At 37.3% G+C, this 57,671-nt stretch carries 51 protein-coding genes (1 of these 51 only partly in view); 26 read left to right on the top strand and 25 right to left on the bottom strand.

Annotated elements, in window-relative coordinates; all coding sequences use genetic code 11:
* Positions 1-149 precede the first annotated feature (149 nt).
* Together H3T57_RS00530 and H3T57_RS00525 are read left to right on the top strand one after the other, a co-directional pair.
* Complete coding sequence (locus H3T57_RS00530; protein WP_198192566.1) at positions 150-3,239, top strand: glycosyltransferase; 3,090 nt, start codon at positions 150-152, stop codon at positions 3,237-3,239.
* A 205-nt stretch (positions 3,240-3,444) separates the two neighbouring features.
* Complete coding sequence (locus H3T57_RS00525; protein WP_198192565.1) at positions 3,445-4,515, top strand: TIGR04086 family membrane protein; 1,071 nt, start codon at positions 3,445-3,447, stop codon at positions 4,513-4,515.
* A 91-nt stretch (positions 4,516-4,606) separates the two neighbouring features.
* Here the strand turns inward: H3T57_RS00525 and H3T57_RS00520 are convergent, their stop codons facing one another.
* The 6 genes from H3T57_RS00520 to H3T57_RS00495 all read right to left on the bottom strand — a co-directional run bounded on the left by H3T57_RS00520 (position 4,607) and on the right by H3T57_RS00495 (position 8,976).
* Positions 4,607-6,640, bottom strand: coding sequence for an NAD(+) synthase (locus H3T57_RS00520; protein WP_198192564.1), 2,034 nt, complete (start codon positions 6,638-6,640; stop codon positions 4,607-4,609).
* Between the two features lie 34 nt (positions 6,641-6,674).
* A complete protein-coding gene (locus H3T57_RS00515) occupies positions 6,675-7,196 on the bottom strand; it encodes a disulfide bond formation protein B (RefSeq protein ID WP_347400962.1) in 522 nt (173 codons plus the stop codon).
* A gap of 87 nt (positions 7,197-7,283) precedes the next feature.
* A complete protein-coding gene (locus tag H3T57_RS00510; RefSeq protein ID WP_198192557.1) occupies positions 7,284-7,811 on the bottom strand; it encodes a DUF2155 domain-containing protein in 528 nt (175 codons plus the stop codon).
* Positions 7,808-8,029, bottom strand: coding sequence for a hypothetical protein (locus H3T57_RS00505; RefSeq protein ID WP_155565851.1), 222 nt, complete (start codon positions 8,027-8,029; stop codon positions 7,808-7,810). The genes H3T57_RS00510 and H3T57_RS00505 overlap by 4 nt, the downstream gene beginning before the upstream one ends.
* Before the next feature lie 29 nt (positions 8,030-8,058).
* Positions 8,059-8,583 (bottom strand): outer membrane lipid asymmetry maintenance protein MlaD, encoded by a 525-nt coding sequence (mlaD, locus tag H3T57_RS00500; RefSeq protein ID WP_232349696.1) that lies wholly within the window; start codon positions 8,581-8,583, stop codon positions 8,059-8,061.
* A gap of 24 nt (positions 8,584-8,607) precedes the next feature.
* Entirely contained in the window at positions 8,608-8,976 is a 369-nt protein-coding gene (locus H3T57_RS00495) for an NADH-ubiquinone oxidoreductase subunit NDUFA12 family protein (protein ID WP_122123979.1), read from the bottom strand.
* 305 nt (positions 8,977-9,281) lie between these two features.
* Between H3T57_RS00495 and H3T57_RS00490 the strand changes: the two genes are divergently transcribed.
* Together H3T57_RS00490 and H3T57_RS00485 are read left to right on the top strand one after the other, a co-directional pair.
* Entirely contained in the window at positions 9,282-10,841 is a 1,560-nt protein-coding gene (locus H3T57_RS00490; RefSeq protein WP_198192553.1) for a vitamin B12-dependent ribonucleotide reductase, read from the top strand.
* A gap of 14 nt (positions 10,842-10,855) precedes the next feature.
* On the top strand, positions 10,856-11,317 hold the full coding sequence (locus tag H3T57_RS00485) for a RidA family protein (RefSeq protein ID WP_110438494.1): 462 nt from the start codon (positions 10,856-10,858) through the stop codon (positions 11,315-11,317).
* A gap of 399 nt (positions 11,318-11,716) precedes the next feature.
* Here H3T57_RS00485 and H3T57_RS00480 read toward each other — a convergent pair whose 3' ends face one another.
* From H3T57_RS00480 to H3T57_RS00470, 3 genes are all read right to left on the bottom strand, one after another.
* Entirely contained in the window at positions 11,717-11,959 is a 243-nt protein-coding gene (locus tag H3T57_RS00480; RefSeq protein ID WP_155567249.1) for a hypothetical protein, read from the bottom strand.
* 129 nt (positions 11,960-12,088) lie between these two features.
* Positions 12,089-13,117 carry a recombinase RecA gene (gene recA, locus H3T57_RS00475; RefSeq protein WP_110438496.1) on the bottom strand — a complete coding sequence of 343 codons (1,029 nt, stop codon included), beginning with the start codon at positions 13,115-13,117 and terminating at the stop codon, positions 12,089-12,091.
* Between the two features lie 176 nt (positions 13,118-13,293).
* A complete protein-coding gene (locus H3T57_RS00470; RefSeq protein WP_347400963.1) occupies positions 13,294-14,817 on the bottom strand; it encodes a gamma-glutamyltransferase in 1,524 nt (507 codons plus the stop codon).
* A gap of 179 nt (positions 14,818-14,996) precedes the next feature.
* Here H3T57_RS00470 and H3T57_RS00465 point away from each other — a divergent pair, with 179 nt between their 5' ends.
* Entirely contained in the window at positions 14,997-15,761 is a 765-nt protein-coding gene (locus H3T57_RS00465; RefSeq protein WP_198192550.1) for a DsbA family protein, read from the top strand.
* 44 nt (positions 15,762-15,805) lie between these two features.
* On the opposite strand, the gene hemA is transcribed toward H3T57_RS00465, so the two are convergent.
* Positions 15,806-17,032, bottom strand: a complete 1,227-nt coding sequence (gene hemA, locus H3T57_RS00460) for a 5-aminolevulinate synthase (RefSeq protein ID WP_347400633.1) — start codon at positions 17,030-17,032, stop codon at positions 15,806-15,808.
* A 119-nt stretch (positions 17,033-17,151) separates the two neighbouring features.
* Positions 17,152-17,607 carry a hypothetical protein gene (locus H3T57_RS00455; RefSeq protein ID WP_198192549.1) on the bottom strand — a complete coding sequence of 152 codons (456 nt, stop codon included), beginning with the start codon at positions 17,605-17,607 and terminating at the stop codon, positions 17,152-17,154.
* Positions 17,608-18,039: 432 nt separating this feature from the next.
* Between H3T57_RS00455 and gap the strand changes: the two genes are divergently transcribed.
* Positions 18,040-19,065, top strand: coding sequence for a type I glyceraldehyde-3-phosphate dehydrogenase (gap, locus tag H3T57_RS00450; RefSeq protein WP_155568432.1), 1,026 nt, complete (start codon positions 18,040-18,042; stop codon positions 19,063-19,065).
* Positions 19,065-20,291, top strand: coding sequence for a phosphoglycerate kinase (locus H3T57_RS00445; protein WP_198192548.1), 1,227 nt, complete (start codon positions 19,065-19,067; stop codon positions 20,289-20,291). Before gap ends, H3T57_RS00445 begins: the two co-directional genes overlap by 1 nt.
* 292 nt (positions 20,292-20,583) lie before the next feature.
* Here the strand turns inward: H3T57_RS00445 and H3T57_RS00440 are convergent, their stop codons facing one another.
* The 5 genes from H3T57_RS00440 to dapF all read right to left on the bottom strand — a co-directional run bounded on the left by H3T57_RS00440 (position 20,584) and on the right by dapF (position 25,662).
* A complete protein-coding gene (locus tag H3T57_RS00440) occupies positions 20,584-21,684 on the bottom strand; it encodes a peptidoglycan-binding protein (RefSeq protein WP_198192547.1) in 1,101 nt (366 codons plus the stop codon).
* Positions 21,685-21,689: 5 nt separating this feature from the next.
* Positions 21,690-22,280 (bottom strand): LIC_12616 family protein, encoded by a 591-nt coding sequence (locus H3T57_RS00435; RefSeq protein ID WP_198192540.1) that lies wholly within the window; start codon positions 22,278-22,280, stop codon positions 21,690-21,692.
* A 341-nt stretch (positions 22,281-22,621) separates the two neighbouring features.
* The gene (gene ftsY / locus H3T57_RS00430) at positions 22,622-23,578 is read right to left on the bottom strand and encodes a signal recognition particle-docking protein FtsY (protein ID WP_198192538.1); all 957 of its coding nucleotides are present in this window, start codon (positions 23,576-23,578) and stop codon (positions 22,622-22,624) included.
* Positions 23,579-24,841 (bottom strand): tRNA (N(6)-L-threonylcarbamoyladenosine(37)-C(2))-methylthiotransferase MtaB, encoded by a 1,263-nt coding sequence (gene mtaB / locus H3T57_RS00425; RefSeq protein ID WP_198192536.1) that lies wholly within the window; start codon positions 24,839-24,841, stop codon positions 23,579-23,581. It lies immediately after the preceding gene.
* On the bottom strand, positions 24,838-25,662 hold the full coding sequence (gene dapF / locus H3T57_RS00420) for a diaminopimelate epimerase (protein WP_198192529.1): 825 nt from the start codon (positions 25,660-25,662) through the stop codon (positions 24,838-24,840). The genes mtaB and dapF overlap by 4 nt, the downstream gene beginning before the upstream one ends.
* Before the next feature lie 80 nt (positions 25,663-25,742).
* Here dapF and H3T57_RS00415 point away from each other — a divergent pair, with 80 nt between their 5' ends.
* The 3 genes from H3T57_RS00415 (at position 25,743) to H3T57_RS00405 (ending at position 29,351) form a co-directional block, all read left to right on the top strand.
* On the top strand, positions 25,743-26,378 hold the full coding sequence (locus H3T57_RS00415; RefSeq protein WP_198192528.1) for a class I SAM-dependent methyltransferase: 636 nt from the start codon (positions 25,743-25,745) through the stop codon (positions 26,376-26,378).
* A 31-nt stretch (positions 26,379-26,409) separates the two neighbouring features.
* Positions 26,410-27,201, top strand: coding sequence for a class III extradiol ring-cleavage dioxygenase (locus tag H3T57_RS00410; protein ID WP_198192527.1), 792 nt, complete (start codon positions 26,410-26,412; stop codon positions 27,199-27,201).
* Positions 27,202-27,587: 386 nt separating this feature from the next.
* Positions 27,588-29,351, top strand: coding sequence for a DEAD/DEAH box helicase (locus tag H3T57_RS00405; RefSeq protein WP_198192526.1), 1,764 nt, complete (start codon positions 27,588-27,590; stop codon positions 29,349-29,351).
* 49 nt (positions 29,352-29,400) lie between these two features.
* On the opposite strand, the gene H3T57_RS00400 is transcribed toward H3T57_RS00405, so the two are convergent.
* Together H3T57_RS00400 and cobD are read right to left on the bottom strand one after the other, a co-directional pair.
* Positions 29,401-29,889 carry a hypothetical protein gene (locus H3T57_RS00400; RefSeq protein ID WP_198192524.1) on the bottom strand — a complete coding sequence of 163 codons (489 nt, stop codon included), beginning with the start codon at positions 29,887-29,889 and terminating at the stop codon, positions 29,401-29,403.
* Positions 29,890-30,069: 180 nt separating this feature from the next.
* The gene (gene cobD / locus H3T57_RS00395; protein WP_198192522.1) at positions 30,070-31,074 is read right to left on the bottom strand and encodes a threonine-phosphate decarboxylase CobD; all 1,005 of its coding nucleotides are present in this window, start codon (positions 31,072-31,074) and stop codon (positions 30,070-30,072) included.
* A gap of 95 nt (positions 31,075-31,169) precedes the next feature.
* Between cobD and cbiB the strand changes: the two genes are divergently transcribed.
* Positions 31,170-32,168: an adenosylcobinamide-phosphate synthase CbiB gene (gene cbiB, locus H3T57_RS00390; RefSeq protein ID WP_232349695.1), complete on the top strand. Its 999-nt coding sequence runs from the start codon at positions 31,170-31,172 to the stop codon at positions 32,166-32,168.
* Between the two features lie 212 nt (positions 32,169-32,380).
* On the opposite strand, the gene H3T57_RS00385 is transcribed toward cbiB, so the two are convergent.
* The 3 genes from H3T57_RS00385 to cobU are packed head-to-tail and all read right to left on the bottom strand — an operon-like array spanning position 32,381 to position 34,966.
* The gene (locus H3T57_RS00385) at positions 32,381-33,841 is read right to left on the bottom strand and encodes a cobyric acid synthase (protein WP_232349694.1); all 1,461 of its coding nucleotides are present in this window, start codon (positions 33,839-33,841) and stop codon (positions 32,381-32,383) included.
* Entirely contained in the window at positions 33,841-34,446 is a 606-nt protein-coding gene (gene cobO, locus H3T57_RS00380; protein WP_155569572.1) for a cob(I)yrinic acid a,c-diamide adenosyltransferase, read from the bottom strand. The genes H3T57_RS00385 and cobO overlap by 1 nt, the downstream gene beginning before the upstream one ends.
* Positions 34,447-34,465: 19 nt before the next feature.
* Positions 34,466-34,966, bottom strand: a complete 501-nt coding sequence (gene cobU / locus H3T57_RS00375) for a bifunctional adenosylcobinamide kinase/adenosylcobinamide-phosphate guanylyltransferase (RefSeq protein WP_155565874.1) — start codon at positions 34,964-34,966, stop codon at positions 34,466-34,468.
* A gap of 98 nt (positions 34,967-35,064) precedes the next feature.
* Here cobU and H3T57_RS00370 point away from each other — a divergent pair, with 98 nt between their 5' ends.
* Complete coding sequence (locus H3T57_RS00370; protein ID WP_198192509.1) at positions 35,065-36,000, top strand: 2-hydroxyacid dehydrogenase; 936 nt, start codon at positions 35,065-35,067, stop codon at positions 35,998-36,000.
* 157 nt (positions 36,001-36,157) lie between these two features.
* Here the strand turns inward: H3T57_RS00370 and H3T57_RS00365 are convergent, their stop codons facing one another.
* Positions 36,158-36,871, bottom strand: coding sequence for a nucleoside/nucleotide kinase family protein (locus H3T57_RS00365; protein WP_198192507.1), 714 nt, complete (start codon positions 36,869-36,871; stop codon positions 36,158-36,160).
* Between the two features lie 152 nt (positions 36,872-37,023).
* On the opposite strand from H3T57_RS00365, the gene cobW reads away from it, so the two are divergent.
* The 6 genes from cobW to cobJ are packed head-to-tail and all read left to right on the top strand — an operon-like array spanning position 37,024 to position 44,734.
* Entirely contained in the window at positions 37,024-38,064 is a 1,041-nt protein-coding gene (gene cobW / locus H3T57_RS00360; RefSeq protein WP_198192504.1) for a cobalamin biosynthesis protein CobW, read from the top strand.
* 2 nt (positions 38,065-38,066) lie between these two features.
* Positions 38,067-41,417 (top strand): cobaltochelatase subunit CobN, encoded by a 3,351-nt coding sequence (gene cobN, locus H3T57_RS00355; protein WP_198192503.1) that lies wholly within the window; start codon positions 38,067-38,069, stop codon positions 41,415-41,417.
* Positions 41,410-42,600 carry a hypothetical protein gene (locus tag H3T57_RS00350; RefSeq protein ID WP_198192502.1) on the top strand — a complete coding sequence of 397 codons (1,191 nt, stop codon included), beginning with the start codon at positions 41,410-41,412 and terminating at the stop codon, positions 42,598-42,600. The genes cobN and H3T57_RS00350 overlap by 8 nt, the downstream gene beginning before the upstream one ends.
* 11 nt (positions 42,601-42,611) lie before the next feature.
* Entirely contained in the window at positions 42,612-43,247 is a 636-nt protein-coding gene (locus tag H3T57_RS00345; protein ID WP_198192501.1) for a precorrin-8X methylmutase, read from the top strand.
* A gap of 1 nt (position 43,248) precedes the next feature.
* Positions 43,249-43,968 carry a precorrin-2 C(20)-methyltransferase gene (locus H3T57_RS00340; protein ID WP_198192500.1) on the top strand — a complete coding sequence of 240 codons (720 nt, stop codon included), beginning with the start codon at positions 43,249-43,251 and terminating at the stop codon, positions 43,966-43,968.
* Position 43,969: 1 nt separating this feature from the next.
* Positions 43,970-44,734 carry a precorrin-3B C(17)-methyltransferase gene (cobJ, locus tag H3T57_RS00335; protein ID WP_198192499.1) on the top strand — a complete coding sequence of 255 codons (765 nt, stop codon included), beginning with the start codon at positions 43,970-43,972 and terminating at the stop codon, positions 44,732-44,734.
* A gap of 1 nt (position 44,735) precedes the next feature.
* Here the strand turns inward: cobJ and H3T57_RS00330 are convergent, their stop codons facing one another.
* Complete coding sequence (locus H3T57_RS00330; RefSeq protein WP_198192497.1) at positions 44,736-45,500, bottom strand: cobalt-precorrin-6A reductase; 765 nt, start codon at positions 45,498-45,500, stop codon at positions 44,736-44,738.
* 118 nt (positions 45,501-45,618) lie between these two features.
* On the opposite strand from H3T57_RS00330, the gene cbiE reads away from it, so the two are divergent.
* Genes cbiE through cobM form a run of 3 tightly spaced genes read left to right on the top strand, consistent with a single transcriptional unit; the run spans position 45,619 to position 47,958 of the window.
* A complete protein-coding gene (gene cbiE / locus H3T57_RS00325) occupies positions 45,619-46,824 on the top strand; it encodes a precorrin-6y C5,15-methyltransferase (decarboxylating) subunit CbiE (RefSeq protein ID WP_198192495.1) in 1,206 nt (401 codons plus the stop codon).
* Positions 46,769-47,206 carry a cobalamin biosynthesis protein gene (locus tag H3T57_RS00320; protein ID WP_122124006.1) on the top strand — a complete coding sequence of 146 codons (438 nt, stop codon included), beginning with the start codon at positions 46,769-46,771 and terminating at the stop codon, positions 47,204-47,206. The genes cbiE and H3T57_RS00320 overlap by 56 nt, the downstream gene beginning before the upstream one ends.
* A complete protein-coding gene (gene cobM / locus H3T57_RS00315; RefSeq protein ID WP_198192492.1) occupies positions 47,203-47,958 on the top strand; it encodes a precorrin-4 C(11)-methyltransferase in 756 nt (251 codons plus the stop codon). Before H3T57_RS00320 ends, cobM begins: the two co-directional genes overlap by 4 nt.
* Positions 47,959-48,519: 561 nt before the next feature.
* Here the strand turns inward: cobM and H3T57_RS00310 are convergent.
* A complete protein-coding gene (locus H3T57_RS00310) occupies positions 48,520-50,256 on the bottom strand; it encodes a glycosyltransferase family 2 protein (RefSeq protein ID WP_198192490.1) in 1,737 nt (578 codons plus the stop codon).
* A gap of 144 nt (positions 50,257-50,400) precedes the next feature.
* Here H3T57_RS00310 and H3T57_RS00305 point away from each other — a divergent pair, with 144 nt between their 5' ends.
* From H3T57_RS00305 to H3T57_RS00285, 5 genes are all read left to right on the top strand, one after another.
* Positions 50,401-51,351 (top strand): hypothetical protein, encoded by a 951-nt coding sequence (locus H3T57_RS00305; RefSeq protein WP_110438529.1) that lies wholly within the window; start codon positions 50,401-50,403, stop codon positions 51,349-51,351.
* Between the two features lie 188 nt (positions 51,352-51,539).
* Positions 51,540-53,420 (top strand): discoidin domain-containing protein, encoded by a 1,881-nt coding sequence (locus tag H3T57_RS00300; RefSeq protein ID WP_198192487.1) that lies wholly within the window; start codon positions 51,540-51,542, stop codon positions 53,418-53,420.
* 47 nt (positions 53,421-53,467) lie between these two features.
* Positions 53,468-53,842: an HAD-IIIC family phosphatase gene (locus tag H3T57_RS00295; protein WP_122124011.1), complete on the top strand. Its 375-nt coding sequence runs from the start codon at positions 53,468-53,470 to the stop codon at positions 53,840-53,842.
* Entirely contained in the window at positions 53,839-55,461 is a 1,623-nt protein-coding gene (locus H3T57_RS00290) for a capsular biosynthesis protein (RefSeq protein ID WP_198192485.1), read from the top strand. Before H3T57_RS00295 ends, H3T57_RS00290 begins: the two co-directional genes overlap by 4 nt.
* Positions 55,461-56,186: a glycosyltransferase family 2 protein gene (locus H3T57_RS00285; protein WP_155572243.1), complete on the top strand. Its 726-nt coding sequence runs from the start codon at positions 55,461-55,463 to the stop codon at positions 56,184-56,186. The genes H3T57_RS00290 and H3T57_RS00285 overlap by 1 nt, the downstream gene beginning before the upstream one ends.
* A gap of 36 nt (positions 56,187-56,222) precedes the next feature.
* On the opposite strand, the gene H3T57_RS00280 is transcribed toward H3T57_RS00285, so the two are convergent.
* Positions 56,223-57,671, bottom strand: partial view of a glycosyltransferase family 2 protein gene (locus tag H3T57_RS00280; RefSeq protein ID WP_198192484.1) — the 3' portion only. It continues 321 nt past the right edge of the window; only the last 1,449 of its 1,770 coding nucleotides appear in the window; the start codon falls outside the window, past its right edge; it ends in the stop codon at positions 56,223-56,225.

Raw genomic sequence — 57,671 nt, 5'->3', positions numbered from 1 at the left:
AACACTAATGTTAAATCAAACTTAAAAACAAATCGTTTATTCAATTTTATGATAGGATTATGACCTTAAAATCATACTTTGTATACTTCAAATATACAATATTATTGTAACATAATTCATATAGTTAATCAATTCCAGGCTTATATATCATGATAAAAAATCAACCTTTACAAGAAAAAGAAACGAGTTCATTAAAAGATCTCTTAAAAAACGATAATGAGAATCTGTTTTTTCATATTCCCTTTCTAAAAAATGAAATTCATCACCATTATTCTATTCTCGTATGGTTGATAACAAACCTAAAACCAAAAAAAATTGCAATATTTGATAATGATATTGAAAGAATCATTCATAAGAATATATGCGAAATTATTGACAGTTTTGAACTATCCAGTCAATGTTTCAGTGGAAAACAAAAGAAAGAAAGCCCCTGTTCATATCCGAACACCTTGTTACCCATCAAACCTGATATTTCCGATTACGATTGTATTTTCATCAACAGTCTGAACCAATCCCTTAAAAAAGCACCCATTATAAATTCGCTATATGAAAAACTTCCTGAGAATACCACGATTGTTATTGATAATATCTTTAGCGATCATTCAATTGCCAAGGAAAACTCCTCGATCATAACAGCATGGCAGACACAATATCCCCATTTTGATTTTTATCATTATTCTGGACTGACCATTCTCTACACTGGTACAGCGGTTCCTTTTTCGTTAAAAAATCTCTTTGACCTCAGTTACTCACCTATTCTGGCACAACGATTCCAAAAAAAATGTGCTTTTTTTGACCAATATTGGTCGATGTATAACTCATTGGATAAAAAAAACGAAGCATCAACGCCATCTCTATTTCTGGAATCAAAAATTGAACAAAATTTATTGGGCAGAAAACTTCAATATTCTGAAAAGGAGATTGCAAATCAAACCCAAAAAATCAGGGAAAAAAACAAGATATTAAAAGATTTAACCAATCAGGTTGCCAAAAATGGATGTAATAAAAAATTAATATCTATTAAAAATTTATATCCAAAAAGTATATCGGAAATAATCTATAGACAATTAAAAAGAAAAACTCCTGTATTCGTCAAAAAATATATCAAAAACAAAATAAAAATGGATATAGATGCTCCTAATTTTATAAATGTAATTAAAAGAAAATTTTATAAAGAAAATAACATTATCGGAAATTCCCTTCCAAATTCTAACTCTTTACATTCAATGGATAGCCTGAATTACTTTGCCAGGCCTGATTACAATTCCTATAATCCCATAAGAAAAATTCTTTTTGTTGCTGGAGAACCCGATACACCGGGTGTAATTTATCGTTGTTATCGTAATGCCAAAGCTTGCATTATGGCCGGCCATGAAGCTAAGGTTTCAAACGCGGCTGATGTTAGCGTTAACGATATACAATGGGCTGATATCATCATTTTATGGCGTGTTGAGTTTAGCGGTCACATTGATGGAATTCTGAAACTAAGCAAGGAATATAATAAATTAACCGCCTTTGATGTCGACGATATTGTCTTTAAACCCCATTTTGCCCATATTGAGATCATAGATGGTATACGTACCATTGGTACAACCGAGGCAAAAACAGCCCATACATTTCACAACATGCGTCAAACCCTCATGCGTTCAGATTTTGCGATTGCAACTACAAAAGAAATGCGTGAACATATGGCGCAGGAACTTATTCCTAGACATGCCGGTCCATTAGTATATACCCTACCCAATATTTTTGATGATGAATGCGTAAAATTATCACGATTTGCCGCCCGTATTGTTCAAGCAACAAAAAATGATGATTACATCCGGATTGGCTATGCAAGCGGCACCCGAACACATCAGCGTGATTTTACCCTTGTCATACCTGCACTCATTTCAATTTTTCAACAACGTTCCAATGTACGCCTTGTTTTATTCAGGGAACCCGTAAACCACCGTCCCATTTTGCATATGAATGAATTTCCGGAACTGAAAAATTATGAAAATTTCATCGAGTGGCGCGATACCGTACCTTTAGAAAAACTTCCCCAAGAATTGGCAAGATTTGATATCTCAATTGCCCCATTGGAAATTGACAATGTTTTCTGCAATGCAAAAAGTGAGCTTAAATATTTTGAAGCTGCATTGGCAAATGTCTGTTCAATCGTTTCACCAACCCAACCCTTGAAACGATGCATTCAACACGGCGTCACTGGATATCTGGCATCTACCGCGAAAGAATGGGAAGAATATTTACTATCGCTTATTGACAATAAAACACTTAGAAAAGAAATGGCGCAAAATGCATATCATGCCGTTTTATGGAATTTCAGTTTGCAACGTCAATCCAAACTTTGCGATACAATGCTTTTAAGTTTGGTTAATGAAAAAGGCGCAGCACAGGCAGCGGAAACTATTATTTCACGCAAAAACTATAACCCTCGCAATTTGCCCGTCATTCCACACAGCAACATTCTTTTTGAACATGATAACTTGCGGGAATCTGAGGTAACGGTTGTCATTACTTCCTATAACTATCAGCAATATATACTGGAGGCACTGGAGTCCGTTTTTATTCAGACATTAAAGGATATTGATTTGATTATTGTTGATGATGGTTCGTCTGACGAATCAATCACCCTAATTCTTGAATGGTCAATAAATCACAAGCATCGATTCAATCGATTGCAAATCCATCAATCAGTAAATAATGTTGGTTTGGGAGGCGCACGAAATATTGGTATTGCAGCCAGTGAAACACTGTATTCCATGCAATTGGATGCGGATAACCGTTTAATGCCTGACACATGTGAAAAATTATTGCAGGCCATACAGAATACGAATATTGGTTATGCCTATCCAGAAATACAGCATTTTGGCGCAGGAGAGGCCATTGGAGGGCACGTTCCCTTTAATCCCCTACGCCTCACCGTCGGAAACTATATTGACGCAATGGTTCTTATTGCCAAATGGGCCTGGGCTGCAGCTGGTGGATTTTATGTAAAACGGGATGCAATGGGGTGGGAGGATTTTGATATGTGGTGCTCCCTTGCTGAAATGGGTATCAGCGGAAAACAGGTAACCAATACTATTGCTGAATATAGGGCACATTTTGCATCAATGACCAATGTACTCACTGAACAAAATACCCACAAACCCAAGGTTGTTTCTCATCTTGAAAATAGACATCCTTGGCTTGACCTGGTTTATCCCGAAATTTCACCCTGGAATAAAAAACAATAATTTCTTAAACTCATTTAATATTATTAATAAATAGTTAGTAACTATTTTAAATTACTTATAATATTTTAATATAAAATCACTAAAATAAAATATTACATTTTAGTGATTTTAAAACAACAAATAAAAAAAATAAAATTATTGAATAGATAAGATTTTTATTTACGCTAATATTGTTTTTAATAAATAACTATTAAGGAGCGTAATAATGGATTATCAAAATAATAATATAAATAAAAAAAGAATATGCTGGGGAAGTATTATTGCTGGTATTTTTACAGTTATGGCAGTATTTTTTCTTCTTTTTATTTTGGGAAGCAGCCTGGGTGTTTCAATGCTGTCTCCTAAATCCGATGATATTATTAATGGTGCAGGAACAACAGTTTTAATCTGGACTGTGGTTTCAATTATCCTCAGCCTTGCATGTGGCGCTTTTGTGACTGGACGCTTGGCTGGCGTAAATGGCCTCATTCATGGATTCCTTGTTTGGGCCACTTCGCTTATTTTATCCATTATTATTGGATGCATGATTTTAAGTTCCATCCTTACCATGATCGGGGGAACAATCGGAACAGTAACCTCATCTACAGGTTCCCTATTAAGCGGCATTGGTTCTGCATCCCAAAATGGTATTTCAGGAATTTTTGATCTTAGCAAAAACACTCTGAAAAATTTTGATTTCAAATCAAATGCGAATAATCAACAACTTAATCAAAATGTGATAGAGGCTTTGAAAAAAAGTGATATTCCAGCTTTACATCCAGACTATCTATCCTCACAATTTAAGGAAGTTAAAAAAGAAGCCAAAAATACTATCAAGGAAATTAGCATCAACCCAAATAATTCCGACAAGATTCTTTCTGATTTAATAAGCCACCTCAAAACCCGTACCGAAAACATCTATCAGTCCATTGATCGTAATGATGTAGAAAAAGCTATTGCCAATAATACTAATTTAACCCCTAAAGAGGCAGAACGTTCGGTTGACAATATTATTGCCATGCATAACCAGGCAGTACAAGAAGCAAACAATAAATTGAATGATTTGCAAAACAATCTTCAGGAAGCAAAAGAACAATTAAACACATGGAAAGAACAGGCTAAAGAAAAAGCGGATATGACTGTCAAAGCCATCGCACGTCTTTCATTCTGGTCTTTTATCGCCTTGCTAGTTGGTGCACTGGTTAGTACCGCTTGTGGATTATTGGGGCAAAGAACCGTTTGCAGAAAACTAGAAAATCAAACTACTGATAATGAGCATCATAATTATAATCACTAAATAACAATATCGCTTATCTTTAAAAAATAACCAAAAAACTAGTATTTCCAAAAATACTAGTTTTTTTACTTTTTAAACCTTTTGAACAAAATCAATCGAAAGGAACATTTTCAAGTTCTCTTAACCATATATTCGCATTTCCATCTGAAGGGGCACGCCAATCTCCCCGTGGAGAAAGACTTCCTCCTGCGAGAATCTTGGGACCATTTGGCATGGCTGATCGTTTGAATTGGCTAAAAGCAAAAAACCGTTTAATGAATATTTCCAGCCAATGCCTAATTTCACATAAATTATAATCGATTTTTTTTGTATCAGGATAACCTGCAGGCCAGCTCCCCTTGCATGAATTTGACCATATATGATAGGCCAAAAAAGCAATTTTTGAAGGTTTTAGACCATATCTTAGAAAATAATATAAATTAAAATCTTGCAATGCGTATGGTCCAATTATCGATTCAGTACTTTGAATGGATTTTGCATCTTTTGCAGGAATGAGTTCTGGCGAGATTTCAGTATTCAAGATTTCCTGCAAAACCCTGCCAGTTTCCTCTGAAAAAAATCTGGATTGAACAACCCATCGTATCAAATGTTGAATTAATGTTTTGGGTAACCCAGCATTGACATGATAATGGGACATTTGATCCCCTACGCCATAAGTACACCATCCCAGCGCCAATTCTGATAGATCCCCGGTCCCAACAACAATACCATTATGCAGATTGGCCAGACGAAACAGATAATCTGTTCTTAATCCCGCCTGGACATTTTCAAAGGTGATATCGTATACAGGCTTATTTTCTGCATAAGGATGTCCTATATCTTTTAACATTTGTCTGGCTGTATCAGAAATATCCAAGCATTCCCAATGAATACCAAGGCTTTTCATCAATGATTCGGCATTATTTTTCGTCTCTTTGCCTGTTCCGAATGCCGGCATTGTATACCCATAAATAGACTGTCGATCCATTTCGAGATCGTCAGCAGCCTGTACAGCAACCAGCAAAGCCTGTGTCGAATCAAGTCCTCCAGAAACACCAATGATCATTCGCTGGGCTTTGCTGGCTTGAATACGTTGTTTCAATGCTGAAACCTGAATCATGTAGGCTTCATAACAGTCCTGTTCCAACCGATGGACTTCCGAAGGGAAAAAGGGAAAACGTTCCAAGGGACGTTGAAGCCCTATGGTGTCATTTGAAGGTTGCAATTTGAATGCAATCAAACGATAAGGTGGGTGTTTTGCATAGTACTGATGAAATGTTCCGCGTTGCAACCGTTCCTGACGTATCAAATCAAGATCAATATCTGCATATAGAAAATTATCGCCTTTTGGAAAACGTTCTGTTTGCGCCAGAAGTTCACCATTTTCAAAAATTGACAATTGTCCGTCCCAGGCAAGATCCGTTGTAGATTCACCATTTCCTGCAGCAGTATATAGATAAGCGCAAATTCCACGTGAAGATTGCGTTTGACACAACAAAGAACGCTGATCCGCTTTACCTACAGTTATGTTACTTGCCGAAAGATTGGCAATCACGGTGGCACCAGCCATACAGGCATAACTACTTGGGGGAATTGGTACCCACAAATCTTCGCAAATCTCCGTCCCTATAAGCAAATCAGGATAATCCTCTGCTTTAAAAAGCAGATCAACACCAAAAGGAACGTTCTGTTTGTTAAAAACTATGGACTCATTGACAATCAATTGCCCATCAACAAATTGTCTGGCCTCATAAAATTCCCGGTAACCAGGTAAATAGGATTTGGGAACTACTCCCAGAATCTTACCTTTATGAACAACAACCGCACAATTATACAAAGCACCCTTAAAAACAACAGGAGCTCCAAATATGAGAACAGGCATAAGGGATTGGCTTGCATCACATATCAGTTCAATAGTTTCCTTAACAGCACTTGACAGGCTGTCCTGTAACCTGAGATCCTCAATTGAATATCCCGTCAGAGACAATTCAGGAAAAACACAAAGTGCAACACATTCCTGATGGGCCTTTAAAGCCAGTTGAATTATTTTCTCGCTGTTCGAATAAGGATCTGCCAAACAGACTGTAAAATTGCATAATCCCACCCGGGCAAGGTTATGTTCATACAACGAGTAAAAATTTTTCAAGAAGAATCTCACATACTAAATATAATTTAAGGATCTAAAAATATATTCTACGATTATGTCTTTCTTCAACCAACCGCCAAATCAATATAGCAAATAAGAAGAGAGAATATAATCCATTTAGCATTGTCAATGAAACTGGCAGCCAAGAAAAAGGATAAGAAGCGACATCACAGGGTTTGCCTGGACGATCCGGCATAGCGCCAAGCCGATCGGCAAGATTGTCCGTTGCGACAAGATTGGCGCTACACTCAGGTAACGGACTTGCCCACCATCCTTGTTCCACCCCAATATGTAAACAGGAAATACCAATACTCATCAACAAAACCATAAATCCAACCCATAAAATCAAGATCAAATATCGTGTTGGAATAAAAATACCCAAAATACCCAAAATAATCAGAAAACGATATGGCCATCTTTCCAATAAACACAAACCACAGGGAACCATATGCAAAACATGCTGTAAAAACCACGCTGCACCAATAGCGAATGCGCCTGCCAATATAAAAAAAATTGCAGTAATCGTTTTCATATAATATTTATTATAATTGGTCACGACTGATACCTAGACTGGTTTACACATGAATGATGAACGGTTAAATATGAAATAGACTTTATAAAAAAGCGAGTTTACCATATTTTTTTAATGTTGCGATTGCAAAGACTTCTCTAACGAATTTTCAATTGATTCTGAAGATTGCTCAACAGGGTGCTGTATATTTTTTTCATCTTTTTTTTGAACCTTTTGGGAATCATTCATTGGAGTACCTGCACAACCAACAACACTTATATTATATAGAGGATGCTCAAAAACAGCTATTCCAGGTTCAGATAAAAACATCCATGAAGCAAAATGAATGGATGTTAATTTTGTGTCTGTTACTTGAAGAAAGGCGGCACTATCAAAAGGTGTTGAGGGAGGACGTATTACACAATTAAGAGCCTCGATTGTCAGGGTCTGGTATCGCACTGATTGTCCAACCGGTATATTTAAAATTTCAGTATGGGCTTCAAGTTTATTCAAAATTCGAACAACAGCTTCGGATTGTCTTATCCACTGTTCAGCAACATTGGAATTTTGTTTTGCTGATTTACTGGTTTCAGCCAAACTGTTTGAAATATTACCTATTCCCAGTATGGCAACAGCTAAACAGCAAAAATATTTTTTCATTTTACCGGACTCCGTAATTGATCAACCATATCTTTTAGAAAATCCCGCATGAATTCTTCGTCCACTCCAATCAGCAATGCGTCCTCAAATACATCCTGCATATATTGTGTTAACTCGGTTTTGTTTTCTTCCAGAATTTTTAATTTTTCTTTGCAGGTTACAGGTTTTCCATCAGATTGAGGCCAATTTAATGAAGATGTTTGAACTTCTGCTTTCATCTTAACCAACCCTTAAATTCTTAAACTAGTCAATGTAATTCATTATTATGGAATTGATCAGCAGAATTGTCCGCCTTTTTCTTTTCATTCTTACTCATATTATCTGTAACAGAAAAAATAAATTTGCTTAAAAGCTGTTGCAAACTGATAGCCCCTTGGGTATGGGTCAGAAACTGACCAGGTTTAAGAACCGTTTCATCACCACCTGGAGAAAGATCAATATATTTTCCACCTAGCAGACTATCACTTGTAATAATTGCCGCCGTATCAACTGGTAATTTTACATCTGGCCGAACCGTAAAAGTTACAACCGCATTAAATCTTTTTGAGTCAACTTTTTCCTGAATAACCTGACCTACACTCACCCCTGCCAATTTTACGTCTGAACCGACTTCCAGCCCGTCAATCTGGCTAAACGATGCGCATAACGGATACCCTCCAATATTTTTCTGCCCATGTCCAATAATAGCCATGATAACAGCAACAACAAAAACAACCAACACTATCAAACCTGTGACAAGTTCAATTATTTGCCGTGTTTTTTGAGAGGGCATCAATACCATGAACTATCTTTTCAACTAAACCTCAGGAACCCAGCTTTCATAATCACCCGTAGCCTTGGCTCGTTGACCACCGGCATAATCGCTCCCTTGTGGATGATAAGCCTTGGCTGTTCCGGTTAAATTGGAATGATAGGGAATTTGCCAGGGATGACGCTTTGATACCGGAACTGGTGCATCCGCCTCATAATGTAGCCAGACCCACCACTCTGGGGGAACCGCGGAGGGATCATCACCTTTTTTATAAATAACCCACCGCTCACGACGACGTTCACCTCCGCCAAGACGGTTTAGTTTGCGAGATTCATAATAGGAACGTCCATCAGAATCTTTCCCGACCAAACGTCCTTTTAAAAGTGTGTGTAAACGCGTTCCAAGTGTTGTCATAATATAATTCAAACAAAATAATTATGTAGTATCTTTATCAAATAACTTCTAACAACCATATACCTTTTTTCCATAAAAATCACAAAAAAAATTAAATTGGATTCTAATTAAAGCGAATAATCAAAAGATTACATCCTAAGATAAATAAAAAGTTGAAAACAAACTAAACCGGAATTTTATCCACAATATCCACTGAATACAGATACCTGTATAACTTTTTACCTATTTATTCAGCTTATCGACATTCCAAAAAAAATGTAAACTTGATTATTATGAACACAAGACATATTTGGAATGGCGTCAGGATGCGTAATCTGCAAGCCGCGATTGATCCCGACGCATCTCTTTATTCAGTAACCATGCCCGCTCGATGGGAGGATCAAACTGCAACAGCGATCCTACAGTTATGCTCATCCTATCAACTGGAATCCTTCTCTGTTAAAACAGATCAAATCACTGCCAACTGGTTACTGCCTCTTTGTGATCATGCGGCAAATGCAGGGATCAAAAATTGGACAGTTTATGACTGGGAAACAATTCTGCTAAACCAACAGGCCTGTCCCAATCAACGTATTTGGCAAAATGACAACAGTCAAAAACCCGCCTTTACCATAAATTTGGCTGCCTTTGCGTCAACTGAAACAGGGTTTGACGCGCATTCTTATCGGAAAGTTCTGCAAATTGTTATCGATAGTATCCGTATTCTCTATAAGCAACAGTTCAATTTCATTAACAGTGAACTCCCCTTTCCAGATTTGCAGATTTCCCCAAAGCAAAAGCCTGTAGATTCTGAAAATGCAGAATCATATCACAATATTGCTGGGACAATTTATCTTACCAATTTAGATGCCTGTCTTGCACAACTCGGTCTGGAATATGACAGTATCCAAGGACGGGATGTGGCTTGTTGCCTTACCTGTTTTGCAACCTTACTCTCAACTGCGGGTTGTGGATCTGATTATCTTCCCTTGTCACCAGACTGGAATGCATTACCAGAATTAACTACCCTTGCCAAAGAAATATGGAGTCTTGCCTCTGAGGAAAAAACTTTGCCTCTGCCCAGGATAGAAACCGGTTTCTCAATTCCCGGACCTGAAGATCTATTTCTAGGATCAGAAGCATGTGGACTTGCCCCCATATTTTCCCCTGTTACCGAAGACGGACATCTGGCAATAAGTACTATTGCGCGAATGGCAAAACAAAAACTAACTCCTGAAAGTGCACTGGCTGCAACCCTATCGGGAAATTTGATACTTCAACCCCCTTCTCATCAGGCGCATTGCACAATGCATCAGGCATTGATCGGTTTTACAACTTCAATGCCCCCCCGTCCCCATCCAATGGAATATCCCCTCGCTTCAAAAACCATATTACCCCGGGGAATTCGAGAACCTCTTCCACCACGTCACAAAGGAATTACACAAAAAGCGAGTATTGCTGGACGTGGATTGTTTTTGCGTACAGGTGAATACGAAGATGGCAAGCTTGGTGAGATATCGATTACGCCTTTAAAAGAAAATGCCATGGTTAAAGGTTTGTTAGACAGCCTTGGCCAGGCTGTCAGTATTGGTCTGCAATATGGGGTTCCTTTAAAGGAATTCGTTTCCGCATTTGCCTATAGCTGCTTCGGCATTGCCGGAACCGTTGAAGGGGATCCAGGAGCGATTTACGCGACCTCGTTTCTGGATTATAGCTTCCGGCTATTATCAGATGTTTATTTAAACCAGCCTTTACCTGACGCACCTAATAATTTACAGTCTGATGAGGAAAAACTCCCCATGCTGCCTTTGGATCTACCAGAGGAAGAAATGAATCAATCTCACTCTTCCCCACGGAAACATTCAAAATTCAAACTTGTAAGCTAAGAAAGGATCAAGACATGTCATCTATTGAGGAACGCATTGCCAAACTTGGAATTCAACTTCCTACCCCGACAGCCCCTGTTGCAAATTATCTTCCTGCAATCAAAACCAATAATTCCCTGATTATTTCTGGTCAACTTCCTTTTATAGACGGGAAACTTTTTGCAACCGGGAAATTGGGCGCGACCATTGACCTTAAAACTGGGCAACAAGCAGCCCGCTATTGCATGATCAATATTTTGGCACAGGCCAAGGCCGCTATTGGACAGTTAAATGAAATCAGCAAATTAATCCGCCTGGGGGGGTTCATTGCCAGTATACCGGAATTTACCCAGCAGGCTGTTGTCATGAATGGAGCATCAGATCTAGCTGTAGAAATTTTTGGAGACAAAGGACGACATGCACGTTCTGCCTTTGGTGTAGCATGTTTACCAATGGATGCCTGTGTTGAGGTTGAAGCTTGGTTTGAATTGAAATAAATCTATTCTGCCAGTTGATCTACACGAGTATAATAGTTGATTATACTCTGTATATATATCTGGTATGCATTTAAATATATTATCCAGAGTTTCTTGCAAGTATCATGTTTCTGTTTTATTCTCATCAAACAGGATTTTTCTTACATTTAAAATGCAATCAGCATACCGATTTACGGTTATTTTCTAACTAAATATCAAAATAACTTTTTATATCTCGACATACAATTGTTTTAGATCTACAACTTGCTGAGAGATTACCTTTTTAATATCGAAACAATTCGTTATTCATTTTATCAGGTGCATCTAAATTTGTAAAAAATCTATATACCCTGCCATTTGCAAGAATGACTATACGAGCTTCCATTACTGAAAAATACCGTAAATTTGTGAGGCCTGTATTTATATTAAGATCATCGCCAATGTTTTATATACAATTAAAATTTGATTTTTTTCATCTTTTAAGATCGCAAAATCCATCTTTTCGTCCATTTTAATACCGTATCTACAATTATATTCCTGCATAACCCCAAGATGACTGAATACGTCATGCTCCAGAATCATCTGGGCAAAGGGAAGGATAAAAAAGTTTTTAGCGAGTTCTTCTGTCTGCGTTAATAAACCCTGCCACTTAATTTTATTCACATTCCATTTTTAATTTTCTCCATTTAGATCATTTGAATGCAACATTTAATAATCATAAACTATTAAATTTATCAATTTCTATACAACAAATTGATAAATGAAGAAAATTAACAGCTATAACTAGCTATCTCACAAATCATCAGTGCCGATAGCCATATCATCCATCGAGCCTTCACCAATAATACCAGAATGCTCACGAATACGTTGCTCAATAACCTGACTTATCTCCGGATGCTCTCGCAAGAACTGCTTTACATTTTCCCGTCCCTGACCAATACGCTGGCTGTCATAAGAAAACCATGAACCCGCTTTTTCAATAATCCCTGCTTTTACACCCAGATCTATCAATTCTCCCATCTTACTAATTCCTTCTCCATACATAATGTCGAATTCAACCTGCTTGAAAGGAGGAGCCATTTTATTTTTAACCACCTTAATCCGCGTCTGGTTTCCTGTGATTTCGTCCTTTTCCTTCACCTGACCGATACGACGAATATCCATACGTACAGAAGAATAGAACTTCAATGCATTTCCGCCTGTAGTTGTTTCTGGCGATCCAAACATAACACCAATCTTTTGACGAATCTGATTAAGGAAAATCAGACAGGTATTGGAACGAGAAACAGATCCGGTCAATTTTCTTAAGGCCTGGCTCATCAAACGGGCATGTAATCCAACATGATTGTCCCCCATATCCCCTTCCAACTCTGCACGGGGAACCAATGCTGCCACACTGTCCACTACCAAGACATCAATAGCGCCAGAACGAACCAAAGTATCCGCAATTTCCAATGCCTGTTCCCCGGCATCAGGTTGAGAGATGAGCAAATTATCAATATCAACGCCGAGCTTACGCGCATAAATGGGATCAAGAGCGTGTTCGGCATCCAAAAATGCACATGTACCACCCTTTTTTTGAGCCTCGGCTATAATATGCAACGCCATTGTTGTTTTCCCGGAACTTTCTGGACCATAGATTTCAACTATACGTCCACGAGGGACACCACCAATTCCTAAAGCAATATCCAGACCAATCGAGCCTGTTGAAATTGCTTCCACTTGAACGACAGACTGCTCTCCCATCTTCATGATTGAACCTTTACCAAAGGCACGTTCAATCTGAGACAAAGCTCCTTCTAATGCTTTATTCTTGTCCATTATTTTTAGAATTTCCTTATAAATAAATAACGTGGGGACCGTAAATTCCCAAATTAACCCCAGTTAAACATTTATTGCTGCTTTTGAAGATTTTAAAAGATAAAAATACAATATTTACATTTACAATATTGGTATTTTTATCAAAATATCAATGATCCATAACAGCAATAATTATCTTAACGGCTAATTGCCAATCCCATACCATTTGGATCTGTATAAGCATGACATTGCCTGTCATTTCCTGGCAACCCATCAGAACAATAAACGGCATTTACCCGTCCTTTTGAGCCGCTCGAATGCGATAATGAAACATCCTTTTCCCGTTTATTTCCTTGTTTGTTCAAAAAGGCATTCATGGTCACAGCAGCCTCTTGCGCCGCATCATTCTGTCCAGAGGCAGAAACTCCTGCAATAAAACGCTGTTTATACGTTGAAATAGATCCCGTTAACAAAGGTGGCGGCAACTGGCGAGGAGACGCAGCCATAACTATACCGGTTGTTCCAGAAATACGTCCTGTACCAAATAAATTATTCATGGTTAAAGCACAAGAAACGGCTCCCCCATCACGATCAACAACTACAAAGGATGTAGATGCAGGCAATGCTGGCAAACTGCCGCTGCCCGCCTTCCCATTATCAAGCCAGTCTTGAGCTTTTTTTGTCATTCCCTCAATGGATGACTTCAAATAAGTAGAACTATTTTCTGCACGCCATTTTGCAACTGTACCCTGGGCAACATCATCCCTATTTTGTCCATTATGCATCGCCATTGCCATACCCAGACCTCCATCTGCAGGAGGAGATAAAAAATATGTAATATTTTGCCCTTGTGTCAAAGACAAAGCTGAGGTTTGAACAGGCAGGGCATTTCTAAAGTCCTCGTTATACAAACCACCCCCCGCAATCTGGGATCCCAATGCATAACTTCTTGCAAGAGAACCAATATAAAGATCTGCAATACCTGCACTAATCAATCGGTCATAAATAATCTTTAAACGAGGCTGATATAGAATATCCCCAGCCTTAAGAGGAAGTCCATTTGCGTTTGTAAATGCTCTCTGCATGGCAGAATCTTCAAATAAGGGCTGCTGAACAGCTGCCAGATCACTCGCCAACGTGTCAGAAACGGGAGCACCATTTCCTGCCAAATTACCAACCAACCGTAAAATATCATTAATATCTGACTTGCCGTAACTTGCCTGTAATAAATATAATCCTCTTGCCATCATTGGAATCGCTGCTGGACGATCACTATTACTGGAAGGTTTTCTTCCTGCCTGAGGAAGGAAAATAATTGACTGTGCCGGCTGTCCGGGATGATACGCCAGACATGCTCCACCTCCTCCCAGCGAGGCACGGGAAGGCAAAGTTACTGTCAATGCCATACCTAGGGCCGTAGCTGCATCAGCCGCATTTCCCCCACGAATCAGGATATCCCGCGCCAACATGGCGGCTTGTGGTTCATCTGCAGCAACGCTCCCCACATATCCTGTTACACGATGATTCAAATTTGCAGATTTTGATAGTTTTTTCTCGTGATGATCCCCACCACATGCCGTTATTGAAAATGCCAAGGCGAAACCACAAACAGCCTTCTTAAACAAAACTATCTTTTGCCTTGATCCGTCCCTGAATTTTTGAGTAAATTTTGTTGTCTTTGCCTCAACACGACCTTTTGAAATTTGATAACGTTTTGACACGTGGCAGCGCTCCACTTAAAAAATCAATAATACCATAATAGGGTTCGAAAGTTATATTTAACTCAAATTATCAAGCCATACTCTATCGAGATTCATTTTATATCACAACAATTACAATTCTGTATAATATTATCCATCCATATGATAAAATCCCAATTTTACCAATCGGAAAACGCTTTATGAAAAAATTATCCTTTTATCCTTTAATGACAGGTTCATTACTCTCTTGTCTTATCTCTTTCCCTGTCATTGGTCATAGTGAAGATCCAGCAGCAACTTTCTCATCCCAACAACGTCAAGAAATCATTTCCATTGTCAGACAGGCTCTAAAAGATGATCCAACCCTATTAGAAACTGGAATTCAAACCCTGATGAAAAAGAAAGAGCAACAACGCGCTTCACTTTCTACCCAGACAATAAAAGAGAAAAAAGGATTACTGTTACGTCAGCTACCCACTGACGGACTGATGGGCGATCCAAACGCAGCTACAACCATTACTGAATTTTACGATCCAAATTGTGGATACTGTAAAAAAATGCTGCCTATTTTAATCGATCTGGTCAAAAAACATAAGGATGTCAAGGTAATCCTAAAAGTCATTCCCATCCTTTCTGAAAACAGCAAATTGCAGTCTCAGGCCATAATTGCGGCAACTAGACAAAACAATTATGTTGCAATGATGCGCTCCTTGATGACCAGTCAGGAAGATATCAACCTTAATACAATCAAATCTATTGCACAGAAACTTAAACTGAACGCCGATCAATTGGTAATCGATATGAAAGCGGATTCCGTCACCAACGCTTTAAACGGCAACCTTCAATTAACTCATGATCTTGGTATTGAAGGTACTCCAGCCTTGATCATTAATGGTGAACATATCATTCAAGGTGCAATAAGCTATGACAATCTTGAACAAGTTATTGATAAACTTAATAAATAATATCATAGCCAAACTAAAGGCGACCCGCAAATCGCCTTTAAAATTCATTTTTTAGGTAACAAAGCTTTCAAGGCATCTACCATATCATCCATCATTTTATCCGTATGATAAGGATTGGGAGTCAATCGCAATCGTTCCGTTCCTTTGGGCACGGTTGGATAATTTATTGGTGGTGCATAAATTTTGTATTCATCCAATAAACGTTGACTTATTTTTTTGCATAACTCAGCCTCTCCAATAATTACGGGTACAATCTGGCTTTTTGTCTCGATAAAAGGAATATTGGCCTGTCTCAATTTTTCCTGAAACGTATGAATACGCTCAAACAATTTTTCACGACGCCAATTCTGCTGACGAACCAAACGAACACTTTTTAATGCCGCTGCCACAACAGATGGGGGTAGGGAAGTCGTAAAAATAAATCCAGCCGCAGCCAATCGTAAATACTCAATAATTTCACGTTTCGCCGTTACATATCCCCCATGTACACCAAAGCCCTTTGCAAGGGTTCCTTCAATGATATCAACCTGATTCGCTACACCATCCCTTTGAGAAACACCTCCACCCTCTTTTCCATACAAACCGACAGCATGTACCTCATCTAAATAAGTTAAGGCATTATATTTGTGTGCCAATGCACAGATGGCCCCGATATCCGCAATATCGCCATCCATAGAATAGACACTTTCAAAAGCAATCAGTTTGGCAACATTTTTTGGAGCATTTGCAAGTTTATGTTCAAGATCCTGCAAATCATTATGTTTGAAAACCACACAATCAGCATTTTTAGCTCCTTTTATACCAGCAATCATAGAATTATGATTTTGCTGATCGGAAAAAGTCATCCAGTTCCCGGACATACTCGTTAGGATAGTTTGCAAACTCGCCTGGTTTGATGCATAACCTGATACAAATAACAAGCCCGCCTCTTTACCATGCAAGTCTGCAAGCTCAGCCTCAAGCGCTTCATGCAAGGGATGGGTTCCGGCAATATTTCTTGTCCCACCTGCACCTGCACCATATTTTTGAATAGCCATAATGGCGGCATTCATGACTTCAGGTTCAATTCCCATACCCAGATAATCATTGGCTGACCAGGCTATAATCGGGGTTTCCTCTTTTGCATTAATCTTTCTATCATAAACAGGATAATGCATTGACTGACGACTTAAAGGAGTAAAACGTCGATACCGTCCCTGTTTCTCGATATCTTCAAGCGCCTCTTTGCAATAGGCATAAAAAGGATGTGAAAATATTATGGGTTCTGACACAATCTATTCTCCTATTTTAAATCCCTTGGGATTTAAATGATTCAACATGACAAAACATTGTCTGAATAACCAATCCATTACGTCCTCATATAGAACATATAAGAAATCATCCAATAACCTTATTGTATAGTGACTTGGACAACATTTTTCTTGACCCCACCATCTGCCTTGGCATTCATTTGAATTTGCTCCGCCTTTGCACCCGCTCGGATTATTTCATTTGCAATTGCCCTGCCTTCATGCGCTGCAATATTATTCATTTGCTCCTGCTGCATTACAGGATCAGATGAAATTGGGGTGACAGAAGTAATAACAAACAAGGCATCCGCTTTTCTTGACAACGCATCCTTTACCAAATTTGTCAAAGGTTTTTCCCATTGATCCTGGGGCGTTCCCTCTACAATTTCGATCGGTGGTGCAGGCGGAGGAGGTGGAGGTGGAGGAGGCGGGGGAATATAAGGAGCAGGCCTACGTCCTGCACTCGGGTTAAAAGTCCTTTGATCAACCAGCTTACAAGAACTTAATAAAAAAAAACCACTTAATAACAAGGAAACATAACGCAAATGACTGATCATAAAATTGACTTAAAGTGCAAAGTTGGAAAAGAACGCTAACAATCTCAATTAAACCTTAATAATTGATTTTACAATATAAAGAAATCCTTTACCCTTATATTTCTATTATTCAATAATCGATTTTATTCAATTACCCGAAATAAACCGTAAACTAAGACTGCTATTGACATGCAAGTTTCATTAAAAAAATTTGATCCTACACTTGATTCATATAAAAGATTGATAATCCTGTGCAATCACAACCTCATTTAGCATATTGTTAAAAAAGCTAACAAAAGATCAAATTTGTGGTAAATTATTAAGATTAATATTCACGTTATCAAAAAAACGTGATTAAATAGAGTTAAAGACGAAGAAAAGTTTTTATATTAATTTTCACAAGACGATTCGCCTTGGAAAATCTTTTTAACCTTAAAGGGAGATTTAACTATCATGGCTATTAAACTTGCAATTAACGGTTTTGGACGTATTGGTCGCTTGGTACTACGCAGCATCATTGAAACCGAACGCACTGATGCGGAAGTCGTATTGATTAACGACCTTGGCAGCCCAGAGGCCAATGCTCACCTTCTCCGTTATGATACGGTTCACGGTCGTCTTCCTGCAGATGTTAAAGTCGAAAATAATACAATGACCATTACAACACATAATGGACGTAAAATTGGCCCAATCAAAATTACAGCCGAAGCAGATCCAACAAAACTTCCATTACAAGGTGTTGATGTTGCAATGGAATGCACAGGACGTTTCACAAGCAAGGAGGCCGCAAGTGCATTGCTTCAGGCTGGTGCCCGTAAGGTTCTTGTTTCCGCCCCCGCAAAAAATGTTGATGCAACCATTGTTTACGGTGTTAACCACAAAATTATCAATGGCAACATGACTGTCATTTCCAATGCATCATGTACCACAAACTGTCTTGCTCCTATCGCAAAGGTTCTTCAGGATACAGTCGGAATTGAACGGGGCAGCATGTTGACCATCCACTCTTACACAGGTGATCAACGCACGGTTGACACATTACATAAAGATCTCCATCGTGCCCGTGCCGCTGCACAAAACATCATTCCGACAACAACTGGTGCCGCAAAAGCCGTTGCATTGGTTATTCCCGAATTAAAAGGAAAACTGGATGGAATTGCCATTCGCGTTCCAACCCCTAATGTTTCTTATGTTGCTTTGGACTTTGTTCCCACCAAAACACCCGCTTCTGTTGAAGAGTTAAATGCCTATTTCAAAAAAGCGGCCGAGGGTGAGCTAAAGGGTATTCTTGGCTATAATGATGAACCGCTCGTAAGTTCCGATTTCAACCATTGCTTTAACTCCTCAACCTTTGATGCAACACAAACCGGATTTATTGACAATGGTAAATTGATCCGTGTTGCTGGCTGGTATGATAATGAATGGGGTTTCTCAACCCGTATGACTGATACAGCTGTTGCCCTTGGGAATGCAAAATAATGGTTGAACAGAAAACTTTCAAAACCCTTGATGATCTTGATTGCAAAGGTAAGAAAGTTCTCTTGCGCGGGGATCTGAATGTCCCCATGCATGATGGCAGAATTACCGATACAACGCGTCTGGATCGTTTGGTCCCCACCATCAAGGAACTGGTTAAAAAAGGTGCAAAGGTTATTTTATGCAGCCATTTTGCCCGTCCAAAAGGCAAGGTGGTTCCAGAAATGTCTTTAAAACCAGTCGGTGAAGCTTTATCCAATATCTTAAAACAGCCTGTGGCTTTTGCTGATAATTGTGTTGGCCCTGATGCCCAGAAAGCTGTCACGTCATTGAAAGACGGTGATATTCTCTTACTTGAAAACACCCGCTTTCATGCTGGTGAAGAAAAGAATGATCCAACGCTTTCTAGAGAGCTTGCTTCTTTGGCAGACGTTTATGTTGATGATGCTTTTTCAGCCTCCCATCGTGCCCATGCATCAACCGAGGGTGTTACCAAATTCCTTCCTTCATTTGCAGGTCGTCTAATGGAGGCTGAATTAAATGCATTGAATGCCGCCTTGGAACATCCTGACCGTCCAGTTGGTGCCATTATCGGCGGATCAAAGATTTCCACAAAGCTTGATTTGCTTTCCAATATGATCAATAAGGTTGATGTATTGATTATTGGTGGGGCTATGGCCAATACCTTTCTTGCCGCTCAAGGCGTCAAGACTGGTAAATCCCTGCAGGAAGCCGACATGCATGAAACAGCTCGTGACATCATGGAAAAGGCAAAAGAACAAAATTGTAAAATTCTATTACCTGTAGATGTTGTTGTGGCCGCTGAATTAAAAAATAATCCAGCGACACAAACTGTTGATGTCCATGCCGTTCCCGATAACCAAATGATTTTGGATGTTGGACCAAAAACGGTGAAATTACTGAACAAGTATCTAGCTGAGCTCAAGACCTTGGTATGGAACGGGCCTTTGGGTGCTTTTGAATTCACACCTTTTGATAAGGCAACCAATGAAGTGGCTCAAGAAGCTGCCAAATTAACCAAAGCTGGCAAGCTTAAAAGTATTGCTGGCGGCGGTGATACGGTTTCTGCCTTAAAACATGCTGGCGTTATCAATGAAATGTCTTATGTTTCAACCGCTGGTGGCGCATTTCTTGAATGGCTGGAAGGTAAAGCTCTTCCAGGTATTGTTGCCCTAACAACATTAGCTCAAGAAACAATGCCTTTATAGGTTTTTTAAAAAAACTTTTGAAACAAAAAAGGCTGATTTTTCAGTCTTTTTTGTTTTTCTACTTGAAATATGACAATCATATTCCCGATGAATTTTTTAATATCAATAGCAGTTTTATATCTTTCATAAGTATAGGTTTTATAACTATCAACATCTGTTAAACCTCTATGAAAATTATGCTATTTTAACATAACAAAAATATTTTGTTTTCCATGAATTGGAAAAAATGGAAATATAAATAATCCTAAAATAATTTTTGCGATCTTGTTAACTAAAATCTTTTTACTTAAATCTATTGACTAGCCTTGGTTAACCCCAAATAATCTGCCAAACGATTAAATGCATTCAATCTTGCCTGATAACCATTTTGGCCTCCATTAACTTTACGTGTTACGGCCTTGACTGTAGCATCTGCTGAAATTGCAAGATCATGAGCATTTGCAATATCAAACCAGTAAACAAATGCTGTCTCCACAGCATATTCATAATGATTTCTATCTGCAACCAAATCAGGATTGTTTAATAAATTATTAATATCATCGGGAAATTCTTGATGATGATAATCCTGCATTCTTCTATACAGATTTTTGCCTGTTATTTGAAGAAACCCCCTGCCTATATATCTATATCCATCGCCACTTGCCTCATCACCATTTCCCATACGATCAGCATATACATAGTTACCTAATGCTTGTGGATGATGAGCATAATGAGAAGTTTGTGTCCACAATTTATCTCTTCGCACTCTTATTTTTTTGCATAATTTTTTTTTACACATCCGTACTGCTTGGTAACCAAATTTATCGCGCATTGCACTTACACGGTAATTTAAATTTTCCGCTATTGGTTGAAGTCCACTTTCAGCAGATATCTGAAATAGGAAATAAGCAATTTCCCGCTTATCTGTCATATTAAAATGATTGGCATTTCTATTAAGGTAAGGCAATGCTGTAGCGTTAACTCCATTCTTTCCTTTACCTGATGGATTTACAGCATCCAGCATACCAATCGTTATAATTTGAGGATAAACGGCATTTTTTGTTGCCTCACTTGCGGAGCCCTTTTGCTTTTCTCCTTCTTTTTGCCAGGGTTGAATAGATGACAGTTTCCTTTCAGCATGATTTATTGCAAGCGAGGTTGAAGAATCTTGGGTCAGCAAACCCGTAAAATTATTCAAGTATATTGAAGTTTTTTTACCGGGTGTTATAACACCATCAGGATGTGTATAAAATTTACTCTGAAACTCAATGATTGCCTTTTTTGTAAGCGGACCACATATTCCATCAACATCAACATATGATGCACCATGCCGTTTGAGTAACGACTGTACAATTATAACATCTTGACGGTTATTTACAGCATTACGCCCAACCGAATGACGAATGTTACGCATTTTAATTACTCATTGAATCCATTGACATTCATAATGATTTCTTTGGCGCTGCCTTCACAAACTCCAAATTCTGGATGATATTCAAAATAAACATCAACCGAGCAAACATCCTCATATTGATCTTCCGCATTGACAAATGAACTTTCTATGATTACTTCATCGCTATAAAGAGGAAAAAATGGCACTTTATATTGCTCAAACTGATCACTTGCCCAGGAATCATTAAATCTGACTATAAACGACTTGGCCATTTGCAGTGCTGGAACATATTCGTTTCCGACGAACATCAGGGTCATTGTAATCTGCGATCTTGACCTGAAAATCTTATGACGCCCCCGATAATAGCTTTCATTACTTGAAAGACGGTTTTCGTCAACGATATTCATGAGTATATAGGGTGCTTTGGGGGTTGAAACTCGGTTGCCGCGACCTTGTATAATCGTTAATTCAGTTCCTTTAATAGGGATAGCCTTTTTTATGAATTTTCCTACCAAATTATACATTTCTTTATAACTTAAAGTGTATAATTCTGAAAATTCTCCATCTTTGGGAGCAACAACCATGACTTTGACATGTTTATTATCCTTTTTACTCATAGAATTAAGGCTTTCTTAAATTTTTTGTTTTGGAAATTAATTGGAATATTGATGCTATTGTCTTGGCATCTATTGGAAAAATTCTATTGATAAAAAACAAAAAAACGACCTACTATCAAGGTCGCTTCATCAAACTATACTAATACTAACTTACTAAAATAATCTCAAAATCTGACAGAAAATTCAATAATGTTTGACTGTTTGTATCAATTTCTCTAGATATATTTAAGTGGCTTTTGCAAATATAAACTATAAATTCACAATTTTGTTTTCAAACATTATAGAGCCATCAACGATATCCCTATAAAACCATTTATTATAGCAATAATCAAAATAATAGCTCAGTTATCAACATTAACTTCTGTAGTGGAAAGTTGAACTGTATCTCCCACCAATCCCTTGGCGAATTCTTCTGCAGAAAAATCGCGAAGATCTTCCGCCTTTTCACCAACTCCTACTGCATGGATTGGCAACTTAAATTTTTCAGCCAAGGCAATGACAATACCTCCTCGTGCCGTACCATCCAATTTGGTAATGATTAATCCACTAACATCAACCATCTCCTTAAAGATACGAACCTGTTCAATTGCATTTTGACCTGTTGTGGCATCCAAAACCAATAAAACAGAATGCGGCGCCGTTTCATCAAATTTACGCATGACACGAATGATTTTGGCAAGCTCCTCCATCAGGGCACTTTTATTATGCAAACGACCTGCCGTATCAATCAACAGCAAATCTGTTTTCTCATTTTTTGCACGTTTCAGGGCTTCAAAAGCTAGACCCGCCGCATCTGCCTGCGGTTTTCCTGAAATAACCGATACACCAACCCGATCACCCCACACTTGCAATTGTTCTACTGCTGCCGCACGAAAAGTATCCCCGGCAACCATCATCACCTTAAGCCCATGATCAGTAAAAAACTGTCCCATTTTTCCAATCGTTGTCGTTTTTCCTGTCCCGTTTACGCCAACCATCAAAACAACATGGGGTTTCAAATCAGGATTGGGCTGAAATGGTATGGCAACTGGTTTTAAAATCTTGGAAATTTCTTCTGCAAGGGCCTGTTTTATTTCCTGATCCGTAACTTCCGAACCGAACCGGGTCTTACGAAAGGATTCAATAACATTTTCCGCTACTTCTGGCCCGAAATCAGCAGAAATTAGAATATCCTCCAATTGTTCAAGTGATTCATCATCCAATCGTCGTTTTGTAAAAACAGATGTTAAGTTGTTTCCCAATTTTTGCGTTGAACGGGAAAGCCCCTGTTTAAGACGAGAAAAAAAACCAAGCGCCATTTATATTCTTTCTACTATTATACCATCAGAATTACCCGAAATTACACGGGCTGAAATAATTTCACCGGGGGTTGCCTCCTTACCTGTTAAGGTTGCTGCGGAAAATTGTTCACTGTGACCACGATCAACCGTTTCCATCAAGATGGAAACCGTTTTATTAACAAAACATTCATGATATGAACTGGCTATTTCCGCACCCAAATTTCGCAACCGGGCCGCACGCTCTTTCCTTACGGAAATTGAAACGGCTGGCATCTGGGCCGCAGGTGTGCCCTTTCTTTCACTATAGGGAAAAACATGAAGATAGGGAATGGCAACTGTCTTTAGAAAATCGTATGTCTCCTGAAAATACAATTCATCCTCCGTCGGAAAACCTGCAATAATGTCGGCACTTAGTCCTATATCAGGGCGTATTGAACGAAGTTGTTCAACCAATGATCCAACATCTTTGGTTTGATGACGTCTCTTCATCCGTTTTAATATCATGTCGGAACCTGCCTGAAGCGACAAATGAAGATGGGGCATAAAACGAGATTCACTGGCCATTAAATCCCACAAAACCGGATCCATACCAATTGGATCAATTGATGATAATCTTAACCTTTTTAATTCCGGAACATCTTTTAGAATAGCCTTACACAGATCCCCCAACCTTCCTTTATGTTTCAGATCCCTTCCCCATGAAGCGATATCAACTCCTGTAAGAACAATCTCATTGTATTGCTGTTGGGTCAAAGCTTTTACCTGATCAACCACTCCCTTAACAGAAACAGACCGGGAAGGTCCCCGCCCAAAAGGAATAACGCAAAAAGTACAACGATGATCGCATCCCTGCTGAATTTGAACAAAAGCCCTAGTCCGACCGGTAAAATCAGTTACAATCCGTCCCACGGTATTTTTCACCGTCATGATATCGGAGACCTGATTTCCTTGAGATAAAGCTGCCTCTGTCCAATTTTCCCCCTTTAACTTGTCTTCATTTCCCAATATTTGCTTCACACCCGGTAATGACGACCATTGTTCAGGATTGATTTGTGCGGCACAACCCGTGACGATAATACGTTTTTCGCGATCTTTTCGGTGTAGCCGACGAATTGCCTGTTTTGCCTGCCGTTCTGCCTCAGCTGTCACGGCACAGGTATTGACAATAACGACATTGTCAAGTTGCTCGGCATGCTGGCTCATTACCTCACTTTCATAACGGTTAAGCCTGCATCCAAAGGTAATGATCTGCGGTTTTTCCCTTTGGGTCTTTGATGTCATAAAGGGTAATGATCCAAATTAAATTGACCGGTAAAAGAAAAATGAACAGGACCTGTCATCAATACATCATTAGAGGCTTCATCCCATTCAACAATCAAATTCCCACCATCCATTCTTACCTCGCAATAACGATCAGCCAAACCTCGCCGAACCGCATTCACAACAGAAGCACATGCACCGGAACCACAAGCCAGTGTTAACCCTGCCCCGCGTTCCCAAACACGAACCCGCATGTTTTGACGATCCAGCATCTGTACAAACCCTATATTTGCCCCTTCCGGAAACAAGGGGTCTTTTTCCAGAACCTGACCGCAAAATACAGGATCGACCGTAGATAAGTCCTCAACGAAAAATGTTACATGGGGATTTCCCATAGAAACCGCTGCCGGTTCCCCGGATAATGGCAAATATAAACTATCAACATCACGTTGTAGTGGAATATCACGCCAATTCATTTTTGGCTGTCCCATATTTACTTTTACTGTAAAAGCATCAATGACCTCGGTTGGCAGTAACCCAGCGCTGGTTTGTAAGGTAAAATTCTTACGTTGAAATTTATCATGCAACCATACCGTGACACAGCGTGAACCGTTTCCACAGGCACCGGCCTCATCACCACCAGGATTGAAAAAACGAACATAAACATCGGCTTTTTTATCTCTTGGAGCAGATAATATAATCAACTGGTCACAGCCAATCCCATAACGACGATCACATAGTTCGGCAATACGATTATTATTCAGCTGAATTCTGTTGACAGAATTATCGATAATGACAAAATCATTACCGATACCATGCATTTTACTAAAAGAAATATCCATTATTATTCTAACGTAACTATTGGTACTTAACTTGACTTAATTTATCAATGTAACACAAAAAACGCCAATTTTTTATGCCCATGACCGAATTAAACGATTTCCATCCCCATTCTTTTGATATTGCTGGTACAGAAAATGATCTTGAATATTATACGCATCATAAACCTGTGCCTCTTATCGACCAAGGGGGATATAAAACTATTGAAGCCTTATATCATACTCTCATACAAAAAGGCGATACCATTCTCGACCTAATGTGTGGATCAAACAGTCATATTCCCGCGAATGTTCCATACCAAGATTTAATCGGTATTGATATCGATAACAATGCCTTGCAACAAAATCATCAATTAACAAAAAAAATTCTTCAGGACATTAACCAAAATTTATCCCTTCCTTTACAAGATAACAGTGTCGATTATATTTGCCTGTGCTCAGTCATTGAATATTTGCGAAATCCTTTCGCTATTCTTGAGGAATGCTATCGGATATTAAAACCCCGAGGCAGAATGATCTTTTCTTTTTCCCCCCGATATTTAGCGACCCGCACCATTGCCTTATGGCAGGCACTTGATAACGGGGAGCGCCAGCGCCTTATCAAAATTCTTCTGAAACGATCAGGATTCAACAATTTCGATCAGGGAGAAGTGCATCCACCCGATAATCAGCCTCTCTGGAAAAGCAGCATATATAGTGTTGTTGCCAGTAAAATTTAATTTATGCTAATCATATTGGAATGAATCTGTAATGCGTCAACCCGTTTGTTATCTTCCCCATGGGGGCGGTCCGTGTTTTTTTATGGATGATCCTTATAATATATGGACCAATATGGGTGATTTTCTACACAAATTCCCTAAAACATTACCTAAAAAACCAGATGCCATCGTTGTCATTGCGGCTCATTGGGAAAGCGATCCGATCAAAATCCACCATCACCCAAATCCATCCTTGTATTATGATTATTATGACTTTCCCGAACATACTTATCAATTACAATATCCAGCATCAGGGTATCCGCTTCTTGCCGAACAAATCCATACCCTTTTAACAGAACAGCATATTCAAAGTGAATTTGAAGAAAAAAGAGGATGGGATCATAGTGTTTTTATTCCCTTAAAAGTCATGTTTCCTGATGCCGATATTCCAATTGTGGAAATATCGCTACATAATAACCTTGATCCGGCATACCATTTTAATATCGGTCGGGCCCTTTATCCGCTACGCAATAAAAATATTTTAATTATGGGAAGTGGGATGAGCTATCATAACCTGCCCTTTTTATTTTCTGGTCAAGGCACCAGAGAGGCATATGCTTTTGATAACTGGTTAACCGATATCATTTCCCTTCCCGCTTGTGATGATCGTGATAGATTATTGATTGAATGGGAAAAAACCGCCGGCGCACATTCGGCTCATCCACGTGCAGAACATCTTCTACCCTTGATGGCGGTTTCTGGCGCAGCAAGACAAGATCATGGAAAATGTATATTTAAAGATATAATTTTACATAAACCAATTTCTGCTTACCAATTTGGTTGATTATTATCAAAACAGAAAATATTCCCTTAAATCATGCTTTAGTTTTTAACATATTCTACAGTATTAGATAATACTGACATTAATTTTCTTTTTTTATAAAAATTGTTTCATGATAATACAAAATAAATCCTTAAATATTTATTTTTAAGTTTGAAAAAATTTGTATTTAGAATATTTTATAAATATTGTAGATATGTTTTAACCTAATAAATATTGATAAACCGCTTTATGATATTATATCAACCTTGAATGTATCTGATAATACCCCCATTTCACTCATTCTGTTTTTACAATTTCCCACAAAACCTTCATTTATTTAACAAAATCCACTTTGTTATATAGTTGATTTTTTGTTTAGATTTATAACCTACGTTTCGGATTCCTATATGCCATTTACTCAAATTCATTCCTCCCTTGCAAAAGCTATAGAAAATAAAGGCTATACAGCCTTGACTGCTGTTCAACAGGCTGTTCTTGAACAACAGAATAATGAACAAGATTTACTTGTATCTGCTCAAACCGGTTCAGGTAAAACCGTGGCTTATGGAATTGCCATGGCAACAACATTACTTGCTAATAAAGATCAGTTTGCCGCTGCAAAATTACCGCTAGCCCTGATTATCGCTCCCACTCGCGAATTAGCGTTACAAGTTCACCAAGAATTATCCTGGCTATATACAAATACCAAGGCCAAGATTGTAACCTGTATTGGCGGAATGAATGTTCGTAAAGAAGCTTATGCACTGGAAAAAGGCTGTCATATCGTTGTGGGAACACCCGGACGACTTTGTGATCACGTACGGCATAATCATCTTGATCTATCTGGCCTGGACACAATTGTTCTTGATGAGGCAGATGAAATGTTGGACTTGGGTTTTCGTGATGAACTGGAGGAATTATTATCCGCATGTCCATCAAATCATAGAACCCTGCTTTTTTCCGCAACCATTGACAAAGATATTGAAAACCTGGCCCGACGATATCAGAAAAAAGCATTGAGAATTAATACAGTTCCCACCAATCAGCATAGAGACATTGAATATCACGCTTCTTTGATTCACCCAAAGGAGGTTGATAACGCCGTTATTAATTATTTACGTTTTATTGACAGCCCCACAGCAATGGTTTTCTGTGCCACCCGAGAACTCGTTCGTCATATGCAATCAACTTTGATTGAACGGGGCTTTTCATGTGTTGCCCTTTCTGGCGATCTTGGACAGGAAGAACGAAATCATGCCATTAAAAGTCTTCGTTCTGGTCAAATACGAGTCTGTGTTGCCACTGATGTCGCTGCCCGTGGTTTGGATCTACCCACTCTGGATCTTGTCATTCATGCTAGCCTTCCAACCAATTCCGCCACCTTATTGCATCGTTCAGGAAGGACTGGACGTGCCGGAAGAAAAGGTCGGTGCGTGTTAATTGTTCCTTCAAATCAACGCAATCGTGCCGAACGCCTATTGGCTCACGCTAAAGTAACAGCAAGTTGGGAAAACCCGCCTGATATGATGGCCATCCGTGAAAAGGATAATCAGCGTCTTCTTTCCAATCCTGTACTTTTAAGCAGCAAGGATATTATGGAAGAAGATCAACCTTTGATTCAGCAGTTGATTGAACAGTTCAATCTTAATGAACTTGCGAATGCTGTCATTTCATTTTATCGTTCAATTATTCCTAATCCCGAGGAAATTACAGGCATATCCCTGCAGAAACAGCGCTCCGCCCCTTACAATAAGGAAAATAGAAGACAAAAATCATCAGAAAAATACGCATTTACAAACGGGGTCTGGTATGAAATTCCAGTTGGTCGAAATGAAAAAGCAGATCCTAAATGGCTTATTCCAACCATTTGCAAATCTGGTAATATCCAGAAAAAAGATATTGGAAATATTCGTATTTTTGATAACGCCACAAAATTCGAGATTTCCTCGGAAAAAAAAGATATTTTTAACAAAAATATTGCAAATGACAAATCCGTAAACATTTACCAAACGTCAGCCCCGTCTATTGGGGAAGGTGATAAAAAACCGGATTACAGGCGCAAAAGAAAAAATGGGTCGGATTTAAAAAAAACAAGAACCAGAAAGAAAACCGATTTTAAACACAAAGATAAATCGGGTCCATCATCTTCATCAAGAAAACGCAAAAAATAAATAAAGGGGCTTATGCCCCTTTACCAAATTCGTGTCACAAATTAAAAATTTAATTTGAAAATGGATGTGTCAAATCATGTATATCCTGTTTTGTATTATTTTTTAAATCTTTCCATTCCTGACGTCTTTGTTCCTGACGATATTTCATTTCTCTTCTGGGTTCATTCAGACGATCCTTGAAATCCTGCTTTTGTTGATCCCAGCGTGCTCTCTGATCCCTTTGATAATCCTTATAACGGTCCATACGTTCCTGTGCTTCTCTTTTGGGTCCATTCAGACGATCCTTGAAATCCTGTCTTTGTTGATCCCAGCGTGCTCTCTGATCCCTTTGATAATCCCTATAACGATCCATACGTTCCTGGTTTTGCTGCATACGATCGCGAATTGCCTGATTATGCTGTGTAACACGGTTATGAAAATTATCTTCCTTTTGTTGCAAATTCTGTATTACATCCTGAGCATGAACCTGAGAGACCAAATTCCCCATCATAAATACACTTAAAAAACTTGCAGAGATAATTAAACGTTTTGACAACATTTTCTTTCCTTCTTTATGAATCTAATCATCTTAAATCAAAACAAAATTCGGGCTATATTAAGGCATTAATGTAACAATAAATATCATAAACAGCTCCTGAACTGAATGAAACGAAAGGATGAAAAGTTATTAAATGCCATCAAACTGATCCATGGCCGATGTTACATGTTTATTGTCATTTCACGAAATTGACAATAAAACCGCTTCCAACCTTTGCCAATCTGCTTGCCTGTATAACAATCCAAAACGCAACCAATTGGGATTATAATCAAATTTGCGTACCCAAATCCCATGAGAGGCCAAATGTTTCCATATATCATTCGCAGACCGATGATAAAATAAGCGAAATAAAAGCGTCCCACCCACAAGATTAAAGGAATGACTTTGCAAAAAAGCATCCAGACGTTTTTGTTGAATTCTCAATTTTTTTTCAGTTTCAATTTTCCACAAACCATCTTGTAAGGCCTCAGCGGCTATCTGCAAGGCAGGTCCATTTACAGGCCATAAACCAAGCATGTATCGTATTCTTTGAACAATTTCAGGTGAAGCCAGCAAAAATCCAACCCTCAACCCAGCCAAACCAAAAGTCTTTCCAAAAGATCGCAATACCAACAATCCCGGTGAAGGTAATAAATAAGCCATACTCTGCCCTGAAAAATCCATATAAGCTTCATCAAGGATAAGATGATTACCGGATGCACTCCATTTTTTTATCAGGGACTCTAACCTGGCTATATCAATTTTTCGACCATCTGGATTATTTGGATTACAAATAACCCCCACTACATTTTTTTGGAGGCAAAGCGTCTCAAAATCTTCAAAATTAACGACCCGTGTTACTTTTACCCCAGCCTGCCACCAAGATGAAATATGCTCTTCATAGGTTGGATATAAAACATAAACCTCTTTTGCATTAAGCACAGTCGGCATTAATGATATCAAGATTTGGGTACCAGACGCAAGCGCAACACAAGATTTATTCTTGCAACCATAATAGTCTGCAGCAACCTGCCGCAAATTTTCTTCATGAGAATAAGAGGGCAATTTTTCATATAAAGATATATCTAGAGAGGGAAGTGGATAGCTGTAAGGGTTAATTCCTGTTGATAAATCCAGCCATGATCCCGTAACCTCCGGAAAAAGCTTTTTCGCTTGGTCAAGGTTCCCCCCATGTTGAATATTCATATATTTATCTATATCCACTTTATTTAATTTATAGTTAAAACCATCTAAATTATGAAAATATCAATAAATCCACATGACAGATTATGACAATTTAAATGATAAAGATTTTAAACATATTTTACAGAAAACGTAATATTGAAATCATGATTATTGCGCTCATGATTGACATGATATGGGGAGATCCAGAGAAAATTTATAAAAAAATTCCGCATCCAATATGTTATGTTGGGAAATTAATTCACTTTCTGGAACTTAAACTCAATAAAAAAAATGAAAATGCAAATATTCAAAAAAGAAATGGTTTCATCACTTTATTTTTTAACTTTCTAGTCCCGGGATTAATAACCCATCTTTTCCAAAAATTTGTATTTACCTTTTTTCGTCCGTCTTTAGCAACTTTTTTATCAGGGATTTTTGGCAGTATTTTCATTGCACATCGCTCACTTTACGAACATGTTCACGCAGTTAGGGAAAAAATTGATCAAAATGATCTGGCAGGTGCTCGTATTGCGTTGAGTCACATTGTTGGAAGAAAAACAGATAATCTCAACATGTCGGAAATCTGTTGCGCAACCATTGAAAGTTTGGCTGAAAATTTTTCGGATGGTGTAATCTCTCCCGTTTTTTGGGGATATATTGGGGGATTACCCGGGCTACTTGTTTTTAAATCAATTAATACTGCAGATAGCATGATCGGGCATTTAACAGAGCAATATCGGAATTTCGGCTACGCTTCAGCCAAAATGGATGATTACATGAACCTTGTTCCAGCACGACTATCCGCCCTTCTGATTTTACTTACAAATCCTAAAAAATTATTCCATAATCTAAAACCCGTTTGTAAAGATGCGCGAAAACACAATTCACCCAACGCTGGATGGCCAGAAGCAGCCATGGCTTACACTCTTAATATTCAGTTATTATGCCCACGCCACTATAAAGACCATATTGTTGAATCCCCACGAATAGGCCGAGAACGTAGTCAATTATATTCCGAGGATATTTGTAAAGCCTGTAAAATTTATTATTATGCAAGTTTTATAAAATTAATTGTTTTAATAGCATTATACAAAATAATGACGTATTTTAAATAAATAATAAAGGATTTTATATTGCTAAATTATAATTACATATGATATAAATGCTCAGGTTTTTTAGAAAAAATAATTATATTAATATTTTATATTTATTAAATCGATAAAACCCTACTTGCAGAGATTATTATAATCTCTCAAACCACCTAGCTACTTAACTTTATACTTAACCTTCTCAAATATTTGAGGAGGTTCTTTTTATATGATAATAGTTATAACAACGAAATTAAATTGTCAACTAAAATATTATCATTTATGAAATTCGCCCAATTATTCATCACCGAATCAAGCTGTTGTTCATACAATATTCCATCTCCTAATGAACCGAAATATGACAATAAATAATCCCTTACTTCATCACAATGAAAAATTCCGTGAAGATAGGTTCCAATCACTTGCCCATTGTCAGAAATGGCTCCCTCAGCCCGAGAATCATCCAAATAGGCAAAAGGCTTGTAGGTGCCATGATGTTTTGTCTGCCCTACATGCATTTCATAGCCTTCGCAGTCAATATCTTTTAAAGCCAAATGACCTGTAACCGCCTCTAATTTTTTTTCTGAAGACAGAATCGTATCACTTTTAAAAAAACCCAACCCCTTTATCCGATCATTACTCGATTCTTCAATGCCTAAAGGATCGAGAATCTGTTGTCCCAACATTTGATAGCCGCCACAAATTCCAAAAACATATCCCCCTCTCCTGACATGTGCCTTTATATCGATATCCCAACCAGTTTGATATAGAGCATTCAAATCTGAAATAGTATTTTTCGATCCGGGAATAATTATCACTTTGGTAAAAGCCGGAACAACTGATCCCGGAGAAATAAATTCAAGCAGAATATGCGGCTCATTTTTCAGAGGATCAAAATCATCAAAATTTGCAATATTTGGCAACAATAAAACAGAAATATGCAACTTGCCATATTGATATGATGATTTATCTGCTTTTAAGTCTGCAGCATCCTCAGCAGGCAATTTTCTCAATTCATCAAAAAAAGGCAACAAACCGCAATTTTTCCATCCTGTCTTATGGCTTATCCACTCCATTGTTTCCGTAAATAGGGAGGGATCCCCACGCATTTTGTTTACGATAAACCCTTTAACCAATTTTAAATCATTTGGCGGTAAAATTTTATGCGTTCCAATCAAGCTGGCAATAACACCACCACGATCAATATCACCAATTAATATAACAGGTGCTTTCACAGCCTGCGCAAACCCCATATTGGCAATATCGTTTTTCCGTAAATTTATTTCAGAGGCGGATCCAGCCCCCTCGATTAATATGATATCTGCTTTCTGTTTTAATAAATTAAAGCTTTCAATAACATAATCCAATAATTGCGGCTTTATTTCCTGATATTCCCTTGCCGATGCCTGCCCCCATATTTTGCCCTGAACAATAATTTGTGACCCTTGAACATTATGCGGCTTTAGCAAAACCGGATTCATATGGACAACAGGATCAACCCTACAAGCAAAAGCTTGCAAAGCCTGTGCCCGTCCAATCTCACCGCCGTCTATCGTCACTGCCGCATTGTTCGACATATTCTGTGGTTTAAAAGGTAAGACATTATATCCTTTATTTGTCAGGGCCCTTGCAATTCCAGCAACCAAAACAGATTTTCCCACGCTTGAACCTGTTCCCTGAAACATCAGGATTTTAGCCATTAGTACTCTATCCCTTTTTGTGCCTTGATACCCGCATTGAACGGATGTTTGATTAATTTCATTTCTGTAACCATATCTGCTGCATCAATAAGCTTTTGGGGAGCATTGCGACCTGTTATAACAACATGCTGCATTTTGGGGCGCTGTTGTAAATCCCTTATAATCTGGTCAGGGTCAAGATAATTGTAACGTAGGGCTATATTCAATTCATCCAAGACAATCAGCGATATATCTTCACGGTTCAAATAGTCCAACGCCAACGACCAGGCCGCCTGACAGGATTCAATATCCTTTTGTTTATCTTGGGTGTTCCAGGTAAAACCTTTACCTAAAGTATGCCATTCAAGCAAATCAGGAAAAAATTCAACCATTCTTTGCTCACCCGTTTTCCACTCAGGTGCTTTGATAAATTGAATAACAACACTTTTAAATCCGTAACTCAAATGACGAAACAAAAGACCGAAAGCAGCCGTTGACTTGCCTTTTCCCGTTCCGGTATGCACCATCAACAGCCCTTTTTCTTCTGTCTTGGAGGCAACAATGGTTTTTTGCAATTGTTGCCTTTTTTGCATTTTTCGTTTGTGATGAAACGCATCATCATTCATATCAATTTTCCTGTTTCAACTAAATTTTAATATTCAGGGGACATCCGGCAACAACCATCGTAAATTTATGAGCAATGGCTGCCATTTTCTGATGTAAAATTCCCGCTTCGTTAATAAATTTTCTCGCTAACGCATTATCTGGAACAATACCCTGTCCAACCTCATTACTGACAATTATAATATTTCCATGAAATGTCGTTAATGCGGAAAGAAATTTATCAGTCTCCTCTTTTATATTTCGGTTATCCATTAATAGATTGGTCAACCATAAGGTTAGGCAATCGACCAGAATTGAATGAACATTATTCGTATTTATAATATCTGCAAGATTGACGGATTCCTCTATGGTTTGCCATCCCTGTCCTCTTCTTTTCTGATGAACGGCAATTTTTTCCTGCATTTCATGATCCATGCAACGCGCCGTTGCAAGATAAATCCACGGTGACGGATAAAACATAACCTGATTTTCGGCAAATCTGCTTTTCCCCGATTTCGCCCCACCCAATACAAAATGAATCATGATTCCATTACTTTTTATAAATATACCTTTCTTCTAAAAAGATATACCATATTCGTACACATATCACCTGCTTAAAACCCTTGTAAAAAGGAAAAACTATGAAACCTCAAATTCTCCAATTAGTACCTGTCTGCAAAAAATTCCAGGAACAAATCAATACTCGCTTCACCAATCATATTAGCCTTAATAAATTGCCTAATTCTCCTGAAATTCTCAAAAAAATCGAAGCTGTAATTACAAATGGTGTTGTTGGTGCTCCATCAGATATGCTTGATCAACTTCCCAATCTAAAACTCGTGACAGTCCATGGGGTGGGATATGACAATGTTGACTTGCAGAAATTAAAAGAACGTCAAATCAAACTAAGTATTGCTACAAATGCACCAACTCAGGACGTAGCCGACATGGCAATCGCATTATTATTGGATGTATCCCGTCAAATAACCCTGCGTGACCAATATATACGCAAAAATGAATGGGAAAAAGGAAACTATCCTTATCAAGGAAGTTCCATTTCCAATAAGAAAATAGGAATCATGGGAATGGGTCATATTGGTCAGGCCATTGCCCAACGTTTACATGCATTTGATAATGAAATTGCCTACACAGCAAGACATCAGCGTCCTGGAGTAAAATGGAAATATATTCCCTCCTTGATCGAATTGGCCAAGATATCAGATATCCTAATAATTGCCGCCAGCGGCGGTCCCTCATCCAGACACGCTGTTAATCGCGAAATCCTTGAGGCACTTGGTGAAAGAGGGTTCGTCGTTAATATCGGACGCGGCAGTATCATTGATGAAAATGCATTGATAGACTGCCTGAAAAACAAAAAAATAGCTGGAGCCGGACTGGATGTTTTTGAACATGAACCTCATGTTCCAGAAACCTTACGTTTGTTAAAAAATGTTATCATGACCCCTCATTCAGCAGGCGCGACTTATGAAACCTCAAAACGTATCGGCGCAAAAATCCTAAATTCCCTAGAATGTTTTTTTAAAGGTGAAAACCTCCCTGATGAAGTGCATTTTTAAAAATCAATTTTTCAAAAATTGAAGAAATACAAAAACATGTAACTCAACTCTATTTAATGTTCACTCTTTCCTGACCCTGTTCTTTAATGGATCAGGAAAGATATCCCTCTTCCCATAATTGTTTTCAAGTTAGCATTTAAGTTTGGCTAGGCATTTTCTACAAATAAATATTTTTCTCAACACCTCCATACCTTTTCACCCAACTTCTCTTGGACACATCCATCCACTCAATCACCAATTCCACCTCTGTTCGATTATTTTCGATTAACTGGGCATTCGGTTCATCCGTTTGTTCAACCCAGGTCTTTGCCTCTTTAGGCGTACGACCGAAATAGCAATGCCGATTGATTAAACGCTGCTGCCGTTCCTGTTGAGGTGCCATAACAAACCATTTCTCGTCAAACAGTTCAGCCAGATTTTTCCAGTCCCCTTGTGTCAAACATAAATAATTACCCTCGGTAATGATCAACTCTGTTTCAGGAAAAACGGGAATGGAACCGGCAATTGCCTCTTCAATGGTTCGATCAAATTCCGGGGCATAAATGACTTCATCATGCTTTTGATTTCTCAGTCTCTGAAGTAAGGCAAGATAGCCTTTCACATCAAATGTATCCGGTGCCCCTTTACGTTCTTTACGACCCAATCTTTCCAATTCTTTATTTGCCAAATGAAAACCGTCCATCGGAACAAGAACCGAACAGTCTGGTAAGGCTTGCTGCAAAAGACGGGCAACCGTTGACTTTCCCGATCCTGGAGCACCTGCGATGGCCAAAATTTTACGCATTCCCTCTGCACAAAGCGCCTTTGCCCTTTCTATGTAAGAAACAGGCAAGATTAAGTCTTCCAATGGTGTCTCACTTTTATACTGCATTTCAACCTATTCTATTAAAACAAGGAATCTCATAATATTCAATAATATATCGTGACGTTGTATTTCAACAAACGTCTCTTGCCTTGGTTTTGTAAAAATCGTAAATTCAATCTTTCACATCAATTTATGTAATTTCCGATTAAAGGCTTTTTATGCAACCATCTCGCATCCCGGCAACCATTATTTCAGGCTTTCTTGGTTCAGGAAAAACAACCCTATTGCGTTCAATCATGAAAAAAAACGCCAATAAGCGAATAGCCATTATAGTTAACGAATTCGGCGCTCTGGGTATTGATGGTGAGATCCTAAAAAAATGTGCTGTTCCAGGATGTGAGGAGGAAAATATTGTTGAACTGGCAAATGGATGTATCTGCTGCACAGTTGCGGATGAATTTCTGCCAACAATGGAGTCATTATTAAACCGTCCGTCTCCACCTCAACACATCATTATAGAGACATCCGGGCTGGCATTACCAAAACCTTTAATCAAGGCGTTTAACTGGCCTGATATCAAAACCAAAATGACTGTTGATGGTGTGGTTACTGTTGTGGATTCCCCCGCTGTTATTGCTGGACGTTTCGCGGATGACCCAGAAAAAATCGCTCAACAACGTCAGGCTGATCCCTCACTCGATCATGACAATCCCCTGCAGGAAGTTTTTGAAGATCAGCTTAATTCTGCAGATCTTGTCCTTCTCAATAAGGTGGATCTCATTACCTCAGAACAGCTTGGGTATCTAACTGATGAAATCAAAAAACAAATTCCAAAAGCCGTGAAAATTCTGCCTCTTTCACACGGAAAAATCGAGCCAGAAGTGATCCTGGGTATTCACGCCGGGGCTGAAAATAATTTACAGACACGTCCCTCTCATCATGATGGTGTGGATGGAGATCATGAACATGATGACTTTACAAGTTTTGTTGTCAATATTCCTCCAGTCTCGAGTCCAAAAGCCTTGGAAAATAAACTCCTTCAACTAACAAACCTGCACGATATACTACGCATTAAGGGTTATATCCAGGTTATCGATAAACCGATGCGCCTTGAAATACACGGGGTCGGTGAACGCTTTAGTTATCATTTTGACCGTCCATGGTATCAAGATGAACAATCTCAAGGACGATTAATCATCATTGGACAGAAAAGCATCAATCAAAAGGCCATTCAGGCAGCCTTGGAAACACAAATTTAATAATGCATATCCTGGTTCGAGAAATTACAAGTCTGGATGAACAGGCACCGGCTGAAGATTTGCAACATGAACCAGCCGATATTGTCTTTCTGTCCTTTTCCGATAATGACCTGAATGTGATGGCGAGTTGCATAGCGCAGCAACCTGAAAATTCTCCATCAATACAGCTAGTTTCTCTTAACCGTCTTCGTCATCCAATGTCTGTCGACCTCTATCTGGATCAGACAATCAGCAAGTCCAAATTCATAATTTTAAGATTATTAGGAGGAATTGAGGCATGGCGCTATGGTACGGAAGAAATCCATAACTTATGTCAGTCCCGTCACATTCCCCTGGCCATTATTTCTGGCGAAAATTATGAAAATCCCCATCTTGATAATCTTTCCACTATTCCCGCCAACCTGTTAAATCAATTCAAGGAACTGTTCCTGGCTGGTGGAAGAGAAAATTACAGTCACATCCTAAATCTTGCCGCCCATCATCTTGACCATAAAATAGGGCAATCTATTACCCCCTACATTTTACCGATGGTTGGGGAATATCCCTTACCTTATCCATTTCATGCCCATCAAAATCTAGCGGTAATATTGTTTTACCGCTCTCATTTGCTGGCCAACAATATCGAACCTATTCTTTCCCTCGCACAATCCTTATTCAGAAAAGGCATAAATATCAAGGCTGTTTATCTGACCTCTCTAAAAGACCCAGAAATTTCCCATTGGGTTGGGCAATATCTCTACCAAAATCACCCAACAATAATTTTAAACGCCACATATTTTTCTATACAGCAAGATTATAATAATTCTCTTTTTAGAACATTTAATGTGCCAGTCCTGCAAATTCTTCAGCCTAGTAACAGTAAACATTTATGGAAAAAAAGTTTTCGTGGCCTATCCCAAACCGATCTTGCCATCCAGGTTGTTTTACCTGAACTTGACGGTAAAATCTCGACAACTGCCATAGGATTTAAAAAAGAGAAAAATAACCAAACACGGTATGAACCTTATCAAAAAGGAATAGATCTCGTTACAAACTGTGTTAACGGATGGGTTAATTTAAGAAAAAAAAACAATCATGACAAGAAAATTGCTATTATTCTTTCAAATTACCCGGGTGTCAGCGGACAAGAAGGACATGCCGTCGGTTTGGACAGCTTTGCCAGTCTTGAACATATTTTACAATGGTTGAAAAAGAATGGATATCAAACAGGATCCGTAATTCCCGACTGTAAAAATTTAATCCAGATTTTATGTCAGTCAGGTACCAGGGCCACTTTATCCCTGACTGATTATAAACAATATTTTTCCACACTTTCTACGACATTCAGAAAAAAGGTTTTGGCATACTGGCCAGAATTTGAAAAAGATAAAACGCTGCAAAAAGAAAATTTTACCATACGATATATTCAATTAGGCCATATCATCTGCGCGATCCAACCTGAAAGAGCTGATTCAAAAAATCATAAAAACACTTATCATGATCCAGATATTCCACCATGCCATGGTTATATCGCTTTCTATTTATGGTTACGCCATCATGAATCCATTGATGCAATCATTCATCTGGGAACGCATGGTACACTGGAATGGCTACCAAGCAAAGCAACCGCAATTTCCGATCATTGTTCCCCTGCTGTATTGCTGGGTGGCTTACCCGTCATCTATCCCTTTATTGTTAACAATCCAGGTGAGGCAGCCTGCGCAAAAAGACGTCTCGGTGCTGTTACCATCGGACACTTAACGCCTCCTGTCAATAAGACAATCCTTAGCGGCGATGCCGCAGAACTAGAACGGTTAATCGATGATTATGCTGAAGCTGATGGTTTGGACCATCGACGCAGCAAACTTCTTCTCGGGACTATTCTGGATAAAGCAGAATCCTGCGGTTTATTGGCAGAAACAGGCATCAACCGCAAGGAAAGCGGCGATGAGGTCGCCCTGAACCATCTGGATGCCTATTTATGTGATGTCAAGGATTTGCAAATACGGGAAGGGTTACATATTTTTGGTAAACCTCCAATTCAATTCCAGCATCTTCTAGAAACAATAAAACATTATGCCCCCGATAAAATATCAGAGATTGAATCGAATCTTTACAAATGTGCAGAGCAGGAAAAACAATCGCTCTTAAACGCTTTGAATGGAGAATTTATTCAGCCTGGCCCTGCTGGGGCACCCACAAGAGGAAAACTGGATGTTCTCCCAACCGGACGTAATCTGTATACGGTTGATCCACGTGGTATTCCCACTCGTACTGCCTATCTTCTGGCAGAAAAGATGGCAGGACAGCTTTTGCTGAAATTTATACAGGAAAATGGTGATCACCTGCGACATATTGTTATTGATTTATGGGGAAGCACCAATCTTAGAACAGGCGGCGAGGACCTGGCTCTGGCCTATATTCTCATGGGGGTCAAACTCATCTGGGATACAAGTTCAAATCGTGTTACTTCAATTGAAATCATCCCATTGGCAAAATTGAACCGACCGCGCGTCGACGTAACACTCCGCATTTCAGGATTTTTCCGTGATGCGTTTGAAGATCAGATCACATTGTTTGATCAAACGGTTAAAACCCTTGCCCAACGTGCCGAAGATAAAGATTGGAATTACTTGGCATATCTTTTTCAAAATACCCCCCCCGGAAGCCATCATTCCCGGTTTAACCGCATTTATGGTACAGCCCAACGCACATATGGAACGGGCATAGAATATGCCTTGAATACTGGAAATTGGCGTGAACAAGCGGAACTGGGCGAAAAATGGCTGGAAAATTCAGCATATAGTTATGGAAACGGGCAAGATGGCATTTACGATAGACAAGGGCTTTCAGAACGTTTAAAAACAACACAGGCTTTTTTTCACAGTCAAGACCATGCCGAAATTGATCTTCTGGATAGCGCTGATTACGCTGCCCATGAAGGTGGTTTTGCGGCAGCTGCAAAACTCTTTGACAATACACCCAACTTATATCACGGTGACACTTCAAAAGCAGAAAATCCAAAAATCCGTTTATTGGTTGAGGAAGTCAACCGTATAGTGCGTGGACGTGTTGCCAATCCCATGTGGTTAAAGGCAATGATGAATCACTCCTATCGTGGAGCCGCGGAAATAGCCCGTTCTGTCGATGCACTTTTCAGTTTTTCAGCAACGCTTTCCCATTGCTTTGATCAACAGTTTGAACTCGTCTTTGCAGCAACGCTTGGAAATGATACTGTTAACCGATTTTTACAAAATTCCAATCCAGCGGCAAAAAAATCCATTCAAAATCGCTTCAATGAATCCCTTAAACGTGGCTTGTGGCATCCAAAATCAAACAGCGTTTTCATGAAACTGGAAGAAAGCGATGAATAATATACGTCGGGGATGGTGTCCATCGCTTTATCATCCTATGAAGACAGGAGATGGATGGTTATGTCGAGTTAAGCCTCCTTTTGCAAAATTAACCAGTCGACAGGCACGTTTTATTGCAAGATCAGCATCTGATTTGGGAAATGGCTTTATTAATTTATCACAAAAGGCCAATCTGCAATTACGGGGATTTACCCGGGAACATATCCAACAATTCATACCTTTAGCCAAAAATGAAAATCTATGCAGTCCCAATGCATTGGAAGAAGGTAAACGCAATATTCTTATTTCACCCTTGGCCGGTATCGACCCTTCTTGCCACCAAGATACCATACGCTATGCCCAGTGTATACAACATGAAATCATTGAAAATGAGACTGTAAAATTTCTGACTGGCAAATTTAGTTTCGTTATTGACGGGGGCGGATTATTCCCCTTAACCCGTCATCATGCCGATATTAATCTACGTATCCATCATGACCAATGGATTTTGCAATTAGGTCATGCAAAACAGGTAATACCCTGTAACTTGGATAATTGTGCCAAACTGCTTAAACAGATTTTACAATTTTGCAATAAACACAATTATTTCCGCCTGCTTCATCATGACTATGCTGATCAATTTATAAGGGAAAATTCATGTTCCAAACAATCCTATACCTATCCAACTTCAATTGAAAAACTTTCGATTGGTCAATTTCCACATGGTTATCATCTCGGCATTCCCTTTGGATTGCTCCATAGTCAAGATTTAAGTCTACTGGCAGACATCTCTGATCAATATGGAAATTCCACCCTGCAGCTCACCCCCGATCGGACAATTATCCTGCCCTACTGTTCAAACGCAGCTCATACCCATTTGAAATCATTTATTACCGATAAACAGGATCCTCGTTTAAATATCATCTTATGTCCGGGTAAACCCTATTGTCTTCAGGGAATGCAACCCGTGATGAAAGATGTTCAAAAACTTATACGCTTCTGGCATTCCAAACTACAGACACTGCATATATCTGGCTGTGCAAAAGGATGCGCATCTCCCCTGAAAAATCCTTTAACCCTATGTGCAACCCCCAAGGGATATAATTTTATTTTACACGGCAGGGCAAATGATGAAAGCCTTTACAAAAATCTAGACTTGGAAGAAATCAGCGCTAAACTCATTACATATTCTGAAATGAAATAGGAAAAACATTCATGCCTCTTTATGACTATATCCATGATGGCAAGATTATTTATCAAAATTCCTTCGCAACCATTCGCAAAGAAGCTGACCTATCTAATTTTACAGAAGATGAAGCCAGAATTGCCGTCAGGGTTATCCATGCATGTGGACGGATCGAAATAACAAAAAATATCGTATTCAGTCCCGATTTTATTGAAACAAGTGAACAGGCCCTGTTAATGGGTTCCATGATTTTTTGTGATTCAGAAATGGTTGCGCATGGAATTACTCGACATAGACTGCCCGCCAATAATAAAATTATTTGCACCCTGAACCATCCCGATACAGTCAAGATTGCCCAAGATATAAAAAACACGCGTTCCGCTGCTGCCATCCATTTATGGGGAGACACCCTGAAACAGGCGGTTGTGGTCATTGGTAATGCACCAACAGCCTTGTTTCATTTGATCAATTTATTAGACCAGAAGAAAATCCCCCAGCCTGCAGCAATTATCGGTGTCCCTGTAGGTTTTGTGGGTGCGGCTGAATCAAAACTGGCATTGCAAGAATGGGGAAAAATTCCATATATGATCATAACGGGCAGACAGGGTGGAAGCGCCATGGGTGTTGCCGCATTGAACGCTTTGGCCCAAAAACAGGAAATATAAAATGAAAGGCACATTATTTATATTGGGTATGGGACCGGGCGATCCTGAATTGGTGACAAAAAAAGCCGGACGCATTCTAAATTCCCTTTCTTTTATCGCTTATTTTTGTAAAAAAGGTGAAATGGGTCATGCACGTCAAATTGCCACACCATTCCTTATCCATGATTTAACAGAATTACGTTTTGAATACCCCTTGACTACAGAAATCCCTCATTATGCTCCTGAATATAAAGAAACGTTAGAAACATTTTATGATCACTGTGCCTCTAAGATTCAAAAAAAACTCGATGAAGGACAAGATATAGGATTGTTATGTGAAGGCGATCCATTATTGTATGGATCTGCAATTTATATATTGGAAAGACTACAAGAACAATATACCATAGAGGTCATTCCAGGCGTTATGGCAATGAATGGTTGCTGGAGCCGATTACATTTACCGATTGTTCGCAATGACCAAACCTTAACCATTTTGTCCGCGACTTTACCCCTCGACAAACTTTTGGTAAAATTGAACCAGTGTGAATCCATTGTCATCATGAAAATTGGCCGCAATCTTGCAAAGGTTAAAACCGCTTTAAAGCAGGCCCATTTGCTTGAACAAGCAACCTATATTGAACGTGGCACCCAAAACCAGGAACGTATTTTGCCATTATCACAAATGCAGGATGAAAAAGCCCCCTATTTTTCACTGATCCTTATCGTCGGTAAGGAAAATTGAGATGACGGGACATCTATACATCATAGGTCTTGGTCCTGGAGATCCTGATTTACTGACGATTGAAGCATCAAAAATTTTGCCAACCTTAACAGACCTGATTGGCTATGGTCCTTACCTTGATCGCATCCCTGATAGACCATCTTTACGAAAACATAAATCAGATAATCGCAAAGAACTCGATCGTGCCGAACATGCGTTAACACTTGCCGGAAAAGGCTATAAGGTTGGGGTTGTCTCTTCAGGAGATGCCGGCGTTTTTGCCATGGCCAGTGCTATTTTTGAAACCATTGATCATGGAAAACCAATATGGAAAGAGATTGAAATAACTGTCTTACCAGGAATTTCCGCCATGTTTGCGGCGGCTGCAAGACTAGGAGCGCCTTTAGGTCATGATTTTTGCGCCATTTCCCTTTCCGATAACCTGAAACCTTGGAAACTTATTCTGCACCGTTTAAGGCTTGCGGCTCAGGCTGATTTTGTCATAGCTCTTTATAATGCCGTTTCCAAAGCAAGACCATGGCAACTTGATAAAGCTTTTGAATTATTGAAGGAGATTTTACCTCCCTATATTCCAGTGGCTTTTTGTCAGGCAATTTCCCGAAAAAACGAACATATTCACCTAACTACCCTGGGCGATGCCAAAGGTTCCATGGGAAATATGCAAACCCTGGTCTTGATTGGCAACCGTTATAGTCAATTAATTCCCCAGTCACGGGAAAATATACGTCCCTGGTTCTACACATCTCGTTCGATTATAACCGAATAAATTATCCCTGAAGATGACTCATCAACCATTGATAAGCCTTATCCATAGTTGAAACAGAAGGAAGTTGGGGCATAACAGGTCTTTGAATCATGATCACAGGAATTGACAATTTTCTTGCCGCATCAATTTTCGCATAAACAGTCTGACCACCGGAGTTTTTCGTAACAATACATTCAATATGGTATTGTTTTAAAAAATCATATTCGCTTTGCACATCAAAAGGCCCTCTGGCAGTAATGACCTCGGCATGACTTGGCAAAACCGTATCATCAGGCTTATCAACACTTCTTATCCAATAATGATGCTGGATAATATTCTCTTTAAATAATAATATATCTTTACGACCGATAGTTAAAAATACCCTTAACGTTCTATGACCCAAAACCTTTACAGCTTCAGGAATTGAATTTACCTCATACCAATGATCACCATCCCGCTTCTGCCATGCCGGACGTTGCAAATTCAAAAAGGGAATTCTGCAAATCTTCGCTGCCTTCCAGGCATTATTAGTCATCTGTAGGGCAAAAGGATGTGTTGCATCAATTAGGAAATCTATTTGATTATTCTTTAACCACATTATCAATCCGGTGACACCACCAAACCCACCCACACGTGATATCACATTTTCGGGTAATACAGGATTTTTTGTCACACCCGCTAGAGAAAAAATAACTTCTATGGAATCATTATTTTGCAGACAGTGTATTAATTGGGAAGCCTCACTGGTGCCACCTAAAAGCAAAATCTTTTTTCTTTTTTGTCCCACTAAAGATACCTATAAAAATTTGTCATTACATAAATAGATTACATGATTTTTTCAATTACCCCAGTTATAATTCATTTCCGTTACCTGATAGAATTAATAAGTGATTTTTGTAAATAATATGACTTACCCTTTTCTTAGCATTATTGGTATTGGCGAAGATGGTATCAACTCCCTTTCCGATCAGGCTCGTAAATGTCTAAAAAACGCATCTTACGTTTTCGGTGGTAAGCGTCATTTGAGACTTGCAAACACCCTTATTCAAGGTCAAACAGAAATATGGTCGTCGCCCATTCAAGAATCCATAAACAAAATCAATAACCTTAAACCTGAATCAGTTGCAATTCTTGCGTCAGGTGACCCGTTCTGGTATGGGATTGGTCCTTTAGCCGTACAATCCTTGGCTATCAATGATTGGCAAAGTTTTCCCACCCTTTCATCCTATAGCCTTGCCTGCAACCGGTTAGGTTGGTCAGGACAAACCATTGATACAATCTCCTTATGTGGTCGCTCGTTGGAAACCTTGCGCCCAGCCTTAATACCGGGTCGTAAAACACTTATTTTATCCGAAAATGAATCAACACCTCATAACGTCAAGGCATATCTGGAAAAATGGCAAATCCCATATAAATTATTTTATATTCTTGAAGCGCTTGGTGGACCGCGGGAACGGATACGTTCTTTTTTATTAAAAGAATCCCTGCCCGGAACAATTGACCCTTTAAACATGATTGCCCTTGAATTAGACCGGTTTGAAGGGCTTCCCTATTGCCATGGACGAAAAGATTCCTATTTTCGACATGATGGTCAATTAACAAAGCAATATATCCGCACGGCAACTTTATCAGCATTGCAACCTTTTCCTGGCGCTTTGTTATGGGATATTGGCACGGGATCCGGTTCCATTGCCATCGAATGGATGTTAACCCATCCCGGCTGTAAAGCCATTGCCATTGAATCACGTCATGATCGGGCTGTAAGAGCAAGGGAAAACGCATATAGTCTGGGTGTCCCATCCCTGAAAATCATTGAAGGCAAGGCCCCTGAAGTTTTAGATAAACTGCCACGTCCTGATGCCGTTTTTATCGGAGGTGGATTAACAGCACCTGATCTTTTAAAAACTGTATGGAGAAACCTTCATCCTTATGGACGGCTGGTTATTAATTCCGTAACGACCGAAAGCGATCAAATCCTTTTTCAGACTCAACAACAATTGGGCGGAACAATCAGCCGCCTTCAAATCCAGCATTATGAATCTTTAGGGAATTACCATGGTTTCAGACCCGACCGCACCATTACCCAATATTGCGTCACGCGCCTCCCCTGACACTTTATTAATTGGTCTGGGCAGTCAAAAAAAAACAAATGCCAAACATATATATTGTACACTGCAAGAAATTAAACGAAACTATCGGGCTTCTATTTATTTAATTGCTGCGCCTGCTTTTAAACAAAAAGATAGCACTTATCTAATCCTGCAACATCATTATAAACTACCCATTCAATTCATTGCATTGGACACGCTCAAAAATCTTCAGTCCCAATGTCAATCTTATTCAAACAGAATTTATGAACTAACCGGTTTTGGTGCTGTTTCAGAAGCCTGTCTTTTAGCCATTATGCACAAAAAAGATCATTTACTGATACGAAAGATGATTTATAAAGGAATTACCTTATCTTTAGCCTATAAAGGATCCTCAACACCATGACCGTCCATTTTATCGGGGCAGGCCCAGGGGCTGCTGACCTTATAACATTACGTGGGAAAAAGCTTTTGGAACAATGTCCAGTATGTCTTTACGCCGGATCTATTATTCCTAAAGATATTCTGAAATTTTGCTCTTTTGATACACAATTGATTGATTCGGCCCCACTAAATTTGGATCAGATCGAAAATGAATTTGTAAAGGCAAATCAAGCGGAAAAAGATGTCGCCCGTTTACATTCAGGGGATCTCTCTGTTTATAGTGCTGTTGCTGAACAAATCCGCCGACTTGAAAAACACGCCATTCCCTATACACTTACACCCGGTGTACCCGCTTTTGCAGCCGCTGCTGCAATCATAAAAAAAGAATTGACTATTCCAACAATAGCACAATCCATTGTTTTAACACGCATTTCTGGACGTGCATCAGTAATGCCAGAAAAAGAAAAATTAGAAACCTATGCACAAACTGGCACTACACTGATTATTCATCTCGCCATTCATCGTATTGAAGAAATTGTTCAGCGTTTGGTTCCTTTTTATGGAGAAAATTGTCCAATCGTCATCGCTGCGCATGTAAGCTGGCCAAATGAAAAAATTATACAGGGAACATTGGCCACTATTTTAAAAAAAATAAACGCCAATCCAATCCAGCGTACTGCGTTAATTATGGTTGGTCCTGCTATGGGTAGTAAAAACCATATGGAAAGTGCCCTATATAATGTTAACTATCAACGTCATTTTAAAAATCAATAATATTTATTCTATTCAATAAATATTAAAACCTTTTTCGATCATTTCTCAGTCCTTTGATTTTTATCACGTGTAATTATAAAAAAACAATTCATACAGAATGAAACCATTTTTTAAAACATATCTCTTACCATTGCCAACATTAATTCCAGTTATTGTGAACAGTAAATGCATTAAAAAAAATTTTAAAATACAAACCTATTTTCATACAAAAGTAATTTGTGACAAGAAATTGCAAGATTTAACCCAGCAATCTGGATTCATATTACCCCTGAAATCGTATTCAGGAACTAAAAAAATTCATAATATTAAAATATTTAATGTTATCTCAAACTAACAACATATTTCGTTGAATCACATTCCCATACAATACTTTACGAAAAATTGAGTTAAACACCTTCGATCCTAAAACACTTAATCAAAATGCATAACATAAACAAGACACGACTAATAACCTTAACACATGTCAAAATTATTTTAATTAATTATTAAGAATTAGGTAAAACAAATATATAAAATTTATCTTTACCTATTCTTGAAATTAACTTGATATAAAATTTAGTTCTAAATTTTTACCTTTCTTTTCAATAAAGTATTCCAATATTCTTTAGTGGTTGTTTTTTTTCTAAATTGCAGCATTTGTTCCCTAAACTTACTTTGTTGCAAAAAGATACATAAATAATTTTTAATAAAAAACATAATATAAAAAATTAAATGTTTTCTCTCAAAAAAATGTTTCTCACCACATTGTTTATGAAAATCATATACAATTACTTCACGTTTTCTTATAAAATCAGAAGGTCTACGATTAAATCCTTTTTGTGAAACACCTTGTTCAGAAGGTGAAAGAATAAAATTCAATAAAAATAACAAAATCTTTTTTCTTAACCTGATATGCGTATATTGATTTTCATAATAAACAAACCCTTCTACACTACTTTTCTTTTTAACAGAATTATAAACATTGACAATTCTTTGATGATTTTCATATGGATTTGCTTCATATCTACCTGAAATAAAATCCTCAACAGCCATCATATTCATTTTTAAGGCTACATAATTCCAAGTCGTAATATTTCTAATGAATTTATTACGAAAAAAACGCATGCCAAATTCAATTAAATTTTGAGGCGTAGAAAATGAAAAAATCAATACATTACGCAGGAGATAGTAATCTTCCATAATTTCAGAGTATTTTTTGTAAAAAGGCTCATGCCAAACACAAATTCCAGGCAATGACAATATTTTAGCATTACAACGTCGAGAAAATTCGATATCATCACCACGGATAAAAATTGGCAACGGCATTCCATAATCTTTTAAATGCTGGGTTGAAAATGCACAAAACCACCAACCAGCAACACCATTAACCAATCCACAAGTCGCGTTTTGTAAAATTTCCCCATACAAACGCAGGTCTTGACAATGACCCTGATGATGCATGCCATAATTGTCAATGATTGTATTTCTTTCATATTGCAACCATTTTTCATCTAAAGAAAACATGGAGCCAGAAAGAAAAATATTCTTATATTTACTGGCTATAAAACTATAAAAAGCATAAGTTCTAAATACGGACTCAAAATTTAACTCGATATCATCATCCATGAATATAATATGAGTACAGCCCATCTCAGAGGCCATTAATGCAGCTCTTGTAAAACCGCCCGCCCCACCATAATTATCGCTATTTTCCAAATGAATTATATCATTATTTTTTATATTTATTTTTTTTCCATTATTAGAAATAAAAATTAAACTATTTATTTGTGAATTAACAATACCTTCATGAATTTTCTTAACATTTTTTGTTATATAATTTTCTCTATTATATGTACAAAAACAACATCCTAATTTTACATCCTGTGTCGGTTCATCTTTGGTATAAAAAAATATTTTTTTCAAAACAACAACATCTTCACATGAAGCCAATCGACAATAAACAGCATCATATTTTGACCAGTTTTCAATTGTTAAATTCACTTCATTAGTAAAATAATGCGATAGTAAGTTAACTTCATAGGAATGTGCCAATTCTTGTTTAATCCCATATACTTCTATCTTTGCTTTACCTTTTACAACCACCCCAACATTTAAATCTTTAATATTCGTATACTTAACATATTGTTTGGAAGGAAAGATATTATAATAAGTGTTAAAAGACACATGTGAAAAAGCATCAATATAAATATTACCATCCTGTATAACAACATCTTTTGGGCATCTGAAAAAAATTTCATTTTCTGCAACATATGGAGTTTCTACGCCCCAAGAAAAATTATGTAATATGTGCTTTTCCATTAAAATTGTTCCTTTCTTTTTAAATCATAATTATTTAAAAAAATATCAAAAATCAATTTACTTTCTTATAAGAATAATTTTAAGCTCAATATAAAAATTTATTGTTTTTATATTTTTAAACACATTATTAGGGTTAATATAGTAATGATTTATGTTTCTTTGCTCGTTCATGAAAATATTGATGTAATCATTAATCAAATTGATAATTTAAACAAATTTTATTCTAACTGCATCATAATCATACATATTTCCAAAATTTCGAAAATAACAACAAATAATTTAAATGAAAAAATAAAAAATTTAAAAATCAAAAATGTTATTATCAATAATAACCAAACTGACACATCATGGGGAAATGTAATAGCAGGGCATATTGCCAATATTGAATATATTAAAAATATGAAAGAGAGAGGCATTATCGTATTTCATGCATCAAATGATATGCTTATTTCCAATAAAGTTGAAAATTACGTTTCTACCACAAAATCTGCCTATAATTTAAGATTGGTTTTACCCGGATCTTATTGGTGGCCTGCACATATGGTTTTACAGGATAAGATTTTCACTAACTTTGTTAACTCTTTTAATTCAGGCGCTATCTTTGCATCACAAATAGAAGGATCCTTTTATGAAACAGACGTTTTATTCGAAATTATAACCCTTATTAACAAACACAATTTGCTGGATACTAACTATCACTACACTAAAGAAGAAATATTTTTTTCAACGCTAGCTCATTGCATAGGATATCAACCCAATGGATTACCCTATATTTTTTCAGAAGTTCATGATTTTGATAGGATACTATGGAGTAAATTTACAAAAATAGACAATAACAAATTTCTTAATCCATTCATTAAGAATAAATTAAAAAAAATCTTAAATAATAAACTGTTTAAAAAAGGTGATTACAAAATTAATATTAAAACGGTTCTATCTCTCCTAAATAAAGATACAGATTTCCTTCAAAAAAAAGAATACCTTAATGATGGCAATTATATTTGGCAAATTTATGATAAAAACCATTTATATGGGGTTAAAAGAATTAATAGAAATATTTGTGATCCTGTCAGGAAGTTTATTTCTAATTTGTAATTAGATTACAATCTATCATTAAATCAACAGTGAATTTGATTATGATCATTAATTATTTTTTTTGATATAACTTTTATTTAATATCAATTAAGGTTAATGTATCGAAATATAAATCTTCATATATGTTCAAAATATTAAATTTTCATAAGATTTCTACATCAGTTTAACAATTAAAGACATTAAAAATAATGATGCAAAAAATATGGTTTCCTTCTAAAGTTTTTGACTTAGGAAAAGAAAATACAATTGATACACTTCATATCAAAAACTTTAATAACAATGATATCAGTATACCTTTATTTTCAATATTCTTATCTAACAATAACCAGGATTGGGTATGTTATTATACACAACCCAGTCATCATTGGGATAATCCAACCGAATTTGATATTCATTTAAGTAAAAAGGTTCAAGCACAGTATATTAAATTTCAATTAAATTCTAAAGGCAATTTAGATAAATTGGAAATAACACTGGACAATAACCACATCGACAATAATGAAGAAATAATAAATATCTCCTCTTTTATAGAAAAAACAAAAAAAGAGGCAGCTAATAGCAGGATAGTTATTAGTACATTATTCAATGAATCTGATGATTATTTAATGTTATATATTAATAACTTTCTTTTTTTTACACCAGAAAATGTTATTTTAATATTAAATTTTCCACATAATAGACCCATTCCTAAGGCTGCTTTAACAATTAGTGACCGTATTATCATCATTAATGGAGGGTTTAAAAGACACAAATGGGGAAATACTCTATTATTAGGACATCTTGAAACGTTGGATTACGCAAAAAATAATCTTGTTTTTGACTACTTTTGTACAATGGCTTCAAATAGTCTTTTTGTAAGGCACCTTACAATATCCTCCATACTAAATCAATTGAATCAAAAAGCTTTAACTCCAATTGCCTCACAAAGATCTTACGATTATGATGTTGATCTTGACGCTGAAATCACTACTAATCATGGAACTTGGATGTGGCATCACTATAAATCTCTTCCCCAATTAAAAGAACATATCATTAATGAAATCGGACTTACCCGTATTTCAGCAACCCAAATCGAAGGATTATTTGCCCATAAAAAGGATTGGTTTTTAATTCTTGAAAAAGTTGAAGAGATAAAAAACTTGGCACCTTTTTTATCCTCTCATTTTTTCGTTGCACTTGAAGAAGTCATTCCTATTTCCATTTTCAACCAGTTCGGCTCTGGATATTATACTCATATCTGTTTTATGTTATGGACAAAACCTAACTATTTAATAGAAATCAAGGAAATTTTATCTATAGGATCACAATTACCAGATCATATTTCATCCATTAAATGGTTTCCGAGAGATTGTTATGCATCAACAACCTTGGCTGTTTGTACATCATGGGGAAGACAATTAATTGGACTAGAAAAAAAAGAAAGATTGCCTAACAAATTACAAGCTTCAATCATCCTTAATGATTTTTTGCAAGCCATTAAATCCAGAATACAGACATTGCCACTGACTGAAAAATGGAAACTGGATAAAAAAAATTCGGCTTTAGATTTTCACTGGAATTATAATAATTATCCAGTGGAACGACAAAGATTTTATTTAGATATAGGTCAGTCCTTCACAGATTCAGAAGATCCAGAAACAGGTCCTGCACACTTATTTTTTGAAAATACAAATCACCTTGTTGATTTATCCCTTTTTCTCATCGAAAAAAAAAATACCTGTAATATTTTACGCTATTTTTGTCTCTCCTTTGATGCCCAGAAAAAAACTTTGGTTTCTAATATTTCCGAATTGGAGGGATATTTGTATTTATCATCACAGCAAAAAAATAAATCAATAAAAATCTCAATCGATAAAAATAAGATGAATAACTATCATCATTATCAAAAATTATTTGAACGTTTTGTAGAACATACAAATATTGAAGGGCCTCATAATTATTTTGTAAGAAATTGGGATTTAAAGGAAGAAAATGAAAATAAAATAGATTACTATTTTCTTAATTGCCAATGTATTGGCACCCCAATTATTTCAAACAATTTAATTGAAGTTGAAATGTCAATTTTTTAACATTTATATATAATTTTATACATATTAATAATGAATTGAATATTTATATGAAACGTTTGGTTTTCGACCTTGATGATACCTTAACAATTAATACTTCGGGTGTTTCTTATGCTGACAAACTCCCGAATCTACCAGTTATTCAAAAATTAAGGGAATACAAGAAACAAGGATTTGAAATTATTATTCAAACAGCCAGAAATATGTATACTTATAACGGTGATATTGGAAAGATTAATGCCAATACTTTACCAATTATCATTGAATGGTTAAAAAAACATGAAATTCCATATGATGAAATTTATGTAGGAAAACCATGGTGTGGAAAAGAGGGATTTTATATTGATGATCGTGCCATACGACCGTCTGAATTCATTTCAATGTCTTTCGATGAAATTACAAAATTAATTGAAACAAAAAAATGACTTCATCTTGCGTAAATATTATCACTTCTGCCGCATATGTGAATCAAGAACTGGCAGCCGAATTTGGTTTAATTCCCCCTTCCTTTCTACCTTTGGGAACGGGAAGATTATTTGAAATACAGGTTAAAAATTTTAGAAAAAACTTAATTGAAAATTCACCAATCTACCTGACTTTGCCTGATAGCTTTATTGTTACTCCCTATGATCAACATACTTTAAAAGAAAAAGGTGTAGTAATCGTTTCTGTCCCGGATGACATGTCTCTAGGAAATTCTCTAGTATATACGATTAATGTCATCAATGCATACAATTCAAACATACGTATTTTACACGGTGATACAATTCTTGATGATATTCCTCAAGAAATGGATATTATTGCAAGTTATCCTGATGGTGACGATTATTCTTGGGCAGTAATCAATCAAGCTGATGATAAATATATTAAAAATCTTGAAACCATCAAATCAACCAAAGATGAAAATAATTACCGTCCAGTAGCTTGTGGCTATTTTTCTTTCTCAAAGGGGAATGAACTGATCAAGTCCTTATGTCAAGCACGTGGAAATTTTATTGAGGGAATAAACTTATATAACAAACATCAGCCCTTAAAAATAAAAGCTATTAAAAACTGGTATGACTTTGGACATATTCAGACTTATTTTCAATCAAGACGTTTGGTTACAACTGCAAGAGCCTTTAATTCACTCCAAATTACCTCAAATACAGTTAAAAAAATTTCTTCTGATTCTTTTAAGATGCTTGCTGAAGCAGAGTGGTTGGAATCAGCTCCACCAAATCTAAAACCCTTCACCGCTCGTCTTTTCGAATACGGACAAGATAATGACAAAACATTCTATTCCACTGAATATCAATACACACCAACGCTAGCTGAATTATTCGTATTTTCAGATATTGGAAAAGCTACATGGAACAAAATTCTGGCCTCTTGTACTGATTTCCTGAATTTATGCGCAAAACAAAAAGGTAAAAAAAAGCGGGACGATTACACTGCACATTTAATAGGTAACAAAACCTTTGAACGTTTGAAACTCTTTTCAAATCAAACAGGTTTTAATATCATGCATGACCTCGTTTTCAATGGTAATAAATATCCATCATTATTAACTATTGCAAATAATTTGTCAGATTTTATTACAAAAAATCCTGAAGAATTATGTACAATCATGCATGGCGATTTTTGTTTTAGTAACATTTTATATAATTCACGCAATCGTCGTATTACAGTGATTGATCCAAGAGGATATGTATTTCCCCATATAAAGGAAAATTATGGTGATTTACGTTATGATATGGCCAAACTATCCCATTCAATTAACGGGTTATATGACTTTATCATAACAGGACGCTATAATCTTATTAACAATAATCAATACGATTTCGAACTAACATTTGATTTATCATCTTCCCATAAATGGCTACAGACATATTTTAATAAAATAAATATTGCAAATATTACGGTTTCAAGCAAAGAAATCCAAGCTATGACCATAGCATTATTTTTATCGATGTTACCTTTACATGCTGATCGCCCTGATCGACAAAAAGCATTTATTGCAAATGCCTTACGTTTATATTCGATATTTGAAAGAAAAGATTAATGATAGTTATTCCAATGGCGGGACTGTCCAGCCGTTTTTCAAAAGCTGGATATACGCAACCTAAATACATGTTGCCTTTAAATGGAAAAACAGTTTTTGCCCATTCAGTTGAAAGTTTTAAAGCATATTTCCAAGATACTCCATTTCTGTTCATTGCCCGTTCAATTATGAATACGGAAAATTTTATACAAACTGAAATTGACAAGCTTGGTATCAAAAAAGCAAATATAGTCATTCTAGATCATCCTACCGCTGGACAGGCAGAAACTGTAGAATATGGAATTCACAAAGCCGGTCTTGAAAATAACATGGCGCTGACAATATTCAATATTGATACCTTTAGAAGGGATTTTCATTTTCCCAAACAAGAATGGTTTAAACGTTCTGACGGATATCTAGAAGTATTTAAGGGTGATGGTGAAAACTGGTCTTACGTGGAACCAGATTCTGAAAGTCAAGAGCCTATCGCTCTAAGAACCGCAGAAAAAAAACCAATATCCGATTTATGTTGTAACGGTCTTTATCACTTCAAGAAATCTGGAGATTTCCTATATGCTCTTCAACAAGAAAGAAAAACGCCTTCTACATCCGAATTATATATAGCGCCCTTATATAATTATTTAATTCAAAATAATAAAAAAATTCACTATAAACTTGTTAATAAAGATTGCATAACATTCTGTGGGATTCCCGCGGAATATGAAGCTTTATGCAAAAACTCTTAGCTTTGATATAAAACTGGACTATGTCCAGTTAACCAATCATCTCTTGAATTGATAAACCTTTCTCCAAAATTTTTCTGTCATGATTTTTGGAACCACTTGTCTATATTCTCTTTTTAATTTTTTGAATCTAACAACAAATTGAATCATCAATTTCAAACCTAAAAACAATTCGGAAAAAAATTTTTTTTTATTATATATCGCTACATAACCTTTGTTGTATTCACTTGAATAATATAATATATCCCTCTCTAGAAATATTTCATATGGAAAATGTTTTATTTCCTTTTTACTCAGAATAAGTCTGTCTCTAATAAAAAAATCAGGAAGAAAAAAACCATTGAAGGTCATAATAATAATGATTTTTTTCAATATGGGAAAACGAACTTGCCTGATACTTGGTTTTAGTTGATCTATATCAACATCATCCATTTTCTCTTCCGACAATACATTCGAAATGGCAGGATATATATCTGTTAAGGATAAATAGCGTGTCCAGAATTCTGGACCTCGCATAACATGTTGCAAAGCAATGCTAGTAGCTCGGGCAGAAGCATAACGATAGGTTAAAATGGAAATAAATATCCAACGTATATAACGCCAGACATAAATCCATAATGAACAATCTGAATATATCAAAGCCAAAGCAAAATTGGCCCTTACGCTTAAATATCGGGGTAAGGGGCCATCCTTGTAACGAAAATCCTCTCCAAAAACACATATGCCATTCACAGTAATGATATTGAAATGATTCATTAATCCGAAAAGCATATCATCTCCCTTAACAAAAAAAGGAAATGGAAAATAATTTACATCTTCAATCTTAAAGGCAAAATGCCACCAGGCACCATATTCAATTTTCTTTTTATCTAAATCAGTCGCTATAATAGTTTCAAATTTCGATATATCAAGACCACAATATAGCTGTATCAAGCTTAAGGGCTTATACTGGGCACCCTTCTCATGAATGATTGTCGATTCTTTTTCATATAACATGGTTCCAGCTATTGCCAATCGCTCCACGACTGAATATTGCAATAATCTGAAAGTCTTGATTATAGATTCAATTTCACAACTGGCATCATCATCCATAAAAAGACAATGTGTATAATGACGATCTTTCAAATACAGTAATCCGCGTGTAAATCCCCCGGATCCTCCATAATTGAGATTAGAAATAACAATCGCCTCCCCTGCCTCTTCTGAAGAAACATCTCGAGAATTATCTACAATAATAAGATCAATGTTGTTTTTAAAAGATTCATTAGATAAAAGCTGCGTTTCTATCCGCCGAATGGCAGGGATCAGATATTTTTTACGATTATAGTGCGTAATAACTATTCCTAATTTTATATAGTTAACAGGATCTGTTTTGGTGCAAAAAGAACCACCCTGTATGAAACATTCGCCCTTTGTATCTATTGTAAAATGAAGAATGCCTTGTTTTTTCAATAAAAATGAGCAATCAATGCAAAAACAATTTTGATC

The sequence above is a fragment of the Commensalibacter sp. W6292M3 genome, from assembly GCF_016101315.1.
GTDB classification, from domain to species: Bacteria; Pseudomonadota; Alphaproteobacteria; order Acetobacterales; family Acetobacteraceae; genus Commensalibacter; species Commensalibacter melissae.
Note: the sequence above shows the minus strand (reverse complement) of the source record. Positions and strands in the feature narration are given on the sequence as shown.

Coding starts and splice junctions, on each gene's coding strand:
- H3T57_RS00305 (WP_110438529.1), top strand. CDS start 50,401: ATGATTTATGTTTCTTTGCTCGTTCATGAAAATATTGATGTAATCATT.
- H3T57_RS00510 (WP_198192557.1), bottom strand. CDS start 7,811: ATGAAAAAATATTTTTGCTGTTTAGCTGTTGCCATACTGGGAATAGGT.
- cbiE (WP_198192495.1), top strand. CDS start 45,619: ATGACTTACCCTTTTCTTAGCATTATTGGTATTGGCGAAGATGGTATC.
- H3T57_RS00285 (WP_155572243.1), top strand. CDS start 55,461: ATGATAGTTATTCCAATGGCGGGACTGTCCAGCCGTTTTTCAAAAGCT.
- H3T57_RS00525 (WP_198192565.1), top strand. CDS start 3,445: ATGGATTATCAAAATAATAATATAAATAAAAAAAGAATATGCTGGGGA.
- gap (WP_155568432.1), top strand. CDS start 18,040: ATGGCTATTAAACTTGCAATTAACGGTTTTGGACGTATTGGTCGCTTG.
- mlaD (WP_232349696.1), bottom strand. CDS start 8,583: ATGCCCTCTCAAAAAACACGGCAAATAATTGAACTTGTCACAGGTTTG.
- H3T57_RS00405 (WP_198192526.1), top strand. CDS start 27,588: ATGCCATTTACTCAAATTCATTCCTCCCTTGCAAAAGCTATAGAAAAT.
- H3T57_RS00345 (WP_198192501.1), top strand. CDS start 42,612: ATGCCTCTTTATGACTATATCCATGATGGCAAGATTATTTATCAAAAT.
- H3T57_RS00350 (WP_198192502.1), top strand. CDS start 41,410: ATGAATAATATACGTCGGGGATGGTGTCCATCGCTTTATCATCCTATG.
- H3T57_RS00490 (WP_198192553.1), top strand. CDS start 9,282: ATGCGTAATCTGCAAGCCGCGATTGATCCCGACGCATCTCTTTATTCA.
- H3T57_RS00365 (WP_198192507.1), bottom strand. CDS start 36,871: ATGCAGTATAAAAGTGAGACACCATTGGAAGACTTAATCTTGCCTGTT.
- cbiB (WP_232349695.1), top strand. CDS start 31,170: ATGATAAAGATTTTAAACATATTTTACAGAAAACGTAATATTGAAATC.
- H3T57_RS00485 (WP_110438494.1), top strand. CDS start 10,856: ATGTCATCTATTGAGGAACGCATTGCCAAACTTGGAATTCAACTTCCT.
- mtaB (WP_198192536.1), bottom strand. CDS start 24,841: ATGACATCAAAGACCCAAAGGGAAAAACCGCAGATCATTACCTTTGGA.
- H3T57_RS00290 (WP_198192485.1), top strand. CDS start 53,839: ATGACTTCATCTTGCGTAAATATTATCACTTCTGCCGCATATGTGAAT.
- dapF (WP_198192529.1), bottom strand. CDS start 25,662: ATGGATATTTCTTTTAGTAAAATGCATGGTATCGGTAATGATTTTGTC.
- cobW (WP_198192504.1), top strand. CDS start 37,024: ATGCAACCATCTCGCATCCCGGCAACCATTATTTCAGGCTTTCTTGGT.
- H3T57_RS00455 (WP_198192549.1), bottom strand. CDS start 17,607: ATGATCAGTCATTTGCGTTATGTTTCCTTGTTATTAAGTGGTTTTTTT.
- ftsY (WP_198192538.1), bottom strand. CDS start 23,578: ATGGCGCTTGGTTTTTTTTCTCGTCTTAAACAGGGGCTTTCCCGTTCA.
- H3T57_RS00320 (WP_122124006.1), top strand. CDS start 46,769: ATGGTTTCAGACCCGACCGCACCATTACCCAATATTGCGTCACGCGCC.
- cobU (WP_155565874.1), bottom strand. CDS start 34,966: ATGATTCATTTTGTATTGGGTGGGGCGAAATCGGGGAAAAGCAGATTT.
- cobN (WP_198192503.1), top strand. CDS start 38,067: ATGCATATCCTGGTTCGAGAAATTACAAGTCTGGATGAACAGGCACCG.
- cobM (WP_198192492.1), top strand. CDS start 47,203: ATGACCGTCCATTTTATCGGGGCAGGCCCAGGGGCTGCTGACCTTATA.
- H3T57_RS00465 (WP_198192550.1), top strand. CDS start 14,997: ATGAAAAAATTATCCTTTTATCCTTTAATGACAGGTTCATTACTCTCT.
- H3T57_RS00530 (WP_198192566.1), top strand. CDS start 150: ATGATAAAAAATCAACCTTTACAAGAAAAAGAAACGAGTTCATTAAAA.
- H3T57_RS00415 (WP_198192528.1), top strand. CDS start 25,743: ATGACCGAATTAAACGATTTCCATCCCCATTCTTTTGATATTGCTGGT.
- H3T57_RS00340 (WP_198192500.1), top strand. CDS start 43,249: ATGAAAGGCACATTATTTATATTGGGTATGGGACCGGGCGATCCTGAA.
- H3T57_RS00435 (WP_198192540.1), bottom strand. CDS start 22,280: ATGAGTAAAAAGGATAATAAACATGTCAAAGTCATGGTTGTTGCTCCC.
- recA (WP_110438496.1), bottom strand. CDS start 13,117: ATGGACAAGAATAAAGCATTAGAAGGAGCTTTGTCTCAGATTGAACGT.
- H3T57_RS00495 (WP_122123979.1), bottom strand. CDS start 8,976: ATGACAACACTTGGAACGCGTTTACACACACTTTTAAAAGGACGTTTG.
- H3T57_RS00295 (WP_122124011.1), top strand. CDS start 53,468: ATGAAACGTTTGGTTTTCGACCTTGATGATACCTTAACAATTAATACT.
- cobO (WP_155569572.1), bottom strand. CDS start 34,446: ATGAATGATGATGCGTTTCATCACAAACGAAAAATGCAAAAAAGGCAA.
- H3T57_RS00410 (WP_198192527.1), top strand. CDS start 26,410: ATGCGTCAACCCGTTTGTTATCTTCCCCATGGGGGCGGTCCGTGTTTT.
- H3T57_RS00310 (WP_198192490.1), bottom strand. CDS start 50,256: ATGGAAAAGCACATATTACATAATTTTTCTTGGGGCGTAGAAACTCCA.
- cobJ (WP_198192499.1), top strand. CDS start 43,970: ATGACGGGACATCTATACATCATAGGTCTTGGTCCTGGAGATCCTGAT.
- H3T57_RS00505 (WP_155565851.1), bottom strand. CDS start 8,029: ATGAAAGCAGAAGTTCAAACATCTTCATTAAATTGGCCTCAATCTGAT.
- H3T57_RS00445 (WP_198192548.1), top strand. CDS start 19,065: ATGGTTGAACAGAAAACTTTCAAAACCCTTGATGATCTTGATTGCAAA.
- H3T57_RS00385 (WP_232349694.1), bottom strand. CDS start 33,841: ATGGCTAAAATCCTGATGTTTCAGGGAACAGGTTCAAGCGTGGGAAAA.
- H3T57_RS00300 (WP_198192487.1), top strand. CDS start 51,540: ATGATGCAAAAAATATGGTTTCCTTCTAAAGTTTTTGACTTAGGAAAA.
- H3T57_RS00440 (WP_198192547.1), bottom strand. CDS start 21,684: ATGCGTAACATTCGTCATTCGGTTGGGCGTAATGCTGTAAATAACCGT.
- H3T57_RS00400 (WP_198192524.1), bottom strand. CDS start 29,889: ATGTTGTCAAAACGTTTAATTATCTCTGCAAGTTTTTTAAGTGTATTT.
- cobD (WP_198192522.1), bottom strand. CDS start 31,074: ATGAATATTCAACATGGGGGGAACCTTGACCAAGCGAAAAAGCTTTTT.
- H3T57_RS00370 (WP_198192509.1), top strand. CDS start 35,065: ATGAAACCTCAAATTCTCCAATTAGTACCTGTCTGCAAAAAATTCCAG.